Source organism: Bacteroides sp. AF20-13LB (assembly GCF_003603065.1).
In the GTDB taxonomy this organism is placed as follows: Bacteria; Bacteroidota; Bacteroidia; order Bacteroidales; family Bacteroidaceae; genus Bacteroides; species Bacteroides uniformis.
This window is the reverse complement of sequence record NZ_QTMH01000023.1, coordinates 1-42,768: the sequence shown is the minus strand read 5'-3', so window position 1 is coordinate 42,768 and position 42,768 is coordinate 1. Positions and strand designations below refer to the sequence as shown.

Annotated in this window: 45 protein-coding genes and 1 pseudogene; 42 read left to right on the top strand and 4 right to left on the bottom strand. The window is 46.5% G+C overall.

Features of this window, described 5'->3' with window-relative positions:
• Window positions 1-132 precede the first annotated feature (132 nt).
• The 9 genes from DWX62_RS20855 to DWX62_RS20815 all read left to right on the top strand — a co-directional run bounded on the left by DWX62_RS20855 (window position 133) and on the right by DWX62_RS20815 (window position 9,457).
• Window positions 133-369 carry a hypothetical protein gene (locus tag DWX62_RS20855; protein WP_034528908.1) on the top strand — a complete coding sequence of 79 codons (237 nt, stop codon included), beginning with the start codon at window positions 133-135 and terminating at the stop codon, window positions 367-369.
• Window positions 370-735: 366 nt separating this feature from the next.
• Complete coding sequence (locus DWX62_RS20850; protein ID WP_005835565.1) at window positions 736-2,232, top strand: 2-isopropylmalate synthase; 1,497 nt, start codon at window positions 736-738, stop codon at window positions 2,230-2,232.
• Between the two features lie 42 nt (window positions 2,233-2,274).
• Window positions 2,275-3,669, top strand: a complete 1,395-nt coding sequence (gene leuC / locus DWX62_RS20845) for a 3-isopropylmalate dehydratase large subunit (protein ID WP_117703669.1) — start codon at window positions 2,275-2,277, stop codon at window positions 3,667-3,669.
• A gap of 109 nt (window positions 3,670-3,778) precedes the next feature.
• A complete protein-coding gene (leuD, locus tag DWX62_RS20840) occupies window positions 3,779-4,378 on the top strand; it encodes a 3-isopropylmalate dehydratase small subunit (protein WP_005826193.1) in 600 nt (199 codons plus the stop codon).
• On the top strand, window positions 4,368-5,909 hold the full coding sequence (locus DWX62_RS20835; protein WP_005826194.1) for an alpha-isopropylmalate synthase regulatory domain-containing protein: 1,542 nt from the start codon (window positions 4,368-4,370) through the stop codon (window positions 5,907-5,909). Before leuD ends, DWX62_RS20835 begins: the two co-directional genes overlap by 11 nt.
• Before the next feature lie 12 nt (window positions 5,910-5,921).
• Window positions 5,922-6,179 (top strand): hypothetical protein, encoded by a 258-nt coding sequence (locus DWX62_RS20830; protein WP_005835569.1) that lies wholly within the window; start codon window positions 5,922-5,924, stop codon window positions 6,177-6,179.
• Window positions 6,169-7,230, top strand: coding sequence for a 3-isopropylmalate dehydrogenase (gene leuB, locus DWX62_RS20825; protein ID WP_005826196.1), 1,062 nt, complete (start codon window positions 6,169-6,171; stop codon window positions 7,228-7,230). Before DWX62_RS20830 ends, leuB begins: the two co-directional genes overlap by 11 nt.
• Window positions 7,231-7,639: 409 nt before the next feature.
• On the top strand, window positions 7,640-8,590 hold the full coding sequence (gene cysK / locus DWX62_RS20820) for a cysteine synthase A (protein WP_008663985.1): 951 nt from the start codon (window positions 7,640-7,642) through the stop codon (window positions 8,588-8,590).
• Between the two features lie 15 nt (window positions 8,591-8,605).
• A complete protein-coding gene (locus DWX62_RS20815) occupies window positions 8,606-9,457 on the top strand; it encodes a tetratricopeptide repeat protein (protein WP_005826199.1) in 852 nt (283 codons plus the stop codon).
• Window positions 9,458-9,460: 3 nt separating this feature from the next.
• On the opposite strand, the gene recQ is transcribed toward DWX62_RS20815, so the two are convergent.
• Window positions 9,461-11,272: a DNA helicase RecQ gene (gene recQ / locus DWX62_RS20810; RefSeq protein WP_005826201.1), complete on the bottom strand. Its 1,812-nt coding sequence runs from the start codon at window positions 11,270-11,272 to the stop codon at window positions 9,461-9,463.
• 281 nt (window positions 11,273-11,553) lie between these two features.
• Here recQ and DWX62_RS20805 point away from each other — a divergent pair, with 281 nt between their 5' ends.
• The 9 genes and pseudogenes from DWX62_RS20805 (at window position 11,554) to DWX62_RS20765 (ending at window position 19,446) form a co-directional block, all read left to right on the top strand.
• The gene (locus DWX62_RS20805; RefSeq protein WP_005826207.1) at window positions 11,554-12,027 is read left to right on the top strand and encodes a helix-turn-helix domain-containing protein; all 474 of its coding nucleotides are present in this window, start codon (window positions 11,554-11,556) and stop codon (window positions 12,025-12,027) included.
• Between the two features lie 101 nt (window positions 12,028-12,128).
• Window positions 12,129-14,177 (top strand): dihydrofolate reductase, encoded by a 2,049-nt coding sequence (locus DWX62_RS20800; RefSeq protein WP_005826209.1) that lies wholly within the window; start codon window positions 12,129-12,131, stop codon window positions 14,175-14,177.
• A gap of 6 nt (window positions 14,178-14,183) precedes the next feature.
• Window positions 14,184-14,858 (top strand): DNA alkylation repair protein, encoded by a 675-nt coding sequence (locus tag DWX62_RS20795; protein WP_005826212.1) that lies wholly within the window; start codon window positions 14,184-14,186, stop codon window positions 14,856-14,858.
• A gap of 127 nt (window positions 14,859-14,985) precedes the next feature.
• Entirely contained in the window at window positions 14,986-15,474 is a 489-nt protein-coding gene (locus DWX62_RS20790; RefSeq protein WP_005826214.1) for a Fur family transcriptional regulator, read from the top strand.
• Window positions 15,471-16,742 (top strand): adenylosuccinate synthase, encoded by a 1,272-nt coding sequence (locus DWX62_RS20785; protein ID WP_005826216.1) that lies wholly within the window; start codon window positions 15,471-15,473, stop codon window positions 16,740-16,742. The genes DWX62_RS20790 and DWX62_RS20785 overlap by 4 nt, the downstream gene beginning before the upstream one ends.
• Before the next feature lie 102 nt (window positions 16,743-16,844).
• A pseudogene (locus DWX62_RS20780) lies at window positions 16,845-17,057 on the top strand (alpha-L-fucosidase); the annotation flags it as partial.
• A 223-nt stretch (window positions 17,058-17,280) separates the two neighbouring features.
• Window positions 17,281-18,558 (top strand): phage integrase SAM-like domain-containing protein, encoded by a 1,278-nt coding sequence (locus tag DWX62_RS20775; RefSeq protein WP_004293508.1) that lies wholly within the window; start codon window positions 17,281-17,283, stop codon window positions 18,556-18,558.
• Window positions 18,559-18,736: 178 nt separating this feature from the next.
• Window positions 18,737-18,913: a histone H1 gene (locus tag DWX62_RS20770; protein ID WP_009316604.1), complete on the top strand. Its 177-nt coding sequence runs from the start codon at window positions 18,737-18,739 to the stop codon at window positions 18,911-18,913.
• Between the two features lie 296 nt (window positions 18,914-19,209).
• Entirely contained in the window at window positions 19,210-19,446 is a 237-nt protein-coding gene (locus DWX62_RS20765; RefSeq protein WP_009316603.1) for a hypothetical protein, read from the top strand.
• Between the two features lie 23 nt (window positions 19,447-19,469).
• On the opposite strand, the gene DWX62_RS20760 is transcribed toward DWX62_RS20765, so the two are convergent.
• On the bottom strand, window positions 19,470-19,751 hold the full coding sequence (locus tag DWX62_RS20760; protein ID WP_008142902.1) for an HU family DNA-binding protein: 282 nt from the start codon (window positions 19,749-19,751) through the stop codon (window positions 19,470-19,472).
• A gap of 136 nt (window positions 19,752-19,887) precedes the next feature.
• On the opposite strand from DWX62_RS20760, the gene DWX62_RS20755 reads away from it, so the two are divergent.
• From DWX62_RS20755 to DWX62_RS20635, 24 genes are all read left to right on the top strand, one after another.
• Window positions 19,888-20,322, top strand: a complete 435-nt coding sequence (locus DWX62_RS20755; RefSeq protein WP_009316602.1) for a DUF5675 family protein — start codon at window positions 19,888-19,890, stop codon at window positions 20,320-20,322.
• A gap of 5 nt (window positions 20,323-20,327) precedes the next feature.
• Window positions 20,328-21,917 (top strand): phage terminase large subunit, encoded by a 1,590-nt coding sequence (locus DWX62_RS20750; protein ID WP_004303996.1) that lies wholly within the window; start codon window positions 20,328-20,330, stop codon window positions 21,915-21,917.
• Window positions 21,918-21,932: 15 nt separating this feature from the next.
• Window positions 21,933-22,952 (top strand): hypothetical protein, encoded by a 1,020-nt coding sequence (locus DWX62_RS20745; protein WP_009316601.1) that lies wholly within the window; start codon window positions 21,933-21,935, stop codon window positions 22,950-22,952.
• A 996-nt stretch (window positions 22,953-23,948) separates the two neighbouring features.
• Entirely contained in the window at window positions 23,949-24,428 is a 480-nt protein-coding gene (locus DWX62_RS20735) for a hypothetical protein (RefSeq protein ID WP_224241379.1), read from the top strand.
• Entirely contained in the window at window positions 24,425-25,984 is a 1,560-nt protein-coding gene (locus DWX62_RS20730) for an ankyrin repeat domain-containing protein (RefSeq protein WP_009316598.1), read from the top strand. The genes DWX62_RS20735 and DWX62_RS20730 overlap by 4 nt, the downstream gene beginning before the upstream one ends.
• Window positions 25,985-25,994: 10 nt before the next feature.
• Window positions 25,995-26,966 carry an ankyrin repeat domain-containing protein gene (locus tag DWX62_RS20725; protein ID WP_009316597.1) on the top strand — a complete coding sequence of 324 codons (972 nt, stop codon included), beginning with the start codon at window positions 25,995-25,997 and terminating at the stop codon, window positions 26,964-26,966.
• Between the two features lie 41 nt (window positions 26,967-27,007).
• On the top strand, window positions 27,008-28,036 hold the full coding sequence (locus DWX62_RS20720) for a DUF1266 domain-containing protein (RefSeq protein ID WP_009316596.1): 1,029 nt from the start codon (window positions 27,008-27,010) through the stop codon (window positions 28,034-28,036).
• Window positions 28,037-28,082: 46 nt separating this feature from the next.
• Window positions 28,083-28,790 carry a hypothetical protein gene (locus DWX62_RS20715; protein ID WP_018665638.1) on the top strand — a complete coding sequence of 236 codons (708 nt, stop codon included), beginning with the start codon at window positions 28,083-28,085 and terminating at the stop codon, window positions 28,788-28,790.
• Between the two features lie 14 nt (window positions 28,791-28,804).
• A complete protein-coding gene (locus tag DWX62_RS20710) occupies window positions 28,805-29,365 on the top strand; it encodes a LemA family protein (RefSeq protein ID WP_009316594.1) in 561 nt (186 codons plus the stop codon).
• 3 nt (window positions 29,366-29,368) lie between these two features.
• Entirely contained in the window at window positions 29,369-30,397 is a 1,029-nt protein-coding gene (locus DWX62_RS20705; RefSeq protein WP_004328545.1) for a DUF3137 domain-containing protein, read from the top strand.
• Window positions 30,398-30,434: 37 nt separating this feature from the next.
• On the top strand, window positions 30,435-31,088 hold the full coding sequence (locus DWX62_RS20700; protein ID WP_004328544.1) for a hypothetical protein: 654 nt from the start codon (window positions 30,435-30,437) through the stop codon (window positions 31,086-31,088).
• A gap of 35 nt (window positions 31,089-31,123) precedes the next feature.
• Window positions 31,124-31,582: a hypothetical protein gene (locus DWX62_RS20695; RefSeq protein WP_009316593.1), complete on the top strand. Its 459-nt coding sequence runs from the start codon at window positions 31,124-31,126 to the stop codon at window positions 31,580-31,582.
• An 11-nt stretch (window positions 31,583-31,593) separates the two neighbouring features.
• Entirely contained in the window at window positions 31,594-31,860 is a 267-nt protein-coding gene (locus DWX62_RS20690) for an immunity 17 family protein (RefSeq protein WP_004328542.1), read from the top strand.
• 50 nt (window positions 31,861-31,910) lie between these two features.
• Entirely contained in the window at window positions 31,911-32,831 is a 921-nt protein-coding gene (locus tag DWX62_RS20685; RefSeq protein ID WP_004328541.1) for a hypothetical protein, read from the top strand.
• A gap of 145 nt (window positions 32,832-32,976) precedes the next feature.
• On the top strand, window positions 32,977-33,732 hold the full coding sequence (locus tag DWX62_RS20680) for a DUF4261 domain-containing protein (protein ID WP_009316592.1): 756 nt from the start codon (window positions 32,977-32,979) through the stop codon (window positions 33,730-33,732).
• Window positions 33,729-34,268, top strand: a complete 540-nt coding sequence (locus DWX62_RS20675) for a hypothetical protein (RefSeq protein WP_230324552.1) — start codon at window positions 33,729-33,731, stop codon at window positions 34,266-34,268. Before DWX62_RS20680 ends, DWX62_RS20675 begins: the two co-directional genes overlap by 4 nt.
• Window positions 34,269-34,565: 297 nt before the next feature.
• Window positions 34,566-35,684 carry a site-specific integrase gene (locus DWX62_RS20670; RefSeq protein WP_009316590.1) on the top strand — a complete coding sequence of 373 codons (1,119 nt, stop codon included), beginning with the start codon at window positions 34,566-34,568 and terminating at the stop codon, window positions 35,682-35,684.
• 69 nt (window positions 35,685-35,753) lie between these two features.
• A complete protein-coding gene (locus tag DWX62_RS20665; RefSeq protein ID WP_117678525.1) occupies window positions 35,754-36,449 on the top strand; it encodes an Imm19 family immunity protein in 696 nt (231 codons plus the stop codon).
• 75 nt (window positions 36,450-36,524) lie between these two features.
• Window positions 36,525-37,535, top strand: a complete 1,011-nt coding sequence (locus DWX62_RS20660) for a hypothetical protein (protein ID WP_009316587.1) — start codon at window positions 36,525-36,527, stop codon at window positions 37,533-37,535.
• A 144-nt stretch (window positions 37,536-37,679) separates the two neighbouring features.
• Window positions 37,680-38,228 (top strand): hypothetical protein, encoded by a 549-nt coding sequence (locus tag DWX62_RS20655; RefSeq protein ID WP_117678524.1) that lies wholly within the window; start codon window positions 37,680-37,682, stop codon window positions 38,226-38,228.
• A gap of 70 nt (window positions 38,229-38,298) precedes the next feature.
• A complete protein-coding gene (locus DWX62_RS20650) occupies window positions 38,299-38,889 on the top strand; it encodes a DUF4948 family protein (RefSeq protein ID WP_009316585.1) in 591 nt (196 codons plus the stop codon).
• A gap of 23 nt (window positions 38,890-38,912) precedes the next feature.
• The gene (locus tag DWX62_RS20645; protein ID WP_081032677.1) at window positions 38,913-39,224 is read left to right on the top strand and encodes a hypothetical protein; all 312 of its coding nucleotides are present in this window, start codon (window positions 38,913-38,915) and stop codon (window positions 39,222-39,224) included.
• Between the two features lie 246 nt (window positions 39,225-39,470).
• Window positions 39,471-40,355: an IS1595-like element ISPrsp1 family transposase gene (locus DWX62_RS20640; protein WP_009017594.1), complete on the top strand. Its 885-nt coding sequence runs from the start codon at window positions 39,471-39,473 to the stop codon at window positions 40,353-40,355.
• Between the two features lie 59 nt (window positions 40,356-40,414).
• Window positions 40,415-41,389, top strand: a complete 975-nt coding sequence (locus DWX62_RS20635) for an IS982-like element ISPrsp2 family transposase (protein WP_013613710.1) — start codon at window positions 40,415-40,417, stop codon at window positions 41,387-41,389.
• A gap of 27 nt (window positions 41,390-41,416) precedes the next feature.
• On the opposite strand, the gene DWX62_RS20630 is transcribed toward DWX62_RS20635, so the two are convergent.
• Together DWX62_RS20630 and DWX62_RS20620 are read right to left on the bottom strand one after the other, a co-directional pair.
• Window positions 41,417-41,821 carry a hypothetical protein gene (locus DWX62_RS20630; RefSeq protein ID WP_009017593.1) on the bottom strand — a complete coding sequence of 135 codons (405 nt, stop codon included), beginning with the start codon at window positions 41,819-41,821 and terminating at the stop codon, window positions 41,417-41,419.
• 300 nt (window positions 41,822-42,121) lie between these two features.
• Window positions 42,122-42,496 (bottom strand): four helix bundle protein, encoded by a 375-nt coding sequence (locus tag DWX62_RS20620; protein ID WP_004319006.1) that lies wholly within the window; start codon window positions 42,494-42,496, stop codon window positions 42,122-42,124.
• Between the last annotated feature and the right edge of the window lie 272 nt (window positions 42,497-42,768).

Genomic DNA, 42,768 nt, shown 5'->3' with positions numbered 1-42,768 from the left:
TCGCCGTTTTCAGAAGAAGCCTCCGTGTCTGATAAGGATACGGAGGCTTTGTTCGTTTTTGGCGGTCTCATAAACTTTTCTTATATTTGCGCCGAACTAATTTTATATCAACGTTTAAAGCAAATTGAAAGTATGAAGACTAAAGTTTTATTAGCTGCCGTTGCGGTAGCGTTTTCTTTCGCAGTGACATCTTGTGGCAACAAAAAGGCTGCAGATTCTAATGCAACTGAGGCAGATTCTTGCTGTGCTGCAAAAACAGAACAAGTATGTGACTCTGCAAAGGCATGTTGCCAGGCAGCTGATTCAGCAGCGTGCCCTAAGGCTGCATGTGATGGTGCCAAGTGTAACAAACCTTGTGAGAAGAAGTAATTCAGAACTTGTATTGAATTGAAGAATAAGGAAGAGGCGTACCTCAAGGTACGCCTCTTTTTGTGATATATTTTAGCGATAAATGAATACAAACTTATAAAGTGATATTTTTTATCGGAAAAAAGTAACGAATTTCTTTGTGTGCTACGAAATAATATCTACCTTTGCAACGTCAAAACAAAAAGAAGATGATTCAGAACTTTACATATATTCTACTGTGTGGTATTATTATTCTACTGGCAAGGTTTAGTGGAAGTGAGTGCTGTGCGTGAATATATATGTAAGATGCAATGATATATGAAGCCTTTCTCACTTCCAAGTGCGAAAGGCTTTTTTTATGGAACATAAATTAAATACAATAAAGCAATGAGTGACAAATTATTTATTTTCGACACAACGCTCCGCGATGGCGAGCAGGTTCCGGGATGCCAATTGAATACAGTGGAAAAGATTCAGGTAGCCAGACAACTGGAAGCCCTGGGGGTGGACGTGATTGAAGCCGGATTTCCGATTTCAAGTCCGGGAGATTTCAATTCGGTCATTGAGATATCAAAAGCTGTGACATGGCCCACTATCTGCGCCTTGACACGTGCCGTACAGAAAGATATTGATGTGGCGGCAGAGGCTTTGCAGTTTGCCAAGCATAAACGCATTCATACTGGTATCGGTACATCTGACTCGCACATTAAGTATAAATTCAATTCCAATCGCGAAGAAATTATAGAGCGTGCAGTGGCTGCCGTAAAGTATGCACGTAAGTATGTGGATGATGTAGAGTTCTATGCCGAAGATGCAGGCCGAACGGATAATGAATATTTGGCACGGGTGGTAGAAGCTGTTATCAAGGCAGGTGCTACTGTGGTGAATATTCCCGATACAACGGGGTATTGCTTGCCTGATGAGTATGGCGCGAAGATAAGATATCTGATGGAACATGTCAACGGTATTCATAATGCCATTATTTCTACTCATTGCCACAATGACTTGGGCATGGCTACTGCCAATACAATGGCTGGCGTGCTGAATGGTGCCCGCCAGGTGGAGGTAACCATCAATGGTATTGGTGAACGTGCCGGCAATACTTCTCTTGAGGAAGTGGCGATGATTATCAAATGTCACAAGGACATAGAAATCGAGACCAACATCAATACACAGAAGATTTATCCAACCAGCCGTATGGTGTCCAGCCTGATGAACATGCCGGTGCAGCCCAACAAGGCTATTGTAGGTCGCAATGCTTTTGCCCATTCGTCGGGTATTCACCAGGACGGTGTATTGAAGAATGTGCAGACGTACGAAATCATTGACCCGCATGATGTGGGTATTGATGATAATTCCATCGTATTGACAGCCCGTAGCGGACGTGCAGCCTTGAAGAATCGTTTGTCGATATTGGGAGTACAGCTGGATCAGGAGAAGCTGGACAAAGTGTATGAAGAGTTCCTGAAACTTGCCGATAAGAAGAAAGATATCAATGATGACGACATTCTGGTATTGGCAGGGGCAAACCGTACGCAGAACCACCGCATCAAACTGGAATATCTTCAGGTGACCAGTGGAGTAGGGGTTCGTTCGGTTGCCAGCTTGGGATTGAACATCTCCGGTGAGAAGTTTGAAGCCGCTGCCAGTGGAAACGGTCCGGTAGATGCCGCTATCAAGGCCTTGAAGAAGATTATCGACCGTCATATGACATTAAAGGAATTCACCATCCAGGCTATCAGCAAGGGTAGCGATGATATGGGTAAGGTACATATGCAGGTGGAATACGATAATCATATTTATTATGGGTTTGGTGCCAATACGGATATTATTGCGGCATCGGTGGAAGCGTACATCGACTGTATCAATAAGTTCAAGATGTGATTTTAATCGTAAATTGTAAATAGCTAAATTGTACATAAAGAGATGAATACATTATTTGATAAAATCTGGGATGCCCATGTGGTACAGAAAGTGGAAGACGGTCCCACACAGCTTTATATTGACCGGCTTTATTGTCATGAAGTAACCAGCCCGCAAGCCTTTTCAGGATTGCGCGAACGTGGAATCAAGTGTTTCCGTCCGGAAAAGATTTTCTGTATGCCCGACCATAACACGCCGACGCATGACCAGGACAAGCCGATTGAAGACCCGGTTTCAAAGACTCAGGTAGATACACTGGCCAAGAATGCGGAAGAGTTTGGATTGGCCCATTTCGGCATGATGGACAAGAAGAACGGAATTATCCATGTAGTAGGTCCGGAACGCGGGCTGACCCTGCCTGGCATGACCATTGTCTGCGGTGACTCGCATACTTCCACCCACGGGGCGATGGGAGCAGTGGCTTTCGGTATCGGTACGAGTGAGGTGGAAATGGTAATGGCCTCGCAATGTATCCTTCAGACCCGTCCTAAGACAATGCGCATCACTGTCGACGGCAAACTTGGCAAGAGAGTGACGGCAAAAGATGTAGCATTGTATATGATGTCGAAGATGACGACCAGCGGCGCTACGGGATATTTCGTGGAATATGCCGGAGAAGCTGTGCGTGGTCTGACTATGGAAGGCCGTCTGACCTTGTGCAATCTGAGTATAGAGATGGGTGCCCGCGGCGGTATGGTTGCTCCGGATGAGACCACTTTCGAGTACATCAAAGGACGCGAATATGCTCCGAAGGGTGAGGCATGGGACAAGGCATTGGCCTATTGGAAAACATTGAAGAGTGATGAGGATGCAGTGTTCGACAAGGAAGTCCGTTTTGCTGCCGAAGATATTGAACCGATGATTACATACGGTACCAACCCGGGCATGGGTATGGGTATCACACAACATATTCCTACTACCGAAGGCATGGGAGAAGCTGCCCGGACCTCTTTCATGAAGTCTATGAGCTATATGGGTTTCCAACCGGGAGAACCTTTGCTGGGTAAGAAGGTTGACTATGTGTTTTTGGGTGCCTGCACCAATGGACGCATTGAGGATTTCCGTGCATTTGCCTCCATTGTGAAAGGCCGTCGGAAAGCCGAGAATGTAGTGGCATGGCTGGTTCCGGGCTCCTGGATGGTAGATGCGCAGATTCGCGAAGAGGGACTGGACAAGATTTTGGAAGAGGCCGGTTTTGCCATTCGCCAACCGGGTTGTTCTGCTTGCCTGGCAATGAACGACGATAAGGTGCCTGCCGGAAAGTATGCAGTGTCTACCAGTAACCGTAATTTTGAAGGACGCCAAGGACCGGGTTCCCGAACACTGCTTGCCAGCCCGCTTGTAGCTGCAGCAGCGGCAGTGACTGGAGTAATTACTGACCCGAGAACGCTGATTTGATGTACGATTGGACGATTTACGATTAAAATTACTTCGTAAATCAAACATCGTTCAACAAAGGTAAATCAAGAGTATTTTCAATCGTAAATTGTAAATCGTAAATACAAAGATGAAGACAAAATTTGATATAATAACCAGTACTTGTGTGCCTCTTCCATTAGAGAATGTGGATACAGACCAGATAATCCCTGCACGTTTTCTGAAAGCTACTACCCGTGAGGAAAAGTTCTTCGGAGATAATTTATTCCGCGATTGGCGCTATCATCCGGACGGTTCTCTGAACAAGGACTTTGTTTTGAACAATCCCACTTACGGTGGACAGATTCTGGTGGCGGGAAAGAACTTCGGTTCCGGTTCCAGCCGTGAGCATGCTGCATGGGCCATTGCCGGTTACGGTTTCCGCGTGGTGGTATCGAGTTTCTTTGCCGATATACACAAGAACAATGAACTGAACAACTTTGTGCTTCCGGTGGTGGTAAGTGAGCCGTTCCTGAAAGAGTTGTTCGACTCTATCTCTGCCAATCCGAAGATGGAAGTGGAAGTGAATCTGCCCGAACAGACCATCACCAACAAAGCTACGGGCAAGATCGAACATTTTGAAATCAATGCCTACAAGAAACATTGCCTGATGAATGGCTTGGATGACATCGATTTTCTGGTTGAGAATAAAGATAAGATAGAAGCTTGGGAGAATAAAAATGAAGCATAATCATCCGAAGATAGAAATCATGGACACTACGCTCCGCGACGGTGAACAGACCAGCGGAGTCTCCTTTGTGCCCCATGAGAAGCTGATGATTGCCCGTTTGTTACTGGAGGAATTGAAGGTAGACCGGGTGGAGGTGGCTTCTGCGCGGGTATCCGAAGGAGAGTTTGATGCCGTAAAAATGATTTGTGACTGGGCGGCACGCCGTAATCTGTTGCCAAGAGTAGAAGTGCTTGGCTTTGTAGATGGCCACACGTCGGTGGACTGGATACATGCGACCGGTTGCCGTGTCATCAATCTGCTGTGCAAAGGCTCGCTGAAGCATTGCACCTACCAGTTGAAGAAGACTCCCGAAGAGCATATCGAGGATATTCTGTCCGTAGTGGATTACGCCAACGAGCAGGATATGGTAGTGAATGTCTATCTGGAAGACTGGAGCAACGGCATGAAAGATTCTCCGGAATATGTGTTCCGTCTGATGGACGCCTTGGAGCAGACCAATATCCGCCGCTATATGTTGCCTGACACGTTGGGCGTATTGAACCCGCTGCAGGTCATCGAGTTCATGCGCAAGATGGTGAAACGCTATCCGCATGCCCATTTTGACTTCCATGCCCACAATGACTATGACCTTGCCGTGAGCAATGTGCTTGCCGCCGTACTTAGCGGTTGCAAGGGACTGCATACTACCATTAACGGCCTGGGCGAACGCGCCGGCAATGCTCCGCTTGCCAGTGTGCAGGCTATCCTGAAAGACCACTTCAATGCCATTACCAACATTGACGAAAGCCGCCTGAACGACGTAAGCCGTGTGGTGGAGTCCTACTCGGGCATCGTCATTCCCGCCAATAAACCGATTGTTGGCGAGAATGTATTTACCCAAGTGGCAGGCGTCCATGCCGACGGTGACAATAAAAGTAACCTCTACTGCAACGACCTCCTGCCCGAACGCTTTGGTCGCAAGCGAGAGTATGCCCTGGGCAAGAACAGCGGTAAAGCCAATATCCGGAAGAATCTGGAGGACTTGGGGTTACAACTGGATGAAGATGCCATGCGCAAAGTGACCGAACGCATCATTGAGTTGGGCGACAAGAAAGAGCTGGTGACGCAAGAAGACCTGCCCTATATCGTTTCGGACGTACTGAAGCACGGAATGGCAGAAGAACGCGTCAGCCTTAAGAGCTATATTGTGAATCTGGCGTATGGATTGAAGCCGATGGCTACGTTGAAGATAGAAATTAACGGAAAGGAATATGAGGAAAGTTCCAGTGGAGATGGCCAGTATGATGCTTTTGTGCGCGCCTTGCGCAAGATATATAAAGTGACACTGGGTCGTAAGTTCCCGATGCTGACGAACTATGCCGTGACCATTCCTCCCGGTGGGCGTACCGATGCCTTTGTGCAGACGGTTATTACCTGGAGTTTTGAAGATACGATATTCCGTACACGCGGATTGGACGCAGACCAGACGGAAGCGGCCATCAAGGCGACGGTGAAGATGCTGAATATCATAGAAGACGAATATGAATCCTAAAAAATGAATCTCATGGAGAAAAAGAAATCGTTTTTTGAGAGGCGTCCTTATGTATGCTATGCGTTGTATGCAGGCTTGCTTTTTGCTTTCAACCTCTTTCTGCGTTGGTGGAGCGGCGAGTTGGATGCGGACGAGTATCTTATGTCAGCCATCAATACCCTTATATTGACAGCTGGTTTTGTGTGGGGTGACCGGTATCGCCGCAAGAATCTTGCAAACAAAAAGAAGATAGATGAACTTTTAAATAATAAAGAAAACAATGGATTTTAAAATTGCAGTGTTGGCCGGTGACGGTATCGGCCCCGAAATCTCTACCGTAGGCGTGGATGTGATGACTGCCGTGTGTGAGAAGTTCGGACATAAAGTGAACTATGAATATGCCATCTGCGGTGCAGACGCGATAGACAAGGTGGGTGACCCGTTTCCTGAAGCCACTTATGAGGCTTGTAAAAATGCGGATGCTGTATTGTTCTCTGCCGTAGGTGACCCGAAATTCGACAATGACCCTACTGCCAAAGTGCGTCCCGAGCAGGGCTTGCTGGCTATGCGCAAGAAACTGGGACTGTTTGCCAACATCCGTCCCGTGCAGACCTTCAAATGTCTACTCCATAAGTCTCCCCTTCGTGCGGAACTGGTGGATGGTGCCGATTTCCTTTGTATCCGCGAACTGACCGGTGGCATGTACTTCGGTGAGAAATACCAGGACAATGACAAGGCGTATGATACGAACATGTATACCCGTCCTGAGATTGAGCGTATCCTGAAAGTCGGATTTGAATATGCCATGAAACGCAGCAAACATCTTACGGTGGTGGATAAAGCCAATGTGCTTGCCTCTTCCCGTCTTTGGAGACAGATTGCCCAGGAGATGGCACCGCAGTACCCCGAGGTGACAACCGACTATATGTTTGTGGACAACGCCGCCATGAAGATGATTCAAGAGCCGAAATTCTTTGACGTAATGGTTACGGAAAATACGTTTGGTGATATTTTGACGGACGAGGGTTCCTGCATCAGTGGCTCTATGGGATTGCTGCCTTCTGCTTCTACGGGAGAGAGCACGCCGGTATTCGAACCTATCCATGGTTCCTGGCCGCAGGCGAAAGGCTTGAATATAGCCAATCCGCTGGCGCAAATTTTGTCTGTAGCCATGCTTTTCGAATACTTCGACCTGAAAGAGGAGGGGGGGGTGATTCGTAAGGCAGTTGATGCTTCACTCGATGCGAATGTACGTACACCGGAGATTCAAGTAGAAGGTGGCGACAAATACGGTACCAAGGAAGTGGGCGCGTGGATTGTAGACTATCTTAAGAAGTCTTGATAACAGTGTCTCATTACCGTTCTGTTCATCAGTAACTTCTCACTGCAAAGTTCTGCAAACCTTTTGCAGTGTCACTGCAAAGCTGTTACAGTTGCACTGCAAAGCAGTTGCAGTACCACTGCAAACCTATTTGCAGTAACGCTGCAGCTCGTTTGCAGTACTACTGCAAAAAGCATGCACCATCTTTGCAGTGGGAAGTCGCTGATTGTCAGATATGGTTCTTCCTCCTCATCCTGCCTTCTTCAATCGTTTCATATCCTTTCATCCTCTTTATTCGTGTTAAGCTTTGATAGATGGCAGTATAATCTTTCCTTTCCCGCACGGTTTATTTCTTGGAATTTCCATATCTTTGTCAGCATATCCATGTTACATAAGTGTGTACGGGAAGAATGTATTAGACAGTGAGATTATGGCGAAAATTGCAAAGAACCTGACGGAGTTGATTGGGCATACTCCTTTGATGGAATTGGCTGAATACAGCCGTAAATACGGATTGAAAAGAAATATTGTGGCTAAGCTGGAATCTTTTAATCCGGTGGGAAGCGTGAAGGACCGTGTGGCATTTGCCATGATTGAGGATGCCGAGGCACGTGGGGCTTTGAAACCCGGAGCCACGATTATTGAACCTACCAGTGGCAATACCGGCGTGGGACTGGCGATGGTGGCAACCATCAAGGGATATCATTTGATATTGACCATGCCGGAGACCATGAGTGTGGAACGCCGTAATCTGTTGAAAGCCTTGGGTGCGGAGATTGTACTGACCGACGGACTGGCAGGTATGGCCGGCTCCATTGCCAAAGCGAAAGAATTGCGGGATGCGATACCTGGTGCGGTTATTCTGCAGCAGTTTGAGAATCCCTCCAATGCCAAGGCTCATGAACATACTACGGGGGAAGAAATCTGGACGGACACGGATGGTAAAGTGACTGTTTTTGTTGCCGGTGTGGGCACGGGCGGTACGGTCTGTGGAGTGGCGCGTGCCTTGAAGAAACATAATCCGGATGTCTATGTTGTGGCTGTAGAACCGGCCTCCTCTCCGGTTCTGGAAGGAGGGGAAGATGCACCGCACCGCATCCAGGGGATTGGGGCCAATTTTATTCCTTCCATTTATGATGCTTCTGTAGTAGACGAGATTATTCCGGTGCCCGATGACGAGGCCATTCGTGGAGGACGAGAGCTGGCTTCTACGGAAGGCTTGCTGGCTGGCATCTCATCCGGTGCGGCGGTATATGCGGCACGGTTGCTGGCCGAACGCCCTGAATTTGCGGATAAAATGATTGTTGCCCTACTGCCCGATACGGGGGAACGCTATTTGTCAACAGAACTGTTCGCTTTCGATACCTATCCTTTGGAATAAATACTGAACTATTATATGAAGAAACTTATTTTTTCTTTCTTCTTGTGTGGAGCCACGATGTTCCCTGCCTTTTCACAAACCTATCAGGAACTGAGCGAACGTGCGGTTGCAGCCACGGAGCAAGACAGCTTGTCATTGGCCGAAAAATACATTGAACAAGCTTTGAAAATGGAGCCCGCCAATCCTCATAACGCTTTGCTGTTCTCCAACTTGGGTACGATACAACGTCGGCAGCACCGGTATGAGCAGGCCCTTGACTCGTATACTCTGGCATTGAACATTGCTCCGCGTGCCATACCTGCCCTGATGAATCGTGCCGCTCTTTACCTTGAGTTGGGGAAGGATGATTTGGCCCGGATAGACTATTCTTTGGTGCTGGATATAGAAAGCGATAATCAGGAAGCCTTGCTGATGCGTGCCTATATCTATATGCGGCAGCGCAACTATAATTTTGCAAAGTCTGATTATGAACGTCTGCTGAAACTTGCCCCCCAGAGTTACAATGGCCGTCTGGGGTTGGCTACACTGGAGCAGAAGGAGGGCAAATATGAAGCGGCGCTTTCGATATTGAATGCCATGATTGCAGAAAAAGGAGGAGAAGCTACCCGGCTGACTACCCAGCAATATGCCGTACTTTACGTAGCACGTGCGGGTGTAGAGCAGGATATGAAACATGTGGACCTGGCCATGATGGACTTGGAAGAAGCCATCAAGCTGGATGCTTCGCAGACAGAAGCCTACTTGATACGGGGGCAAATTTACCTTTCTCAAAAGAAAAAGGAGTTGGCAAAACGTGACTTCGAAAAGGCCATTTCACTTGGCGTGCCGCAAGGTGACCTCAGGGATTTACTGTTACAGTGTAAATAATATTCAACTGTATTTCCGTATCAGTTCCACAAACTCTTTTCCGTATTTCTTCTTTTTATATTCACCGATACCGCTGATATTACCAAATTCTTCTATGGTAGTGGGGCGGGAGGCGCTGAGTAGGTGGAGCACTTTGTCGGACAGTACGATATAGGCAGGAAGTGCTTCCTGGTCGGCAAGGCGTTTGCGGAGAGTGCGGAGGGCCTCGAAAAGTTCCCCACTTTCTGTATTGGGCAATCCCAATGGCAATTCTTTGGTTGGAACTGTAGCCTTGCGTTTACGGCCTCTTGTAGCTTGTACAGCTTCCTCGCGGCGGATGGTGACAAGCAGGGCGCGTGCTCTGCCAAACAAGACATCTGTTCCGCTTTGAGTGATTTTCAGGTGGTTGTTTTCATTGTAGGCTATTTCGAAATAACCGAGCTGTAACATTTGCAGCAGGTAGTCATGCCAATCTCTGGGGGGGACTTCGCGCCCGGCTCCAAAGGTCTTGAGTCGATGGTATCCTCTTTCTGTAACTTCAGAACTCATGTTTCCTCGGAGGATGTCCACTAAAATACCGGTTCCTATCTGTTGCTCGGAACGCGCGATTGCACTAAGTGCCTTTTGTACGATTATTGTACCATCGAAACGTTCGGGGGGATTTTTGCATACATCACAGTTTCCACAGTCGCAGGTCGTATTTTCACCGAAATAACTTAACAGAATGCGACGGCGGCAGATATCTGCTTCCGCATATTGCTGCATACGTTGCAGCTTTTCCAGGTTGATGCTTTGTTGCCCGCTGTCTGTTGCGAATTTAGTGAGCAGAATGAGGTCGGCCAGTGAATAGAACAAAAGGGTGTCACTGGGCATTCCGTCTCGTCCGGCACGTCCTATTTCCTGATAGAAACTTTCAATGCTTTTGGGCAAATTGTAATGAATTACCCAGCGCACATTGCTTTTGTCAATTCCCATTCCAAAGGCAATGGTGGCGCATACCACTTGCACGCGGTCATTGATGAAGTCGTCTTGTGCTTCATCTCTTCGTGCCGGCGACAGTCCTGCATGATAGACCGCCGACTTTATCCCTTGTTTTTGAAGCATTTGTGCCACTGTTTCAGCCTTGCTGCGGCTCATGCAATAAATGATGCCGCTCTCTCCCGGATGGCGGGCGATGAAGTCGAGGATGGCTTTGCTTTTTTCCTTCTGCTGGTAACCTCTTTTTACGGTGAGACTCAGGTTGGGACGGTCGAAAGATGAAATGAAAATTCTCGGTTGGTTGAGGTGTAGCTGTTTAATAATATCTTCACGGGTTATTTTATCGGCTGTGGCAGTAAGTGCAATGATGGGAACCTGGGGAAACAGTTGGTGAAGGATGCCCATCTGTGTATATTCCGGACGGAAATCGTGTCCCCATTGTGAGATGCAGTGAGCTTCATCAATGGCGAAAAGGGAAATATGCATATCCCTTAACAGATAGTTGGCTTCCACCAATAATTTTTCAGGAGAAATATATAGCAGTTTCAGCTTGCCTTCCATGCATGCACGTCGTAGGGAAGCATTCTCTGTTTCATCATTATTGCTGTTCAGTGCACCGGCCGCGATACCGTTTGCACAGAGCGTTTCCACTTGGTCCTTCATCAAGGAAATGAGCGGAGAAACCACTACCGCCGTGCCTTCACTCAATAGGGCGGGAAGTTGGTAGCAGATGGACTTTCCACCTCCCGTAGGCATCAGTACCAATGCGTCTTTACGGTCCATCAGATGGCGTATGATGTCTTCTTGTAAGGGGCGGAAACTGTCGTAACCGAAATATGTCTTGAGCGTTTGTAGCATAATCTGGCAGTATGGATTTCTTCCGGCAAAGGTACACTAATTATTGCATATACTACAAATGGAAAGTCATCAAGATTTTGTATCATATGAGTTTCTGCAAAAGGTTAAAGTTTCTTATTAATGGCTGAATTGACCTACTTTTCAACCTTTTTCGTTGTTTATTTATCAAAAATATATACGGGAAAAGTTGTGTATTAAAAAAAAATGTCTGACTTTTGTAAAGTCTAAGGGGCTAACCCTTTGGCTTTTCCGATTTTAAACAACCCTAACCAGTTAATTCAATGAGTGATTTAGAAAACAATGCCCAGGAAAAAGGAACGAAGAAACGTCCTTACAACCTGCGCGAAAAGAAAGAAAAGGATGCTGCCTACCGTTCTTTGATAAGGCCGGAATTGGCAGATGAGTTGTATGACAAGATATTGAATATCGTTGTTGTACAAAAGAAGTACAGAGATGCTGATTATTCCGCTAAGGATTTGGCGAAAGAATTGCAGACCAATACTCGCTATTTGTCTGCAGTGGTGAATTCACGCTTCGGCATGAACTATTCTTGCCTGCTGAATGAATATAGAGTAAAAGAAGCGCAGCATTTGTTGACAGACAAAAGATATGCTGACAAGAATGTAGAGGAGATCAGTACGATGGTCGGCTTTGCAAACCGTCAGTCTTTTTATGCTGCTTTCTATAAAAATGTAGGTGAGACTCCTAATGGATATCGTAAAAGACACGCAGAAAAAGAAGCTAAGAAGAAATAATTCTGTATGACTGAATGAATAAAAAGGAAATATTCCGGAACAGTTGTTTCGGGATACTTCCTTTTCTTCTTTTTTAATACCAATCTATATACTCCCGACACATGAAGAAACAACTAATTTCTATGGTGACTGCCCTTTCTCTATTGACGGCTTGTGGCGGAAATCCGAAAACAACTGCTGAGGCAGAAAAAATTGACTATACAGTGGAACAATTTGCAGATTTACAGATTTTACGTTACCGCGTACCAGGTTTTGAGGATTTGTCCCTCAAACAAAAAGAATTGGTTTATTATTTGACGGAAGCGGCTTTGCAGGGCAGAGACATTCTTTTCGACCAGAATGGCAAGTATAACCTGACGATTCGCCGGATGCTGGAAGCTGTCTATACCGGCTATAAGGGAGATAAGAATACTCCTGATTTCAAGGCTATGGAAGTGTACCTCAAGCGGGTATGGTTCTCTAACGGCATTCATCATCACTATGGCAGCGAAAAGTTCGTTCCGGGATTTACTCCCGAATTCTTCAGGCAGGCTGTACAGAGTGTGGATGCAGCTACGTTGCCGCTTGCCGAAGGACAGACTGTGGAACAACTGTGCGAGGAAGTGTTCCCCGTTATTTTCGACCCCACGGTGATGCCCAAACGGGTGAACCAAGCTGCCGGTGAAGATTTGGTTTTGACTTCCGCATGCAATTATTACGATGGCGTGACGCAGCAGGAGGCCGAAGATTTCTATAATGCCTTGAAGAATCCGCAGGATGAAACTCCCGTTTCCTATGGTTTGAATAGCCGTTTGGTGAAAGAGGATGGCAAGATTCAGGAGAAAGTATGGAAAGTGGGGGGCTTGTATGGACAGGCACTTGAAAAGATTGTCTACTGGCTGAAGAAGGCAGAAGGAGTTGCCGAGACTCCCGAGCAGAAGGCGGTGATAGCCAAATTGATGGAATTCTATGAAACCGGCGATTTGAAGACATTCGATGAATATGCCATTTTGTGGGTGAAGGATTTGAACTCACGCATTGACTTTGTGAACGGTTTTACCGAAAGTTATGGTGACCCGCTCGGCATGAAGGCAAGCTGGGAATCTCTGGTGAATTTTAAAGATTTGGAAGCTACCCAGCGTACAGAGTTGATAAGCGGCAATGCACAGTGGTTTGAGGACCATTCGCCGGTAGACGGACAATTCAAGAAGGAGAAAGTGAAAGGGGTGTCTGCCAAGGTAATCACGGCGGCTATTCTGGCCGGTGACTTGTATCCTGCAACTGCTATCGGCATCAACCTGCCCAATGCCAACTGGATACGTAGCCATCATGGTTCGAAATCCGTTACAATCGGTAACATTACAGATGCTTATAATAAGGCAGCTCATGGCAACGGGTTCAATGAGGAGTTTGTGTACAGTGATGCAGAGCTTCAACTGATTGATAAGTACGCAGATGTGACAGATGAACTGCATACTGACCTGCATGAATGTTTGGGACATGGTTCCGGTAAATTGCTCCCGGGTGTGGACCCGGATGCGTTGAAGGCATATGGTTCTACTATCGAAGAAGCGCGCGCCGACTTGTTCGGACTCTACTACGTGGCCGACCCGAAGCTGGTGGAACTGGGGCTTACTCCAAGTGCGGATGCTTATAAGGCTCAATACTACACCTATCTGATGAATGGTTTGATGACACAGCTTGTACGTATCGAGCCGGGTAACAATGTAGAAGAAGCCCATATGCGCAACCGTCAGCTCATAGCCCGCTGGGTGTACGAGAAAGGTGCGGCGGAGAAGGTTGTGGAATTGGTAAAGAAGGATGGGAAGACGTACGTCGTGATAAACGATTATGAGAAAGTGCGTGACTTGTTTGGCCGGTTGCTTGCCGAGATACAGCGTATCAAGTCCACCGGTGACTATGCCGGCGCCCATGATTTGGTGGAAGCCTATGCCGTGAAAGTCGATCCCGCTTTGCATGCCGAAGTGCTGGAACGCTACAAGAAGCTGAATCTTGCGCCGTATAAGGGGTTCGTCAATCCCAAGTATGAAGTGGTGACGGATGCCGACGGTACTATAACAGATGTGACAGTGACTTATGATGAAGGTTATGCGGAACAGATGTTGCGTTATAGCAAAGACTATTCTACATTGCCTTCTGTCAATAAATGATGAACTATGATAGATACTAAAGAGCAGCTGCATCAGCGGCTGAAAGATATAAAGACACAGCTCCGTCTCTCAATGAACGGGGCTGTGTCCCAAAGTATGCGTGAGAAAGGGCTGGTATATAAGCTGAACTTTGGCGTGGAGTTGCCCCGTATCAAGGGTATTGCTGCCGGTTACGAGAAGGACCACTCTCTGGCTCAGTCTTTGTGGAAAGAAGATATCAGAGAGTGCAAAATATTGGCGGGACTTTTACAGCCGGTAGAGAGTTTCCTGCCCGAGATAGCCGATATCTGGGTGGAAGATATCCGTAATATCGAGATTGCAGAACTTACCTGCATGAATTTATTCCAACATCTTCCTTATGCGCCTGCCAAGTCCTTCCATTGGATTGCAAGCGAGGACGAATACACGCAGGTTTGCGGCTTCCTCACCATAGCCCGTCTATTGATGAAGAAAGGGGATATGAACGAACGGGTTGAAAATGAGTTCCTCGACCAGGCAATAACGGCTTTTTTGTCGGGCTCCTATCATGTACGCAATGCAGCCATGACTGCTATCCGCCGCTTTATGCAGCAAAATGAGGAAAATTCTTTTCAAGTTTGCCGCAGAGTGGAGGGTATGGACAATTCTTCTTCTGATGTAGAACAATTACTATACAATCTTGTAAAAGAGGAGGTTTGTTAGATTAGTTCTATGGTTATAGAGACTGATGCGGTAAGGGAATATTTCCCTTATCGCAATTTTTATCTCTTTCTCGTTTGCTTTCCACAAAAAAGGATTAACTTTGTTGGCTGTAAAACTGCGCCGTCAAATGGAAAGTCAGAATGTGAAAGATACAGTTAGGCAGATATTCACTGAATATCTGAATGCGAACGGGCATCGGAAGACTCCCGAACGTTATGCTATACTTGACACCATTTACTCCATAGACGGTCATTTTGATATCGACACGCTCTATTCACTGATGGCCGACCAGGAGAACTTCCGCGTCAGCCGTGCAACGCTTTACAATACCATCATTTTGCTTATAAATGCTCGTCTGGTCATCAAGCATCAGTTCGGCAACTCTTCCCAATACGAAAAATGTTATAATCGCGATACGCACCATCACCAGATATGCACCCAGTGCGGAAAGGTGACCGAGTTTCAGAACGAGGAGTTGCAACATGCCATTGAGAATACCAAACTGAGCCGTTTTAATCTTACGCACTATTCCTTATATATGTATGGGTTGTGCAGCAAGTGTGACCGGGCCAATAAACGGAAGAAAAAGAATAATAACCATAAAAAAGAAAAATGAAAGTAGACGTATTATTAGGATTACAATGGGGCGACGAAGGCAAAGGCAAAGTCGTTGATGTGTTAACTCCGAGATACGATGTCGTAGCTCGTTTCCAGGGCGGACCGAATGCCGGACATACACTCGAGTTTGAAGGGCAGAAGTATGTGCTCCGTTCCATTCCGTCTGGAATATTCCAGGGAGACAAGGTGAATATCATCGGTAACGGAGTGGTGCTTGACCCGGCTCTCTTCAAAGCGGAAGCCGAATCATTGGAAGCGTCCGGCCATAACTTGAAGGAACGCTTGCACATTTCCAAGAAAGCACACCTCATTCTGCCGACTCACCGCATACTGGATGCTGCATACGAAGCAGCCAAAGGCGATGCAAAGGTAGGAACGACCGGAAAAGGCATCGGACCGACTTACACGGATAAAATCAGCCGTAACGGTGTGCGTGTAGGCGACATTCTGCATGACTTTGACAAGAAGTATGCAGCGGCCAAGGCCCGTCATGAGCAAATCTTGAAAGGCTTGAACTATGAGTATGACATTACCGAAATGGAGAAGGCATGGTTCGAAGGTATCGAATACTTGAAACAATTCCAGTTGGTGGATAGCGAACACGAGATGAACAATCTGCTGGCTGCCGGCAAGTCTGTATTGTGCGAAGGTGCGCAGGGGACAATGTTGGACATTGATTTCGGTTCTTATCCGTTTGTAACGTCTTCCAATACGGTTTGTGCAGGTGCTTGTACCGGTCTGGGTATTGCTCCCAACAAGATTGGTGAGGTATATGGGATTTTCAAAGCCTATTGTACGCGCGTAGGTGCCGGTCCGTTCCCGACGGAATTATTCGACAAGACCGGTGACCAGATTTGCACGCTGGGTCATGAGTTCGGTTCTGTGACAGGACGTAAGCGCCGTTGTGGCTGGATTGACCTGGTGGCATTGAAATATGCCATTATGGTAGACGGGGTTACCAAACTGATTATGATGAAGAGCGATGTGCTCGATTCTTTTGAAACCATTAAGGCTTGTGTAGCTTACAAGATGGATGAGGAAGAGATTGATTACTTCCCGTTCGATATCAATGAGACTGTTGAACCGGTTTATGTAGAGCTACCCGGTTGGCAGACGGATATGACCAAGATGCAGAGTGAAGATGAGTTCCCGGAAGAATTCAATGCATATTTGTCATTCCTGGAAGAACAGCTTGGTGTGCCCATCAAGATTGTTTCTCTGGGACCGGACCGTGAGCAGACCATCGAACGGTATACAGAGGAATAATAAAACAAACAGATAACCTTAGACACGGATTACACGGATTTCGCGGCTTCATCTGAAGAACCGTGGGTGTCCGGATAATCCGTGCCTTTTTTATTTATTGCCATGAAAACACGTCTTTTGTCTTTTTTACTGTTGTTTCTTCTTGTGTGCTCCGCACAGTCGCAGACTTACCAGCCGACGGAGGAGAACCTGAAATCCCGTCAGGAGTTTCGGGACAATCGCTTCGGTATCTTCCTGCATTGGGGGATATACAGTATGCTGGCTACCGGAGAATGGACCATGACGAACAAGAACCTTAATTATAAGGAGTATGCCTGCTAAGGCACACCCTTTTTTCGGACACAACTTTTGTGATTAGGAAAAATAGTTGATTGATAACGAGTTAGTAAATGACACAAGTACGGATTTATCCGTATAAACATTATTTCGCTAAGGAAACTACTCTTTTCATGTAGGTTTCTATGTAGGTTAATTAATACCAATTGATTCCTACTAATGCGAATTAATAATAAGTCATTAACTAACTCGTTATCAGTCTATGTACACGATTAACATCAGGGGTAAGCAGAACCCGAAAGACACCAAGATGGTCAAGCTGGAGATAATTTTCTTCAAGACCGGTTACGCCCGTGTGCCGAAGGTTATAAACATCACAGGGCTATTAAAAGACTGGGATGTCAAGTCTCAGAGTTTCCGTGTAGGGAGTGCGGAGGCCACTACCAAGAACAAACTGCTTTTCGATTTGCGAACCAAATATCTGCATGTCGCCGATACCTGGGAGATGGAAGGCAGGAACTGGTCGCCCGTCCAGCTATCACATTGCTTCGATGAAATCAAGGCGGCCAAACCCGAGGTCAAAGTAAAGAGTGTCCAGCAGATGATCGATTATCTTGAAGAGACATTCAAAAACAAGAAACGCATCAAGAACGGTCAGATTGTCGACAGCACGACCAATGCTAAACGGTATGTCTATCTCAAGCGTGAACTGCAGGCGTTTACAAAGGAAAAATATGAAAAAGCCTTTTCCTCTTATTTCTTTACGGATATTACAGAAGAGTTTCTTCTTGACTTTGCGTTTTGGCTTAAAGAAAGAGGTATCAGAAATGGCAACAAGGCCGGACTTACACACAAACTAAGGTTGCTCCGTGCCGTATGCAGGCAGGCAGAAAAGAAAGAGATGTACGGGGTGAATATGGATAACTTCCTCTGTCTCGGTGATGATATTAATTGGCCGGAAACCACTTCAAGAGCAGTTCCGGAAACAGTCATAGCTAAAATCGCAAATGTTGACCGTACCTTGTTTACGAAAAAAGAGCAGTTGCATCTTGATTTGTTCCTGTTCAGCTACTATACCGGAGGTATGGCGAATGTCGATGTATGTAACCTGACATGGGATTTGGTCCAGGAAGACCGCATCGTCTATGAACGTATCAAGTTTCCCAAAACAGCCAAACCGGAATTACTCAGTAAAGCAAAAGCCATCATGAATAAATACCGTGGGCAAAGTTATGGAAATTATGTATTTCCTGTTTTTACTCATAAACACACGACCACTTCCAAGAAGACTACACGTGTCAAGCAAATTTCCACACGCCTTTCACAAACCTTGACGAAAGCATGCAAGATGCTGCGCATTAAAGAAAACATCACATGGTATTCCGCCCGTGGCTCTTTCATATCGAAGATGGTAGATGCCGGTAATAATCCGTATGTGGTTGCAGAGATGGCTGGTAACAGCCCATTGACCATCTATAAGCATTACTACAAGAATACAAAGCGGGAAGAAATCAAGCGGCAGATGGAAGAAATGTTCTGACCAGACATATCCATAAAGTTGTAAACACCTTGACAATTTCTCTGATGGATAAATCATACGGTGTAATGGCTGTTAAAAGTCATTGATTACCAATGTGATATTTGCAATATTGACAAAATCGCTCTTATTCTCGATTATTTTCATTACCTTTGTGGTCAATAACTTAAATAGAATTTATATGAAAGAATTGGTTTCAAAAATACAGGAAGTATATGCTACATTCTCCACGGATGCGGCACTTCAGATTGAAAAAGGCAACAAGGCCGCAGGGACCCGTGCCCGTAAGACCTCGTTGGAACTGGAAAAACTGATGAAAGAGTTTCGTAAGCTTTCCTTGGAAGAGTCTAAAAAATAACCTTTACACGTCCGGTCGTTATCACATAATGGCCGGTTCTTCTGCAGATGCGGCATAAAAACCATATTGGCAGAACGACATAATAAAATACGGAAAGCGTTAGCTTTTGTCATGCACCGAAATCTGGTAAATTTCACTTATCCGCAGGACAAACAGTTTTCGCCTATGCTTTTGCGTGGGCTTAACTTGTTTGCGGATAGGTTTACCAGAACCTCGGTGCTACGGGTTATGTCCCACGCTTTTTGGTCTTGGTACATTGAATGCTTGACGGGACTCAAGCCAAATACGGAGATATTATGAACGACATGAATCTGATGGATGAACTTTTGAAAATTCCTGCTGATGCAACTGCCGCCACCGTACAAGGCATAGAAATGCTGCTTATCGATGAAAACAAGGCGGGGGCTTTATTGGAGTCGGATCCTAATGACAACACCATCCACGAATGCCTTTTAAGCAACGGCCGTTTCCTGTTCCAATCGGACAATACCAACCTCGTTGCCCTGTATAAAGTAACAGGAGCATCTGAATAACGCTCCTGTTGCATATAATCACCTTATTTGTCTGATTTCATCCTTCCTGCAAAGGCTTTTGACGGTTTGAATGCCGGGATATTGTGGGCAGGCACTATTATCGTGGTATTCCTGCTTATGTTGCGTGCTGTCTTTTCCGCACGGTGTTTGATGATAAAAGAACCGAAGCCGCGAAGATAAACCTCCTCGCCGTTTATCATGGAAGACTTTACGCTATCCATGAATCCTTCGACAACTTGTAACACGACCTGCTTCTCCAGACCGGTCTGCGTTGCTATTTCCCTGACGATATCCGCTTTTGTCATATTAACTCTTGATTAAATACTGTCAATCCGTTCACAAAGATACATCATTTCCTGAAATATCCTCCTTTTACAAACACATATAATAAACATTAGCCGGCGTCCGTCTCTACTCTTTCGATACAAATAGTATCGAAGTATGAAGCTGACACTCAACCGCAAATTCAAAGGTCAGACCTATACCATAGGCGACCTGTCCATCGACGGCAAATTTTTCTGTAATACCATCGAAGATGCCGTGAGGGAACTTCCGGCAACCTGTCCGGATACTCCTCGCGGCCGTTCCTGTACCTGCAAGGAAAAGGTCTATTCCAAGACCGCCATTCCTGCCGGGACTTATAAAGTTACCCTTCAGTACAGCCCCAAGTACAAGAAAAAAATGCCATATCTGCACGATGTACCTCATTTCCTCGGCATCCTGATCCATTCAGGCAACACCGAGGGAGATTCCGCCGGTTGTATCATCGTGGGAAAGAATACGGTCAAGGGAAAAGTTTTGGAATCCCGTACTACATTCCAAAAACTGTATGCCATGCTCGAGTCCGAAAGGGACATAACCATTCAGATTATATAAATCGAATGGCGGTCAACAGGCTCAAACCACCCAGAAACCTGCGCATCGAGTTCAAACCGTCCCCACGGCAGTATGAACTCTGGAAACTGTTGCAACCGAACTATTGTCCCCATTGTGGCGGGGAGATCGAGCAAATCCTTATCGGTTATGACCAGCAAGGCAACCCTCAGTACAGGCCTCAATGCAGGCATTGCAAGTCGCAGAACCTGCCGCAGCTGATACTGGGAGGCGGAGCGGCCGGCGGCGGAAAATCGTATATCGGCAGCGTTTGGCTGGTGTCTTCATGTATTCGGTTCGAGAATATCCGTGCGGTGGTGGCCCGTAAGACACTCAAGTCGTTAAAGGAATCGACATGGAACACCATCAAGTCGATTCTGAAGGACTGGGGACTGAAAGAGGATACAAACTACAAGATAAACAACCTCGAAGGCACGCTCACATTCTGGAATGACTCGGTCATCATCATGAAGGAGATGGCGGATATCCCCAGCGACCCCAACTTCGAGCGTTTCGGCTCTTCGGAATATACCATCGCCATGGTGGATGAGGTGTCGGAAATCTCGGAACGGGCCGTCGAAGTACTGTTCTCCCGTCTCCGCTGGAGAACCCATGAGACATTCAAGACCCCGAGAATGCTGCTCACCACCAATCCGACGATTAACTGGGTGCGTTCCCGCTTCGTGCAGGACGAAAACGGAGACAAGGTCATCTGCCGCGAGGGTGAAGCGTATATACCTTTTTCCGTGTTTGACAACCCGAATATCGCTTTCCGTCAGGTGTACGAGGCGGCCCTGAACAAGATCCGGGACCAGGCGACAAAGGAACGCCTGCTCTATGGCAACTGGGATTTCGTGGAAGCCAACGATATGGCGATTTATAACAGTTTCGACGGCTCCCGGCATCTCGTTACCGGACTGAAAGAAAAAGCATACGATCCGACCAAGCCGCTCATCACGGTGTGGGACTTCAATGTTGCCCCCCAAATGTCGGTGCTCTCCGCACAAATAGACTATGAAAACAGGAAGGTCTATATACTGGAAGAGATACTCGGCAAGCCGGAGGAAAAGGAGAACAACACACCTGCGTTGGCACGGAAAGTACGCTTAAAACTTTACCGGGACAAGCATATTGGCGGAGTGGATGTGACCGGTGACCCTTCCGGGTTACAACGCTCCACCACCAACGAGGACGGCATCAACAACTATACCATCATCACGGACACTTTCGGCAGAGGAATCCTGCGACCGAAGGTAAAGCTGTTACGCAAGCAGCCTCCGCAGGCTACACGGTGCGAGTTCGTCAACGAGGTATTCGGGGGCTATGAAGGCTGGGAGATACAAATCGATATCAAATGTCGCAAACTTACCCAGGATCTGATTTACCAGCTTCGTAACGAGGACGGTACCAAGAGCAAACAGAAGACCACCGACCCGAAAACCGGTGTCAAATATGAACGGTATGGACACTTGTCCGACTGCCTTGACTACCTGCTCTGTTACTACCTGCGCGACAGCTGGTACAAGTTCAAGAGCGGAGGCGACGGGAACGGGTATGTGGTCTCCACATCGGTAATTCAGGAAGGATTTTCATACTAATAACGGAACAAGGATATGTACAGACGGTTTCTCAATAATGACGACTATCTTGGGATAATTACTCCGGAAGCACTAGCACAACTCACGCGGGGCAATGATGCACGATTCATCCAGGCGGAAGAATCGGCGGAGATGAGCATTGTGGAATATTTGTCAGAGAACTACGAGATTGAAAAGGAACTTGCAAAAGGAAAATATATCGCCGAATACGACCATCGAATTACCTATCCCGTGGGTGTGCATGTCTATTTCGAGGGACAAATCCATGAGGTGATACGCTCCGTCAGCGGCTATCGCAAGCCGGCAACGGCAATCTATTGGGAAGAGTGTTCCGATATCCACGTCGATGCGGGACAAGTTGTAAATTACTCCCAGTTCAACACCTATTATCCGGGTGATAAAGTAAACTACAACGGTGTTGTCTATATTTGCCTTGCCGAAAACGGGTACAAGTTCGATGATATCCGTATCCCGATGGTCGGCGGTTGGATCGAGACGGAAGTCACGTTATGGCAGCCTGTCGAGTATCCTCTGTGGTCAGTCGTTGAATATGAAGGGGCGTTCTATACTTTGATGACGCTTGACTGTTTCGATTGCAATCTTGACCCTATGGTGTCCGACTGTTGGGGAGCCATAGCCGATTACGATTCATCATACAATGCCTACGAATTGTCGGAACACGAATATGTAGTTTATGACGGACGGGTATTTTACCCGGAAACGGATGTGAACGCGGACACGCCGCAAGTCGGTCTAAACCTATCATTACACGATCCACGAAACTACAACCTCAAGAAGCATATGGTTCGATTGGCTATCTACGAGCTCACGAAACTCATTGCCCCGAATAATGTCAGTGTTGTCCGTATGCGCGATTACGAGGACAGCATGAAATGGCTTAATGATGCCGCCAAATTGCGACTTAATCCACAAATCCCCCGTAAAGTCGATGACACGAAAAAGCCGGTTACCGATTGGCAACTGGCTACTTTCCAAACAGATTATGACCCGTATCGAAACCCGTGGCTGACCTAAATAACAGTAAATACCGCTACCGGATTTGTTGTCGTAGTCTTTACCATGAACAAGAAACGAAATTACTGCTTGTTTGTTAGTTCCGTTTCCACAAGAGCCCCCCTGAACGGGTGGCAAGTTCCTTGTAATATGCCGCCAAAAGAAGATATAAATTTGGCCTTTTAGAATAATCCAATCTGCTATATTCCTTACTGCCTTTGCGGTATTTAATAATCTCAAGACATTGAATAATTATTTACTTGTTTTTGTGCCCGTTGGATTTAGGTTTGAATAAGGCATGAAGTCTTATCACGCACACCAACAATGTTTCATAATCAACATGAAAGTAGAGGCGTTCATCTTTCAGACTACATTGAAAGTGAATCCGATAGCGGCATGAAACGGTTCTCCCTACAGGACGGGCAGATGAGCAACTGCATGCTCTCTGCCCGTTTTCTATGGTACAAGGCAATTATAATAAAGCCATTTTTATTTTTCCCTGAAAAAAGTGTCGGTTATTTCATTGCAGAACAAAACATTTTTCTAATTTTGTATTTGAAGAAGTATTCACTCTAATAAACTGATATGTATGACAATGGATACATTGTAAAATGTCGCTCGATTTTAACAAATGATATTTGTTTGAGCGAAGCTTCGCATAAAGCGGACGTTTTTCTTGTGTGCATTAGTTACCTTACATATTCCCTTAAAAAGTGTATTAATAATTTGGCAGTGTGGAAAATTCGTGTAAACACACACACACACACACAATTATCGCGCGTCAATATATAATAAAACATTTAATTTACAATGGATTACCGGAATCAATTATCCGGGGTTATCCTTGTCTTACGACAAAAGTTCCTATAAATACTCATCCTCTGCCATATTGTCTCAAAAAAGGCAGGATATTTTTATGGTCCGACGGTACTGGGGAGCGTTCTCTGCGCCCGAATATCGTCGGTTTTTTGTTTCCACCCATAACAGTCTGAAATCTCTTTTAGTGTTTAAGTATCTATGATTGGAATATATGGAAATAAACAAACCATGCCTGAATCCCAGAAAAAAGAACTTTTTTCCGCAGGTATTACCTATATGGTAAGTGGCGAATATGCCTTTGCCTTCTCCTGTTTCACGCAGGCAGGAAAGTCTGACCTGCCGACACTTTACAACAAGGCGTTATGCTACTACTACCTTTCTCTGTATAATGACTGCCGTTCCCTGCTGTTGGAAGCGGAGAGGCTGCTGCCACCGTTAACGGAACGTCTGCCGGAAAACCTGCCGGAAGCCGTCCTCCGCTGGGAATACGAAAAAAGCCCTGCCGGTTGTCCCATGCCGGAGGATGCTCCCGATAACCTCGCCGCCGTACAACTGTTGAGGCTGAAAGCGAAAGTGTCGGCCAGACTGCACCTGCACACGGAGGTGCGGACTATCCACGCCCGTTTGGGCAATAAATATCAACACATTGAAGAACTGATAAAAAACATACAACCATGAAATACAGTGACATATACAGACTTTATTCGACAAGTCAGCCGAAGGATGCAATTCATCAGGCGCTCCGGGAAGTGCCCGTCGATGACAGCGACGAACAGTACGAAGACCGTTCTCCGTTGCATCTTGCCTGCCAGTATGGAGACACGGAGGGGGTCAAGATACTTCTTGAACGTGATGCCGAACCCAACACGAAGGATGCAAACGGTTCCACCCCGATTCATATCCTCGGCAGAACCAGTGCCGGCTGTGCAGATGAAGACAAACTGAAAGAAATAGCCGTCATGCTCATAGAACAAGGAGCGAATATACCGCGTTCGGCCAAGAATACGACGGCCCTTATCGAGTGCATAAGGAACCGTCATTTCAAGATGGCGGAAGCGATCATAGATTCCGGAGCACGCGTCAACTCAACCGACCTTAACGGCGAGAACGTGCTTTTCGGTTTTTGTGCCGCTTCAGGCGACATCAGAAGGGATATCCGGTTCGCGAAAAAGGAACTGGACGAATCCGTACAATACCGTTACCCCGAAAACAAGATAGAGGAAATCAGGAGCAGGATTGCAAGGCTGGAGGATGATGGCGAAACCGCCTACCGACTTGCCAGAAGGCTTGTTGAAGAAGACAAGGCCGATCCGGAAGACAAGTCAAACAGTGGAAAGACAGCCTGGGATGCCGCCATAGAGAACAAGGCGATGAAGATCGCGGCCTTCCTTTCCGGAAGCGACCCCGATGTTGACGAACTTTCGGCCTTGCACGGCAACATGGACATATTCCAGGCTATGTACATGAAGGATATGGAGGCACTGGATGCCATTCTGCGTTCGGGTGCAGACCTGCAGACGGTGTGTGAGCACAAGGATATGTATGACTTTGAAAGCAAGTCGCCCCTCGCTTGTGCGTTCAGTTGGTTTGACAGCATACAGGATGCTCCGGCCATGATTCTGAACGGCGGAGCGAATCCGAATTACCGTTTCCCGAATGAAGAGACGGCTTTTTCGGTATGGGTGAGTAAGGACTATTTCTGCAAGGATACCGAGGTTTACAAGGGGCTGCTTGACCTGATGAAGGAAAAAGGCTGGAATCCCGAGCTTCCTGTTGATACGGAAGGCAACACGGCACTTGCCCTTTCCTGCCGCCATACCGGCTACAGGTTGGGTAAAACGGCATTCGGTTGGCTGCTCAAGGGAAAGGCCGACCCCAACGCCGCCAATCTTTCCGGCCAAACTCCCATGATGATTCTCTTCGGTGGTCATAAGGCGAACGAAAAATATGTGCCTTACGGCTGGTCAGCCGGTTCTGACGACCCCACGGAAATCCTCGAAAAGCTTCTCGAAGCCGGAGCTGACGTGAACAAGACGGACAACCGGGGAAACACCCTCCTGCATTATGTGGCGGCATGTTGTCGTGACAGCATGGCACAGAAAGCGATTGAACTCCTGCTGGACTTCAAGCTGCCTGACGTAAATGCCGTAAACAATGAAGGCAAAACGGCCATGGACGTGGCGGCAGACTACAACAATGACAATCTCGTAAGACTATTATTGAAATATTCTTAAACAAAGATATATGGACAACAACCAGACATTTCTCAATGCTTGCCGAAACGGGCAGAAAAGCATTGTCCAGATATTCCTGAAAAAGGGAGGAATTGACATCAACAAAAGGGATCAGGAAGGAAACACTGCTCTTTATTATGCCTGTCAGAAAGGTTACAGGGACATAGTGGCTCTGCTTCTTGACAACGATGCCGACGCGTCATGTATCAACAACCGTTCCGAAAGCCCGCTCCACGCGGCGGCACGGAGCGGCAACAAGGAAATCCTCGGGAAGCTGCTCCAGAAGGGGGCCGACATCAACGTGACGGACAATGAAGGACGAACCCCGCTAATATGCCTGCTTGACAACAAGCGTACAGATGCCGCCCTTTTCCTGATGGATCAGGGAGCCGATACGGAGGTCGCCGATGCCTCCGGCCACAAGGCCATCGACTATGCCACAGCCCACGGGCTGCGGGAAGTGGTCGCCCGACTCTCGTGCGGGAATGACCGGGATGCACGTGGCAACACCCCGCTTCATCAGGCCGTGTATAACGGACAGGGTGAAATTGTCCGCACGCTGCTCCTGTCAGACAAGTCCATGCTTGACTCGACGAATGACGGCGGAGAGACTCCGCTGATACTCGCCTGTATGCAGGGGAATCTTGTCATGGTCAACCTTCTTCTCGGGACCGGAGCCGATCCCGGCAAAGCTATGCTGAGCGGCAATGCCCCGATACATTACGCGGCCATTTCAGGTAACCGCTTTATAGGCGAGGCTCTGCTGAAGGCCAAAGCTGCGGTTGACGCACAGAATGACAACGGGGAAACCCCGCTTATTCTTGCAGCCAAGGAGGGCCACAACGATTTTGTGTCCGTCCTGCTTGAATTTCACGCGAATGTTAGCATCTCAGACAACCTCCAGCACACCGCCCTGTACTATGCAGGAGAGCGCGGCTTCAACGAAATCGTGGAAAAACTTCTTGAAAACGGAGCGGAATAAACAGGTAAGATATTCATTAACAAATTTAATATTAGAAAGATATGGCAGAAGAAACCAAGAAGACACCTCAGACACCCGAGGAAATCGCAAGAGAAGCACAGGCTCAGGCCATGAAAGCAGCACTGGAACAGGCGCAAGCCTTGTATGGCAACGTACCCGGATTTGAAGGCACCGACCTGATGAAGATGCATGAAAAGCTGATGCAGGACTCGGCCGAGATGTTCCCGGGAGTTGCGGAGGCACAGGCATACCAGGCAAAGATGATGGCAGAATCCGCCCAGGATCCCGAGGCGATAATGGAGACCTACAGCAAAAACATCGAGTTCGCAGGGAACATGATGCAGCAGGCAATGAATGCCGGATTCATGCCGGAAGGTTTACCGGATTTCTCGGACGGTTTTGACGTATATGCAGGTTGGGAAATCACCCGCAAGGGCGACAACAGCCTGACACCTGAACAGAACAGACTTCTGGCTTATGGGGCACCTCTGTTCCTATACAACGATGACAACGTGGACTCCCTTGAAAGTACAGCAGGCACGGACACCCTTAAGGAAATGCTTGAGGAATGGTGGGAAGTTACTGACAGGAAGAGTGCCCTGGAGACCATCTCATGGCTGCTGAACGAAGGCCAACATGCCGGTGCGGATCCGGCCTTGACTGAAATCCGCCAGCGTGGAATCGAGGCCATCACCGAGGAAGAAAAGGCGGACGAGGACAGCAAGATCGGCGATGCGTTCACGATAGCTGAATTTGTAATGGGAGTAAATGAAACGACGGAAGCGGACCTGCCCGAAACCGTGCTGGCATGGGACCTTGTACGTGCCGTGAACATGGCCCGTTGGGCTTTCATCTGCGGCTACATCAATGAAGACGAAATGTGGGAAGCCATCAGAACCACTGCCGGCATAGCCAAGGAATCCTTCAATTCGTGGGAAGAATACGGCAACAGCTTTGCCGTGGGACGCGGAATATGGAGAGGCGAAACAGATGACTACGAGACTGCGGATGAAGTCGTGGGAGCGCTTCTCAATAAAGAAGATTCCCCTTGGAAGGCAATCGAATGGTAGAATCCGAAAAAAATAGGATCAACAATATCTTAAAAGTTTTACGATTATGGCACTTTTCAAAAATGCAGCAACAGAATGGGAGAAAACCATGACAGAGAATGATCTTGACCAAATGGAAGCACAAGGTCTTGACGTAAGTAAATACAGGGAGAAACTGGCCGCACGGCGTGCAAAGGAGGCCGAAGAAGCCAAGCGAGACAGGGAACTGTACAAGAACCCGACACAGCTTGACAAGATGAAACCGTACATGCAGACGCCACGCAGTTCTGAGACCGAGTTCTTCAAGAAACTTGCAGGAAAGGCACCATGGCTGGGCAAAAGCAAGTGGTTGAGAAAATTCACGGAAGGATATATCGTTTACGCGGGGATTGTCAGTGCCCCGGCAGAGGCGTGGAAAGGCGTGAAGCACAAGGACGACTCTTTCCATGGTATTGGCATATACGCACTGGACAAGGGACACATGAACGATGTGGAATGGCTGAAGAGAGTGATGGAAAAGCTGCGCAACATGTGTGAAGGCAGGCAGCCGGTAGCTCCCGGATGTGAGGGCGTAGTCAGTCTTGCCAAGGAGGAGGACTGCTGGTCAACCGTGAAACTGAGTGGTGAAATCGTGGAAGGCGCCGATGTGGAAGTAAGGAAACTTGTCCTTTATTACAAGGAACTTCCCCAAGGCTATCTTCCTTCAGACGGCATCGTCCCCCACTTCTACTGGGAAGGGACAATCAGAGTCATACCGGCTGAATTGTATGTCTAAATCCATCTGAAAATATGATTATAGCCGTTATATGTATTATCGTGGTACTGCTCATAATTATTTTATGGGCAGTATTCACTAACAACAGCCTTATTGCAAAGAAGAACCGGGTCAAGCAATGCAGAAGCGGTATCTGCGTGGTCCTCAAACAGAGGAATAACCTGATCCCCAATCTTGTCGCATCCGTAAAGGCATACATGGGGCACGAGAATGAGATTCTCACCCGCATTGCCGATTTGCGGTCAAGGGCTTCGAACGCTACAGAGTCCGAGCAGATAAAAAGCGGTACGGAAATGTCCTCGCTTCTGTCAAGACTGAATGTGGCGGTGGAAGACTACCCGGAGCTGAAGGCGAACCAGCAGTTCCTTCATCTTCAGGTCCAGATCGAGGACATGGAGAATGAGCTGCAGGCAATCCGGCGCACCTACAATGCCGCTGCTACCGATTATAACAATTACATTGAAATGTTTCCGTCGTCGATAATCGCATCCTGGCGCAAGCATGAGCAGCAGGAGTTGATAGAGTTCCCGGAAAGTGAGATCAAGGAAGTGAAAGTGGGAGAATTATTCAAGTAAAGCATGGAAGAAAGTCAGAATATAGATTTCAAGGGCATTTCCCTTCACATGAAGAAAGAGATGTCCCGTATCAGGATGCTCCGGATTGTGTTCCGCATCCTGACCTCCATTGTCTATCTGTGTACCGTCGTGTGGTTCGGTTTCTGTATCTTCGGCGGATTCCTCGTGGACCGTACTGACTATGAGACTTCCGTCACCACGGGAAAATACCTCATGATAGGCTTTGCCGTATTTTTTGTACTTCATTTCGCATTCATGAAATGTTTTGCCGCGCTGAACAAGAGGGAAACCTACACGATGGCCCACATCATCTACCTGCTGTTCCCGGGAGCAAGGTACAATCCTTCCGGTTCCATACAGCCGAAAGTCTTTGCGGACAGCCGCCTGTTCGGAACGGCATTGTCATCGGGCAATTCGGTAAGTTCGACCTGTTACGGCCGTCTTGACATTCCCGTCGGAAATGACATGATGACTGTCGTGGATGCCGGTGTGACTTCAGCCAATTCGAAAGATTTCTCGGCCTTCAACTTCCTTGAAGTGCCGTACCAGTATTTTATCCGTCCGATATTCGGAGTCAGGATAGAGAGCACGATGCACAGTTTCAGGGGCATGTTCGGGTGCTGCAAGCTGAACCGCACCTTCAGGGGCTACGTGATGCTGCTGCCCGACCATCTGGAAAACAAAATCGGCTACCTGGCGCAAACAATCCAGGGAATGAAGGAAAAGTACGGGGCAAAATTCGTACATTTGGAAGACCCGGAGTTCGAGAGGCATTTTGCCGTGTACGCGGATGACGAGGTGGAAGCCCGCATGGTGCTCACCCCGGCGATGATGCGGAAGCTGACCGCCCTGCGGAAATCCTTCAGCCGTGACCTGATGCTCTCCTTCAACGGGAACATGTTCTACTACGCATCCGACACTCCGGACGGTTTCTTACGTCCCGGCAGGAAGTCGCTGGATGACGAACATCTGCTGGAACAACTGTACAGGGAGGTGAACTTCTGTCTCACTGTAGAAAATGGAATCAAATAATCAACAATAATCGAAAACGAATAAAAAGAATTACAACATGAGCGAACTTAAAAATCTGTCAGCCATTCTTGAAGGAGGTGCTGTTCCGGCCGGTTATAACGGGAAAGCAATCGGCAAATTGTCTAAGACATACCTCAAACTGGAAAACCGCAAAGTAGTAAACCTCTATCCCATCAGAACCGTGATGCACGAAGACAGCCGCTATTGCCTGTATGCCTGCCCGTTGAAAGGGACTGAAATTGACGAGGCCACCCTTCAGAGCATCAAGGCTGAAGTGGATACGCTGGAAATCGGTGAAATCCGTTATGATTCCGTACAGTCCTGTGGCTATGACTATTACATAGTAGATCCTGATACAGGCCGTCATATACTGACAGGACAACGGGATATGGATTCGGTAATGGAAATAAGCGATCATTATGACGGCGTCATCCTGTTCAGCAAATCGGTATTCTCGCCAAGAAAGGCCAATCAGCTTGATTGTGCCTATGCCTTGATCGGCATTGAAAAACAGCCCAACGAGTTCAAGATAGAGGCTATTCCTAATAGCGCGATAGGCCAAGCACCTACGATACTGGAATTTGAAGCTCCGCAGGAATCGCCTGCTGTCGAAAAATACAGGTCGGCCATGACGGTCCTGTCCATAATCATCACCGCGGCTCTGCTTATCTGGTACTTTTTCATAAAATAATATCACCGAACGAATAACTTCACTAATATCCGAATATGGCTACATTCAATTATTCTTCCAAATCGTCCATCAAGGACAATCTGACTGAAATCCTTGTCGGTGCCGGACTGATAATAGTACCGGTAGTTTATCCTTTCGGTATAAAAGTCGGTACACTTCGCATCCTCGGACCGTTACCAACAGCCATCATCCTTGCCCTTGTCGGACTGTACATGCTGTTCAGAGCCTGGCGGAAGATACATAAGGCCCGCAAGTTGGCTGCCAAAAGCTGTATCATCACGGTTGACGGCGATAAGGTGACATACCCGGTCATCGTGAAAGGAAATGTTGAGATGCGTTCTTTTACATTGTCGGAAATATCCAGTTCAAACTACAATTACGACAATGGTATTCTGACAATCACCCTCGCCAACGGCTCAACGGCCAAATTTGACGTTGATTTCTTTGACGGACTGCCACAGCTTAAAGAATTTGCGGCGCTCTTGAAAAAATAAACCGGTGAGATATGGAATGGTTGGATAAAATAAAGGATTTTCCGAATCTGATACAGCAGGAACCCCGCTACGGCTATCTGGTCGTGGCGGGCCTGCTTCTGATATGGCTTGTCGGTGTCATCTGTGGCTGGAAGTGGACGTATTCCCGTCCGGGTAGTACAGGAGGTAACTTCTGGATGAATCTGCTCGGTCCGAAAACTTTCCGGTTCTGGCTGGGAGTGATTCTTGCCGTCGGGATAGGACTGTCTCTGTACCTGTTCTCTATTTCCGGCAAATAGCTGAGTGCTCTTTCCCGGATGCCACCTGTAAACTTAAAAAGTGATTGAGTATGAAAACAATTCCAATTATAACCTTCTTCCTGTGCACGGTGATGTATGCCCATGCACAGCTTAACATCGTTCCCAAGAACGATGGACTGAAAGAGTACACGGTGACAAATGCCCACCCCTATGACAGCCTGACGAACGTGGAGAAGCGGAGTTTCACTTCCCTTCCGGGACAGACCCTGTACATGCATGGGGTAAAAAATGACAGGAACGGCTACTGGGATGCTTTCTACACGGTCAATTTCCTTACCGGGGATGACCGAACGGTGTACAAGGCGGTCAACATCAGTACCACCCCTTCTAAAGAGGTAGTGGGGAAATATTACGAGGTAGTGAAGGTCTGGACAAAGACAGACTACCTGTCGGCTGGATGCTGCCTGCTGCTCCGTGAAAAAGAAAGCGGTGATGAGATGTATTACAACCCATTCAGGTATCCGCTGAGCATGACCTGTATAGGGTATTATGAGAAACTGAAACGCTTTGTCGGACAGACATTCCTGTCACTTGCCAAGGCCGTCGAGACCGAGGACGGTCAGGTAATCACCCCGGCTGAAGGTGCGGAGTACCGTTGTGTGGACATCGGCCTGAAGATGAACAGTGACGGGGCGTTTCTGCTGATGGAAGGTGCTGACGGTGTCCGTGTGGAAGCATTTCCTATAGGCGGTGACGAGGTGTACGAGTTTGTAAGCACGGCACGTATCGGCCAGCTGGAAAAACGGTACGGCGAGAAATACGGGAAGCTGATTGCCTTCCGCAAGGTCGATACCGGCATGACGAGGGAAATGGTCATCGCCGCGTGGGGCGAACCATACCACAAATCGGAAGTCAAGAAGGAAGGCAGGACTCTGGAGACATTGCGCTTTTCCGACAACCGCTATGTTGAACTGCTTGACGGGGAAGTACAGTATGTGCGCATCTATTGAACGGAGCGCAACCTTTATCTGTAAAGTCACAGGCAGGGCCTGCATTTATCGTATATTAACAGATGAAAGTACCAAGGAATCAGGGTAAAATACCTATCTTGCGCAAGAATCTTCAATAATTGACGACTCAAAAAGAAAGAACTATATGGAAAAGGATAATATCAAAGGATGCTTTGTCTCGTCCGTGTTGCTTTCACAAAATCAATGGGACAAGAAACAGTTCATCCATGACTTCGAGGAAGACTGGGGAATCGTCCTTACCGATGACGACGACAACGGGGACGTACTTGTCGGAATGTTCAGCGGCATGACATTGGCAATAGCCATCATGCCCGGTCCCGTACCCAACGGAGAAGCGGAACACTATGCACAGGGCAACTACCTGTGGAAAGATGCAACAGAAGTGGCACGACAACACGAGGCTCATATCCTCGTATCCGTGACCGGAGACCAATCCAACCTGCTGGAGAGAGCCAAACTGTTCACCAGAGCCACGTCTTCCTGCCTGAAACAGTCCTACGCTACAGCGGTATATACCGACGGTATGGTGTTCCAACCCGAATTTTACAGGGATATGGCCGCACTCCTGCAAGAAGATGAACTGCCCGTCATGGACTGGGTATGGTTCGGCATCTACCGCACACAGAAAGGAATCCCCGGCATCTATACCTACGGACTGAGAAAATTCGGGAAAGAGGAAATCGAAGTGTATGCCCCTGCCGATCTGAGTGACATCCGTGATTTCCTAATGGACATCGTGCATTATATCCTGTCGGATGATGTCACCTTGCAGGACGGGGAAACCATAGGATGCTCCGAAGAACAGAAACTTGCCATCACGCTTAGCGAAGGCATCGCTTTGGACGGCATGACATTGAAACTTGAATATCCGGACGAATGAGAAAGGTAAAGGGAAACATAAGAAAAATGCTTGCGGCCATCGTTCTCACGCTGCTGTGTTGTTCTGCCTTCGCACAGCGGATCGTGGAATCCGGTGACTTGCGAACCACCACGGACGAACAGCATGGAACAGTCGTCCATTATCTGAAGGGCGGAAAACGTCCGCTATCGGGCAAATTCCGTATCTTGCGGGGGCAGGATGAGGAAATAGTGCATTTTTCCAAAGGGGTTATGCAGGGCGAGTACAGGCGTTTCCGCAACGGCAGCCTGCGGGAAAAGGGCAAGTATACCGACGGCAGACGGCATGGTCTGTTCGTTTCCTATCATCAGGACGGAAAGACACCGCAACGGGAAGCACCCATGCAGTACGGGAAGATAGACGGTACGGTAAGGACATGGTTCAGCGACGGGAAGCCGGACATGGTTCAGGAATATAGGCAGGGCAAGCGGAACGGCAAGGAACAACGCTTTGACCCGAAAAGCGGCAAGCAGATCTACGAGGCAAACTATACCGACGACCGGAAAGAGGGAAAATAATGGAAAATCAGCGAGGATACCACCGAGAGATGGGTCAGCAAAACCGTCAGCCACTATAAGAACGGCGAACTGGACGGCCCCTACGAATACACGGCCCACCTACATGGCAAGCTGTACGCCTACAAATCCGGCTCGTACAAGAACGGCTACAAGCACGGTTCGTGGAAAGAAATCGACCGGGACGATATCGCAGTCCAAGGCGAATACACCGAGGGACGCGAGACGGGACACTGGATACGATATGATATCATAAGCGGAGAAATCCTGAACGAGTGGGACCGGTAAAATTTAAAAAACATGGAAATATATACTCCAAAACCCAAAATCAAACTTTCTCCTGTGGTAAGAAACGGGAGAGAATTTGTCGAAGTGACTTTCGGTAATGACAATGACATCCGCTTGTCGCTGTCGAAGGAAGAAAACGTACTGCTTGTCGGTGGCAGAGCTTATCTGCCGGCAGAGAATTTCGTGCTTGCCGAGTTCTTCGACCGCTATGTGAAAATGGCGTTTATAGACTATTCCGCCATCAAGGAAACCGCACCCCGTAAAGAGGAAGACAAACGGCCGCCACTGCCGGAAGGTTATCTGGAAAAACTCCAGCAAGTGCGTTACAGTGACCATACCGTAAGGGTATATACCTCCTATTTCCGCGATTTCCAACAATATTTCGAGGGGCGTAAGATTGAAACGGTTACTCCCGACGAGATAAACGACTACCTGCTGTATCTCATCCATGAGAAAAACATATCCTCCTGCCAGCAAAACCAGCGTATCAACGCCATCAAGTTCTATTACGAGAAAGTTCTCGGTCAGGAACGGCGGTGTTACAAGGTGAACCGTGCCAAACGGGAGAAGACGCTGCCCGACGTGTTGAGCAAGGAGGAAATAAAGAAAATACTCGACGTGACAGTGACAGACCTGCGTTTCTTCTGTATGTTCTCCATACTCTACTCCGCAGGGTTGCGCATCAGCGAACTGCTGGAACTGAAACCCGGCGACATCAACGAACCCCGCTCCCTGATACGGGTGCGTCAGGGAAAGGGCAAGAAGGACCGCTACACCCTGCTGTCAAAACCGTTGATGAAAAAGCTGACGGAATATAACAGACTATACAAACCGAAAGTGTGGCTCTTTGAACACAGACCGGGCGAACCTTTCACCGAGAGTATCGTGTCGAAACGGTTGAAGGCTGCGGCTCGGGAAGCGGGAATCACGAAACGGATTTATCCGCACCTGCTGCGCCATTCGTTCGCCACCCACTTGCTGGAGCAAGGAACCGACATCAAAATTGTGAAAGAGCTTATGGGACATAACAACATCAAGACAACGGAAAGGTATGTCCACATAGCCGACACTTTCAAAAGCAATATCAAAAGCCCGTTGGACGATCTGTTGATGGAGGAAGACGAGGTCTGATACTTAAAGAAAATAACAACCAAATCGGCTGATAGTATAACGTTAGTTGCAGTCAAAAACGAAACAAAAATGAATGTAATATCAGAAAAAGAATATTCGTTCTCAAATGCGCTTTTTTGGAACGTAATGTTGCATCATCATATTCAAGCCTTTGATGAAGAAAGGGATGTGAATTTTGATGAAGTATGGGATGAAGAACTTGCACCAGCATTGTTAGATGAAAAGAGGTACAAGGAATATTGGGGCTGGCTATCTCAAATTGAATTGGAAACATCCGAAAATCAAGGTGAAATAGAAAATCCAAGAACTCTAACACTTCCTATCGGCAGTGATGTTACATTGACAATGGAATTTCATCCTTGTAGTACATACTATTTTTTGAATGATTTTGTAATTGGTGAGGTTAGTGGCAACTTTCATTTGAAATATCTCACATATCCAGAATTGATGCGTATTGCAGAGTTAAAATATGGAGATGTGTTATTTCATCTTCTGTTGCCTCTGTGTGCAATCAGAGAACAAGAGAAAGAGGATACACTTAATGAAATAGTCCAAAGGCTGCAACAAATCCCACTATTTCGTGAACATTCTGAGTACATAGGCAAATGTATCTTGTATGGGTTGTCAATACCAGATTCTGATATATTAGATATTCCCGAAATAGGAATTATCTGTTTAAGTAATCATTCTTATAGAAATGCTTTAAGGTACGAAGATGATAAAGAAGATATTAAAGAACTGAATACTCTTTTGTCAAAATTGTAAATATGCAACTAACAAGCGGCTTAACCTCCCCAGATAAGGGTCGGTTAGCCACCGAACATTATCAGTAAAAAGAATATGAAACATTTGAAGAAGAATTGCATCTATTTTATTGTGATTTTTACTATCGCTGTGGCGTGTGGCTTTGCGGGACTTGTAATCAAGGAAGTGAACAAAGGTACATTTTATGATCTGCCTACAGAAGAAGCTCTTAGCTTTTGTGTGCAGCTAGGACTGACAGCATTTACATCTCTGATTCCATACAGTTTGAGCGTTGCAACCTTCCTGGTCTTTTGGGCTATGGATAGAGAAAAGTGGACCGGTTTTTTCCGGACATTGGCAATCGGTCTGATTCTTGTCCTTCCTTTGTCGGCAATGACTTATTATTATGACTGGTTTGTGCGTCCACAGATGATGGTCATATCCGTCGGAAAAATAGTTGATATGAACCACAGCTATCCCCGGTCACTGGCGGACAAGTACGGTATAAGCATAGAACAGATATTGAACAAAAAGCCGATGTCTATGTCTAAAACAAAGCTGATAGCCCAGATTGATTCTCTTGAAACATCTTTTCAGGCTGATATTGACACATGCGGTCTGCTGCTCTCAATACTTCCGGATACCTTAGCATCAAAAGCCTATGACAGCTACCGATTGAGAGAAATCGGAGTTGTGTATCAAGATGCCGTTCATCCTGTTGCCAACGAAGACAGTCTGAGGTTGGTAGCACATACAGAATTGTACCAGCACGCAATCGGTGCATGGGAAACTTCAAACGAACTGCGACGTCATAGACTGGAATATTTTGGCAGGACTCTCAATACCGGGTATATATACATCGCTTATATCTTGTTTGCCTTCTTAGGTTATCTGCTCCGCTTCAAACCGATAAAGAAAATATTGGCTGTCTTTGCAATACTGATTGTAGCCGCCTGGATTTATCATGAAATAAATTCTATTGTTCAGGAATATGCAAAGAAACTAAATACGGAATCCCATCAAATTGTGGACGACACCTATAAAGAGATAGATGCGATAAGGGAAAGCAAACAGAGAGAAATGAAGACAGACACACAATTAGAATAATTGTTTTAACTACAATAAACTAAGAACCATTAGATTAAATAATGAAAAAGATATAATACTGATAACAACGCAGGATAACGGTAAGCCATTCCCTGCTGAACATTCAAAGCTTGAAGGAAAAGATTGAACAAAAAAAATAATGCCATGAAAAAAATCAATATTGGAGATTGGGTTACACAATATAGAACGGGTTATTGGAAAGTGAAAGAGTTGCATCCGAAGTACTCACCATTCGATTGTGACAGGTTGCACAAAGGCGAACCAATTGGTGTTGAAGCTGTGCTACAGAAAGCTTTCAACAATACATTCAAATTTAACATGGAAATGTCCACATGTGATTTGTCGCTGTGCCAACATGTAACCAAAGCTGTTATGAGAAAGATTGAAAAGTATTTCAAGGAACATCCTGATGATGAAATAAAATTTGAGACATCACAACTCCCTGTCCCGCCAAACGTTACTGCCATCCACTTGAATATAGATGATGCCCAACGCGATCACATTTCATCGCTATTAAACATTGAGTTATGCTATTTAACATATCCAAAGGTAAAAGAAATCTTGTCCGATAACGGTTTGACAGAGGTTTTGTGCGGAGCAGAAAACACGTTGCTCTTTCTCTACGGATATTCATGGGAACAGAATGAAAATTTTGACATGATTTATTCCAAATACGATTTTAAGAGAAAGTAAAACTCAATGGCAAAATAGCGAAAGCAATTTCTTAATTTACTTATTAAAGTAGTTATAAGACTGGAAGAACATGAGAATGTATTACGTAATCGGGGTTCTTATTACACTATTTCTTGCAAGCTGCGGAGAACCGCCTATGCCGCCAAGCGATGAGGAAATGATACGCCACTTTGCCACGCACGAGGCGGCGTTCCGTAAGGTGTACGAAATCATGTCAGAGAGTTCAGAAGGTAGTTTTCACTACCCGCCACTTTCTCCTGACGGGATCATTATACTTGATTCAATAGAGCAAAGTGATACATCCTATGAATCAAATGACGAACAAGACATCCCGGTATATGGGCTGTTAAAGCCAGACCGAATCCTACTCGACTCCCTGTTATCAGAGATTGGATGCGGTTTTATCCTTGTTGATCGCAGGGAATGGGAAACGGCAGATTCGGTATATGTGAGCCTTTTTATGCCGTACTACTCCCACAGTATCGTAGATGCAGGAACGTCCAAGAGTTTCGTTTACGATCCCGGATTGAGAAGCCGTCGGAATATCCGTATCACCGAACATGGCGACCTAAACGAGATCTACCGCAGGACGTACAACGACACCACGCTTTACAAGCCCATCAAGGAAGGTTGGTACATCGAGTTAGACCATTTACGATAACCTGAAATGATGAACAAAACAATATGAAATCAAGATTGGTATTAAGGATATTGTGGGGACTATGCTGTCTGCTATTGCTGTGGATGGTTGTCAGTGATTCTATACAATTCTCAAAGCATCCGGAACTTTACCCGATAGGTTGTGAAGGATTAGGTTGGAGCTATGAATCTTCCGAAAACTATATCTTTACAAGCCGGGTGGCGATTGGTTGGAGTGCCATCGGCTTTGTCGCATCTGCCTGCTATCGTTTCAAGTATAGCGGAAAAATACTGTTGGTACATTTTGTACTGACACTACTTCGATGTTGTTGGAATTGTATAGTCATTTATGGATAGGGGTTTGCTTTATTGTCCCTAACTAACGATTAAACGCCGGGAAACTTTCGGGCGAGACAGCTCCACCGACCTTAGGGAGAACGTCCAAACAAGCATCCCCAAAAAATGCTTTTGAGCATACCATAGAAAAAAGGAAGACCGAATGTTCTGAAGTTTCTTCCTTATGATACCTGTTGGCGGAATTAAATTATAGGTATAGGCGTTTAGTGCGCACTAACTTTATGGATTTTGCCTACTTTTGCAGGCATGGAACAACGCGATAAATTCAAAGGAGTGGAATCAATCAAATTTTATAGTCGTTTTACCGATGATGCCTCATGCCTTGAGTACTTGTCCTCGATAAAGTGGGCAGACGGCTTCAAATGCAAGAAATGCGGTCATACCAATTATTGCAATGACAGATATCCCTATTCTCGCCGTTGTACACGCTGTAAGTATGACGAGAGCGTTACCAGCGGAAGCATGTTCGACAAGATAAAATTCCCGCTTGTCTACGCTTTCCACATAGCCTTCAAAATATCGACAAAGAAGAAAGGGATGTCCTCTTTGGAACTGGCGGAAGAATATTGTATGCGTCAGAAAACCGTATGGGAATTCAAGCGTAAGATACAGAAAGCCATGCGGAGCAGCGGTAATTATCCTCTTAAAGGAGAGGTACATGTCGATGAGTTTTATATCGGAGGAGAAGAGGAAGGAATCATTGGACGAAGCACGGAAGGCAAAAAGAAGCTTGTGATAGTCGCGTTGGAGATTGTCCGAGACGGCGTGGGACGTGCGTATGCCCAAGTGATAGATGATGCTTCGGCAAGTTCTTTTCGTCCGTTCTTCGACAGATACATATCAAAGGACGCAAAAGTCATAACCGATGAATGGTCAGGCTACCTGCCGTTAAAGAAAGATTATCCAAAATTGGAGCAACGCCCTTCGGATAAGGGCAAAGGGCATCCACAGATTCATATTCACATCATGAACATAAAGGGATGGTTGCGTGGAATACACCACCATTGCTCCAAAGAGCATCTTCAAGGATACCTTGACGAGTATCATTTCAGGTTCAACCGCCGTAATAATATGGACACAATCTTCGATATGCTACTTCGTCGAATGATTTGTCAAAAGAAAACTGACTGATAATCAGCTGTGAATGTAGTGCGCTCTAAACGCCTATACCTATAAATTATAAAAGATTTATGTTTAAAAAGTTGTGCATATTGTTGATATTTAGTAAATTAAAGGTGACTAAACTTTTAATAGACAAATATCGTATGCACAACTTATATGCAATATTCGCAAAATTACTGAACATATGCAAGCAAATTGCCGGCAATTTAGTCAATGAATCCGGGAATGTACCAAGACGAGGAGTCGTCCCTAAATTCTCAGACCTTGAAGTAGTGGCTTTGAACATGGCATCAGAGGCTGTTGGTATTGACAGTGAGTCGCTGTTGTTTGCAAAGCTACAGGAATATAGGGTTGAAATACCCAACCTTATTTCCCGCCGACAATACAATGACAGGCGTAAAATAACTTCCTCCCTATGTAATGCAATCCGAGAAAGAATGGTTTCTAAAATGGATGGTGGTGAAGACTATTTCTGTATTGATTCGAAACCGATAGAAGTATGTCGTATTGCCCGTTCCAAACGTTGCAGTATGGGAAAGAAGGATTTTAGAAAAGCACCTGGGGTAGGATACTGCGCATCACAAAGCATGTATTATTATGGGTGTAAACTCCATGCAGTCTGCGGGTTAAGTGGTATCATCCATTCCTTTGACCTCACTAAGGCAAGTGTGCATGACATTCATTACCTGAAGGATGTGAAAGTGGATTATAGTAATTGTACAGTCATAGGGGACAGAGGATATATAAGTGCCCAAGTGCAATTGGATTTGTTTGAAACTGCCAATATCAGATTGGAGGTACCATACAGATGTAATCAAAAAGAATGGAAGCCAACATTCCCAGCTTTTGCCAAAGCGAGAAAAAGAATTGAAACCCTATTCTCGCAATTGTGTGACCAGTTTATGATTATAAGGAATTATGCGAAAGATACAGATGGATTGTTTGCCCGGATTATTGGGAAGATTAGCGCACTTACAATCCTTCAATATATTAACTACAAAAATGAAAAGCCTATTGGCAGAGTTAAATATGCGCTATTTTAATTCCGCCAACAGGTCATGCTAATAAAACTATATAAAGTTTTCGTTGTCGGCACTGAATGTAGCCGTGCATACCACCTTGCCTGTTCCTACGTTCGTAACCTGGAAGGTGTAATCCCCTTGCCAGGCCTCGCTTTTGAGCGAATCGAATGCTTTCCGGCAAGCCTCGTAAACCTGTTTGTCACATTCTTCTATCGTACCTTTCTTGGTGAAGAGCTTGCCGGTGATACCGAGGGCTGACTGGAAGGCGTTCTCTATTTTCCCCATCTCTTCGAGAAAGTCGGGGTGTGAGGCCGACATGCTGGAGAAGCCGTAGGTGTAAGTCACTTCCGTCACAGGATCGTCATCATCGCTGCAAGCGGTGAAGGTGAAAGTAAGGATGGCGACAGCCATCATCGTCAGCAGTGCTGACATTTTTTTGATTGAACTTTTCATTTTGATTTATTGTTTTTGAAATTTACAATACTTCGGTAAATTTTTATTGAAAAAGCTAAGACCGGACGCACGTAACTATTTCTGTTGTTCTTATTGTTGTTGTTCACGTTGCCGTTGTTCACATTCACATAAAGAGCGTTGTTCGCCGGATTGTTGTAGAACTCCGAGGAGGACCAGTAAATGTTGTCTGTTTTTGTCTTTGCGAGCCTCCCTGCACGAGGAAAGCCTGCCGACAACCCTTTTTCAATAATAAACAGTTCGCTTCGGGAAGCCTTGACCGCCCGAATCCCGACTGATAAATCATTGCCTTTTATCTTCCTGTTTCTTCATTCCGCGTTCGTTATATTGTTTCCAGCTCGTAGCCTGCTTGCCTATCTTCTCCAACAGCAGCCCGAACGAGGCGTATTTGCGCTCGGTAATGACCTTCTGCTCCACACATACGCGGAAAAGCATCTGCAACATGCGGTAACGGTCGAGAAATTCGGTCAATACGCCCACTTTTTCATAGCTGCTGTTCGCCTTGTAAATCAGAGAAAGCATATCCAAAGTCAAATCCACCATACGGCTGCCCATACTGTAGCGGAAGAAGCGCGGAAAATCCTGCGTCAGGATCAACAGGTTGTTCAACAACCGGTAAGTGTCGCGGTATAGGGGTAATTCTTCGGATAATGCCATAACTCGATTTTTCAAAAATTTTTCCGACCCACTTCGCGGGTATTCAGCCTTTATCAACGAGCGGCTACGCCGCAAATAGATAAATAGATTGAATAGGTAAATAGGTCAGAAAGCCAAGACCGGACGCACGAAACTACTTCTGCTGTACTTATAGCTGCGGAACACGTCGCCGTTGCGCACACTCACATAAAGAGCGCGGCGCGCCGGATAGTCGTAGAACTCCGAGGAGGACCAGTACCAGTCAGACTTTAAGCCTGATACCACTGTCTTGC

Bases quoted from the DNA above. Each gene is read 5' to 3' on its own strand.
- DWX62_RS20855 (WP_034528908.1), top strand. From the start codon at position 133: ATGAAGACTAAAGTTTTATTAGCTGCCGTTGCGGTAGCGTTTTCTTTC.
- DWX62_RS20850 (WP_005835565.1), top strand. From the start codon at position 736: ATGAGTGACAAATTATTTATTTTCGACACAACGCTCCGCGATGGCGAG.
- leuC (WP_117703669.1), top strand. From the start codon at position 2,275: ATGAATACATTATTTGATAAAATCTGGGATGCCCATGTGGTACAGAAA.
- leuD (WP_005826193.1), top strand. From the start codon at position 3,779: ATGAAGACAAAATTTGATATAATAACCAGTACTTGTGTGCCTCTTCCA.
- DWX62_RS20835 (WP_005826194.1), top strand. From the start codon at position 4,368: ATGAAGCATAATCATCCGAAGATAGAAATCATGGACACTACGCTCCGC.
- DWX62_RS20830 (WP_005835569.1), top strand. From the start codon at position 5,922: ATGGAGAAAAAGAAATCGTTTTTTGAGAGGCGTCCTTATGTATGCTAT.
- leuB (WP_005826196.1), top strand. From the start codon at position 6,169: ATGGATTTTAAAATTGCAGTGTTGGCCGGTGACGGTATCGGCCCCGAA.
- cysK (WP_008663985.1), top strand. From the start codon at position 7,640: ATGGCGAAAATTGCAAAGAACCTGACGGAGTTGATTGGGCATACTCCT.
- DWX62_RS20815 (WP_005826199.1), top strand. From the start codon at position 8,606: ATGAAGAAACTTATTTTTTCTTTCTTCTTGTGTGGAGCCACGATGTTC.
- recQ (WP_005826201.1), bottom strand. From the start codon at position 11,272: ATGCTACAAACGCTCAAGACATATTTCGGTTACGACAGTTTCCGCCCC.
- DWX62_RS20805 (WP_005826207.1), top strand. From the start codon at position 11,554: ATGAGTGATTTAGAAAACAATGCCCAGGAAAAAGGAACGAAGAAACGT.
- DWX62_RS20800 (WP_005826209.1), top strand. From the start codon at position 12,129: ATGAAGAAACAACTAATTTCTATGGTGACTGCCCTTTCTCTATTGACG.
- DWX62_RS20795 (WP_005826212.1), top strand. From the start codon at position 14,184: ATGATAGATACTAAAGAGCAGCTGCATCAGCGGCTGAAAGATATAAAG.
- DWX62_RS20790 (WP_005826214.1), top strand. From the start codon at position 14,986: ATGGAAAGTCAGAATGTGAAAGATACAGTTAGGCAGATATTCACTGAA.
- DWX62_RS20785 (WP_005826216.1), top strand. From the start codon at position 15,471: ATGAAAGTAGACGTATTATTAGGATTACAATGGGGCGACGAAGGCAAA.
- DWX62_RS20775 (WP_004293508.1), top strand. From the start codon at position 17,281: ATGTACACGATTAACATCAGGGGTAAGCAGAACCCGAAAGACACCAAG.
- DWX62_RS20770 (WP_009316604.1), top strand. From the start codon at position 18,737: ATGAAAGAATTGGTTTCAAAAATACAGGAAGTATATGCTACATTCTCC.
- DWX62_RS20765 (WP_009316603.1), top strand. From the start codon at position 19,210: ATGAACGACATGAATCTGATGGATGAACTTTTGAAAATTCCTGCTGAT.
- DWX62_RS20760 (WP_008142902.1), bottom strand. From the start codon at position 19,751: ATGACAAAAGCGGATATCGTCAGGGAAATAGCAACGCAGACCGGTCTG.
- DWX62_RS20755 (WP_009316602.1), top strand. From the start codon at position 19,888: ATGAAGCTGACACTCAACCGCAAATTCAAAGGTCAGACCTATACCATA.
- DWX62_RS20750 (WP_004303996.1), top strand. From the start codon at position 20,328: ATGGCGGTCAACAGGCTCAAACCACCCAGAAACCTGCGCATCGAGTTC.
- DWX62_RS20745 (WP_009316601.1), top strand. From the start codon at position 21,933: ATGTACAGACGGTTTCTCAATAATGACGACTATCTTGGGATAATTACT.
- DWX62_RS20735 (WP_224241379.1), top strand. From the start codon at position 23,949: ATGATTGGAATATATGGAAATAAACAAACCATGCCTGAATCCCAGAAA.
- DWX62_RS20730 (WP_009316598.1), top strand. From the start codon at position 24,425: ATGAAATACAGTGACATATACAGACTTTATTCGACAAGTCAGCCGAAG.
- DWX62_RS20725 (WP_009316597.1), top strand. From the start codon at position 25,995: ATGGACAACAACCAGACATTTCTCAATGCTTGCCGAAACGGGCAGAAA.
- DWX62_RS20720 (WP_009316596.1), top strand. From the start codon at position 27,008: ATGGCAGAAGAAACCAAGAAGACACCTCAGACACCCGAGGAAATCGCA.
- DWX62_RS20715 (WP_018665638.1), top strand. From the start codon at position 28,083: ATGGCACTTTTCAAAAATGCAGCAACAGAATGGGAGAAAACCATGACA.
- DWX62_RS20710 (WP_009316594.1), top strand. From the start codon at position 28,805: ATGATTATAGCCGTTATATGTATTATCGTGGTACTGCTCATAATTATT.
- DWX62_RS20705 (WP_004328545.1), top strand. From the start codon at position 29,369: ATGGAAGAAAGTCAGAATATAGATTTCAAGGGCATTTCCCTTCACATG.
- DWX62_RS20700 (WP_004328544.1), top strand. From the start codon at position 30,435: ATGAGCGAACTTAAAAATCTGTCAGCCATTCTTGAAGGAGGTGCTGTT.
- DWX62_RS20695 (WP_009316593.1), top strand. From the start codon at position 31,124: ATGGCTACATTCAATTATTCTTCCAAATCGTCCATCAAGGACAATCTG.
- DWX62_RS20690 (WP_004328542.1), top strand. From the start codon at position 31,594: ATGGAATGGTTGGATAAAATAAAGGATTTTCCGAATCTGATACAGCAG.
- DWX62_RS20685 (WP_004328541.1), top strand. From the start codon at position 31,911: ATGAAAACAATTCCAATTATAACCTTCTTCCTGTGCACGGTGATGTAT.
- DWX62_RS20680 (WP_009316592.1), top strand. From the start codon at position 32,977: ATGGAAAAGGATAATATCAAAGGATGCTTTGTCTCGTCCGTGTTGCTT.
- DWX62_RS20675 (WP_230324552.1), top strand. From the start codon at position 33,729: ATGAGAAAGGTAAAGGGAAACATAAGAAAAATGCTTGCGGCCATCGTT.
- DWX62_RS20670 (WP_009316590.1), top strand. From the start codon at position 34,566: ATGGAAATATATACTCCAAAACCCAAAATCAAACTTTCTCCTGTGGTA.
- DWX62_RS20665 (WP_117678525.1), top strand. From the start codon at position 35,754: ATGAATGTAATATCAGAAAAAGAATATTCGTTCTCAAATGCGCTTTTT.
- DWX62_RS20660 (WP_009316587.1), top strand. From the start codon at position 36,525: ATGAAACATTTGAAGAAGAATTGCATCTATTTTATTGTGATTTTTACT.
- DWX62_RS20655 (WP_117678524.1), top strand. From the start codon at position 37,680: ATGAAAAAAATCAATATTGGAGATTGGGTTACACAATATAGAACGGGT.
- DWX62_RS20650 (WP_009316585.1), top strand. From the start codon at position 38,299: ATGAGAATGTATTACGTAATCGGGGTTCTTATTACACTATTTCTTGCA.
- DWX62_RS20645 (WP_081032677.1), top strand. From the start codon at position 38,913: ATGAAATCAAGATTGGTATTAAGGATATTGTGGGGACTATGCTGTCTG.
- DWX62_RS20640 (WP_009017594.1), top strand. From the start codon at position 39,471: ATGGAACAACGCGATAAATTCAAAGGAGTGGAATCAATCAAATTTTAT.
- DWX62_RS20635 (WP_013613710.1), top strand. From the start codon at position 40,415: ATGTTTAAAAAGTTGTGCATATTGTTGATATTTAGTAAATTAAAGGTG.
- DWX62_RS20630 (WP_009017593.1), bottom strand. From the start codon at position 41,821: ATGAAAAGTTCAATCAAAAAAATGTCAGCACTGCTGACGATGATGGCT.
- DWX62_RS20620 (WP_004319006.1), bottom strand. From the start codon at position 42,496: ATGGCATTATCCGAAGAATTACCCCTATACCGCGACACTTACCGGTTG.